Source organism: Streptomyces sp. NPDC018031 (genome assembly GCF_044327625.1).
Classification (GTDB): Bacteria; Actinomycetota; Actinomycetes; order Streptomycetales; family Streptomycetaceae; genus Streptomyces.
In genome coordinates, this window is sequence record NZ_JBIRFT010000001.1 from 765,594 (window position 1) to 822,715 (window position 57,122).

Consider the following 57,122-nt stretch of genomic DNA (forward strand, 5'->3'; position numbering starts at 1 on the left):
CCCCGCGGCCACTCCTGACCCGGTCGGTACGGCCACTGATAACCACCTCCGATCAACATCCCCAAGTCTAGCTATTTCACTGATCAATGCCTTCTGTGGCAGGGTTGGCGACGTCCAACCCACAGGAAAGCCCCTCACAAGGGGGCAATTCCACCCTGCGATTTGCTAGGAGAGCGCGTGCTCACTGTCGGTGACCACTTCCCCGAGTACGACCTGACCGCCTGTGTCGACCTGGACGCGGAGAAGGCGTTCGAGCAGATCAACCACAAGTCCTACGAGGGCAAGTGGCGTGTGGTCTTCTTCTGGCCGAAGGACTTCACCTTCGTCTGCCCCACCGAGATCGCCGCGTTCGGCAAGCTGAACGACGAGTTCGCCGACCGCGACGCCCAGATCCTCGGTGTCTCCGGCGACTCCGAATTCGTCCACCACGCCTGGCGCAAGGACCACGCGGACCTGCGTGACCTGCCCTTCCCGATGCTGGCCGACTCCAAGCACGAGCTGATGCAGGCGTGCGGCGTCCAGGGCGAGGACGGCTTCGCCCAGCGCGCGGTCTTCGTCGTCGACCCGAACAACGAGATCCAGTTCACCATGGTGACCGCCGGTTCCGTGGGCCGTAACCCCAAGGAGGTCCTGCGGGTCCTCGACGCCCTGCAGACCGACGAGCTGTGCCCCTGCAACTGGAGCAAGGGCGAGGACACCCTCGACCCGGTCGCGCTCCTGGCCGGTGAGTGACCATGGCACTCGATGAGCTGAAGTCCGCCATACCGGACTACGCCAAGGACCTGAAGCTGAACCTCGGTTCGGTGATCGGCAACTCCGGGCTTCCGCAGCAGCAGCTGTGGGGCACGGTGCTGGCCTGCGCCATCGCCACCCGCTCGGCGCGGGTGCTGCGCGAGCTGGAGCCGGAGGCCAAGGCCAACCTCAAGCCGGAGGCGTACACCGCGGCCAAGTCGGCCGCCGCCATCATGGCGATGAACAACGTCTACTACCGGACCCGGCACCTGCTGTCGGACCCGGAGTACAACAACCTGCGCGCGGGCCTGCGGATGAACGTCATCGGCAACCCGGGCGTGGAGAAGGTCGACTTCGAGCTCTGGTCGCTGGCGGTCTCCGCGATCAACGGCTGCGGCATGTGCCTGGACTCGCACGAGCAGGTGCTGCGCAAGGCCGGTGTGGACCGCGAGACGATCCAGGAGGCGTTCAAGATCGCCTCGGTGCTGCAGGCGGTCGGCGCCACGCTGGACGCCGAGGCCGTGCTGGCCGAGTAGGCCGCCGGGACGCGGAACGCGTCCCGGGCCCACGACGAGAAGGGGAGTCCCGCCCGACGGCGGGACTCCCCTGACGCGTTTCCGGACCGGCTCAGCTCCGCGGCTGCTCCGGGTCCGCCTCGCCGCCGGACTCCGGCTCGCCGCCGGCCGCCGCGGACCCCGGCGCCGGGACCGGCGCCACCTCGATCGCGGTCGCCCCGTGCGGTCCCGCCGCCGCGCGCATCGCGGCCTCGCTGGTGTAGGCCCGCAGGTAGCCGACGACCGTGTTGGTGACGGCCACCAGCGGCACCGCGACCACCGCGCCGCCGATGCCGCCGATCAGCGAACCGGCCGCGACCGACAGGACCACCGCGAGCGGGTGGACGCGGACCGCGCGGCCCAGGATGAAGGGCTGCAGGATGTGGCCCTCGATCTGCTGCACGGCGAGCACCACGATGAGCACCATGGCCGCGGTGAAGGCGTCCACCGTCACCAGCGCCACCACGACCGCCAGCGCCCCCGAGATCACCGCGCCGACCAGCGGGATGAAGGCGAAGAGGAAGATGAACACGGCGAGCGGCACGGCCATCGGCACGTCGAGGAAGTAGATGCCGACCCCGATGAAGATCGCGTCGATCAGCGCCACTATCACCGTGCCCCGCACATAGGCGGTGAGCGTCTGCCAGGCGCGCGGCCCGGCGCCCGCGACGCCCTCCCGGGCGGGGGCCGGGACCAGCTTCAGCGCCCAGGCCCAGATCTTCGGGCCGTCGTAGAGCAGGAACAGCGTGCTGAACATCGCCAGCAGGATGCCGGTCATCACCTCGACGATGACGGTGACACCCTCCAGGCCCGCGGTGGTGATCTCCTCGGTGTTGTCCCCGACCGCCTGGCGCAGGTTCTTGGCGATGTCGTTGATCTGGTCCTCGGTGACGTGGAAGGGGCCCTTGGTCAGCCAGTCCCGGAAGTCGTCGATGGCGCGCTGGACCTCCGCGGAGACGTCGTCCACGTTCTCCATGACCTGCCAGACCACGAACCAGCAGACCAGCCCCATCACGACGAAGCCGGAGATGAAGACGATGGCGGTCGCCAGGCCGCGCGGCACGCCGCGGCGGCGGAGCCGGCCGACGGTGGGCTCCAGCAGGGCGGTGATCAGCAGCGACACCGTGAAGGACAGCACGACCAGCTGCACGGAGCTGATCACCCGCATCAGCACCCAGACCGTGCCGGCCAGCACCAGCAGCCGCCAGCCGACCTCCGCCGCGACCCGCACCCCGTACGGCACGGCGGCGACCGGGTCGGCCGGGGCCGCGGTGGCGGGGGCGGTCTCCAACCGGGCCGCCGGGGCCTCCGCCGGGGGCGCCGCGACCGCAGCCCGCGCGGGTTCGGCCGCCGGGTCCGGTGCCGCCCCGGCAGCGGGCGCGGCGGCCGCGGTCTCCGCGGTGCCCCCGGCGCGGGTCCGGCCGCGCTCCGGCCTGCGGGACGCGGCCGGCTCACCCTCTCCGGTGTCGAACGCGTCCCGTTTGGCGTCGAGCCGCACGGACAACCGCGTCAGCCCCGCCCCCAACCTGCCCACCAGGCGTGGCAGTCTGGACATCTCTCGGTACCCCCATTCCCCCGTCGTTCCCGGGAAGACGTTACCGGAGGACGCACGAAGCCCCCGGCCATACGGTCGGGGGCTTCGGAAGACTCGATCACCGGCGCCGGCGCGGGCCGGCGTCCGATCGGCCTAGTACCAGTGGTTCTGCTGCCAGAACGACCAGGCGCCGCACGGGCTGCCGTACCGGCCGTCCATGTAGCTCAGGCCCCACTTGATCTGGGTGGCCGGGTTGGTCCGCCAGTCGGCGCCGGCGGACGACATCTTGGTACCGGGCAGTGCCTGCACCAGACCGTACGCCCCCGAGGACGGGTTGGTGGCACGGTAGTTCCAGGTGCTCTCGTGGTTCACGATGTTGCTGAAGCACTGGAACTGGTCGGCGGGGACCATCTGCCGGGCCATGGCCTGGACCTCGGCGACGGTGTAGGAGGCCTGCGGCGCGAAGCTGTCGGCGTCACGGGCGGCGGAGCGGCTGGCGGCCTGCTCCTGCTCCTTGGCCTCGCGCTCCTTGGCCTTGCGCTCGGCCTCCGCCTTGTCGGCGGCGGCCTTCTTGGCCTTGGCATCCTTCGCGGCCTGCTTGCGGGCGGACTCCTCCGCGGCCTTCTTCGCCTCCGCGTCCGCGGCGGTGGACTGGATGTCCGCCTGCTGCGTCAGGGAAACGGTCTGCGCCTGGGCCTGCTGCCCAGCCGGGATCTCCGCGAGGAGTGTCGCGTCAGCGGCAGCGGCCGTGGTCTCGACGGGCTCGGGCGACTTCTTGTCATCGCCCGCGGCGACACCCACGACGGCGCCGACTGTGGTGACCGCGGTGGCGGATGCCACTGCGAATCCCCGGACCGAAATCCGGCTCACACGGTTTCCTTCCAGCGTCGCCCGCAACGGTGACCTCGCGGACGCAATCGTGCCCCTGGCGCTGGCCTCCATGGTCCGGACCCCTGATGGTGCGTCGGGGGCCGACTGGTCACGGGAGGCACGGACCCGGTGGGCCCTCCATGAGCAGGAGGTCCGCATGGTGCTCGGGCGGCATACGGCGAACTCTGTTTAGTTCTGGTGTTGCTGGGGTTCCACATCCCTGGGGATACGGAAGTGCCGTATGCGGGGCCTGACAGGACCCACACACTGCCGGATCTCGATGCCCCGAGGCAATTCTCCGTTGCGTGGTAAAGCTCACACCTCGTTTACTCCAGCGGTTTCTCGGAAAAGTCAGCGCGCCAAGACGCCGCGCGGATAAGCTCCTTGGCTCTTCCGCGCGGCGTCGCGTCAAATCGTCCGAACACTCGCAAGCATTCGAACCGCCTGCAATTCGGTCAGATGTGTGCTTCCTCCAGCATTTCGGTCACCAGTGCGGCGATCGGGGAGCGCTCGGACCGGGTGAGGGTGACGTGCGCGAACAGCGGATGACCCTTCAGCTTCTCCACCACCGCCACCACGCCGTCGTACCGGCCGACCCGGAGGTTGTCGCGCTGCGCCACGTCATGGGTGAGTACGACCCGGGAATTGGCCCCGATCCGGGACAGAACGGTCAGCAGCACGTTCCGTTCCAGCGACTGCGCCTCATCGACGATGACGAACGCGTCGTGCAGCGAACGGCCCCGGATGTGGGTCAGCGGCAGCACCTCCAGCATGCCGCGTCCCACGACCTCCTCGATCACGTCCGCGGTGGTCACCGCGGAGAGGGTGTCGAAGACGGCCTGCGCCCAGGGGCTCATCTTCTCGGCCTCGGTGCCCGGCAGATAGCCCAGTTCCTGCCCGCCCACCGCGTACAGCGGCCGGAAGATCATCACCTTCCGGTGCTGCCGGCGCTCCAGCACGGCCTCCAGCCCGGCGCACAGCGCCAGCGCCGACTTGCCCGTACCGGCCCGGCCGCCCATGGAGACGATGCCCACGTCCGGGTCGAGGAGCAGGTCCAGCGCGATGCGCTGCTCGGCGCTGCGGCCGTGGATGCCGAACGCCTCCCGGTCGCCGCGCACCAGCCGGACCTGGCCGTCCGGCGTGACCCGGCCCAGGGCCTTGCCCCGCTCGGACTGGAGCACCAGCCCGGTGTGCACCGGCAGGCCGGCCGCCTCCGCGATGTAGGCGGTCTCCGTCGCGAAGAGGTCGTCGACCTGCTCGGCGCCGACGGAGAGTTCGGTCATCCCGGTCCAGCCGGAGTCGGTGATGGCCAGCTCCGCGCGGTACTCCTCGGCGAGCAGCCCCACCGACGACGCCTTGATCCGCAGCGGCAGGTCCTTGGAGACGACCGTGACGTCGTACCCCTCGGCCTGCAGGTTCCTGGCCACCGCCAGAATCCGCGAGTCGTTGTCGCCCGGCCGGCCGCCGTGGTTGAGGAAGGCCGCGGGCAGCACACCCGGGTCGGAGTGGTTGAGCTCGACACGCAGGGTGCCGCCCAGGTCGCCGATCGGGATGGGTGCGTCGAGACGGCCGTAGCGGATCCGGTACTCGTCCAGCAGGCGCAGCGCCTGCCGGGCGAAGTAGCCCAGCTCCGGGTGGTGCCTCTTGGCCTCCAACTCCGTGACCACCACGACCGGCAGCACGACTTCGTGCTCGTCGAAGCGGGCCATGGCGTTCGGGTCGGCCAGCAGGACGCTGGTGTCGAGAACATAGGTGCGCCGGTCGTGCTGGCGGCGCTTTGTGCTGGTCACCACGGTTGGACGAACCCCCTCGGGAGAGGTCGGGTGCGACTGCGTCGCGGGAGCGGGGTGTCCCCACCGCAAGCGGGGGACGGACCGGGCCTGGCCCCTGGCAGGGCCGAGCGCACCGGCCCTCCGCGCCTGCGCACGATCCGCACATCGTCCGTGAGCAAAGGGCCTCCCGGGCGGACGGCCCCATGCCGCCCGCTGGTGCCGGACGCCCGTGGGCGGGCGTCGACTTGTAGGGATATTCCCCTGGAGCCGCATACACATGCCTTGGCATATGCAACACGTGGGTGAACATTCACGTTTCCAGCGGCGCGCGGCAGCGGCCCCGCCGGCAGCCGAACACGGCTCCGTTCAGGCTCGATTCATCCCGGAGTCACCGGGTCCGGTGCGGGAGCGGGCCCGGGCCCGGGCGGGAGCGGCGGGTGCCGGGAGCCAACCGCGGGGCCCGGGCGGTGCCGGCGGGCGCCGGCCGGCGTGGGCACCGGCGGGTGCCGCGGAACACCCCGGGAGGGAGGGAGGGAGGGAGGAGAAAGAGAGGTGGCGCGGCGCCGGACGGTCCCGGGCGCGCCCCGGCGGTTCAGCCGCCGGGGCGCCGGTTCGGCTGCCGTACCGGCGGGTCAGCCGCCGTACCGCTGGGGGTCAGCTGCCGTACCGGCGGTGCCGGGCCGCGTAGTCGCGCAGCGCCCGCAGGAAGTCCACCTTGCGGAAGGCGGGCCAGAAGACCTCGCAGAAGTAGTACTCGGAGTGCGCGCTCTGCCAGAGCATGAACCCGGACAGGCGCTGCTCGCCGCTGGTGCGGATGACCAGGTCGGGGTCGGGCTGGCCGCGGGTGTAGAGGTGCTCGGAGATCATGTCGATGTCGACGGTCTCCGCCAGCTCCTCCAGCGGGGTGCCCTTGCCCGCGTGGTCCAGCATCAGCGACCGGACCGCGTCCGCGATCTCCTGCCGGCCTCCGTAGCCGACCGCCACGTTGACCAGTATCCCGTCGATGTGGTCGGTGGCCTGCTCGGCCTCCTTGAGCACAGTCTGGGTGTGCGCGGGCAGCAGGTCCATGGTGCCCACGTGATGCACCCGCCAGCGGCCGTCGGCGGCCAGGTCACGGACCGCGCCCTCGATGATGCCGAGCAGCGGGACGAGTTCCTCGTCGGGCCGGTCGAGGTTGTCGGTGGACAGCAGCCACAGCGTGACCACCTCGACGTCGGTCTCGGTGCACCAGCCCAGCAGCTCCTGGATCTTGCTGGCACCGGCCTTGTGGCCCTGCTCGGGACTGCCGCCGGAGGCACGCGCCCAGCGCCGGTTGCCGTCCAGGATGACGCCGATGTGCTTGGGCACCTGGGCGTGGTCGAGGCGGCCTTCCACCCGGCGTGCGTAGAGCCCGTACACCAGGTCGCGCAACTTCACGTTCCAGCCCCTCCATGCCTTGCTGTGGCAGTCCGCCTCAAGGGCGACACCCTACTGCGGGGGTGGGCGGAGTGGCGAACCCACGATGCCAGGGCGTTGTAGCGTCCAGTGAGGACAGCCACTCGAACAGGATTCCGCCGTGAACGACACCACATCCCCCTACCGGGCCGCCGCCACCCGCTACGACTCCATGGAGTACCGCCGCAGCGGGCGCAGCGGCCTGAAGCTGCCCGCCGTCTCGCTCGGCCTGTGGCACAACTTCGGCGACGACCGGACCCTGAGCTCGCAGCGCGCCATCCTGCGCCGCGCCTTCGACCTGGGCGTGACGCACTTCGACCTGGCGAACAACTACGGCCCGCCGCCCGGCTCCGCCGAACGGAACTTCGGCACGATCTTCGCCCAGGACTTCCGTCCGTACCGGGACGAACTGATCCTCTCGACCAAGGCCGGCTACCTGATGCATCCCGGCCCGTACGGCGAGTGGGGCTCGCGGAAGTACCTGCTCTCCTCCCTCGACGCCTCGCTGCGGCGGATGGGCGTCGACTACGTGGACATCTTCTACTCCCACCGGTTCGACGCCTCCACCCCGCTGGAGGAGACCATGGGCGCGCTGGCGTCCGCGGTCCAGCAGGGCAAGGCGCTGTACGTGGGCGTCTCCTCCTACAAGGCGAGCCAGACCCGGGAGGCGGCCCGGCTGCTGCGGGAGATGGGTGTGCCCGCGCTGATCCACCAGCCCTCCTACTCCATGATCAACCGCTGGATCGAGGAGGACGGGCTGCTGGACACCCTCGGGGCGCAGGGCATGGGGTGCATCTCCTTCGCTCCGCTGGCCCAGGGGCTGCTCACCGACAAGTACCTGGACGGCGTCCCGGCCGGGTCGCGTGCCGCGCAGGGCAAGTCGCTGGACCCGGGGCTGCTGACCGAGGAGACGGTGCGGCGGCTGCGCGGGCTGAACGAGATCGCCCGGCGCCGCGGCCAGTCGCTCGCCCAGCTGGCCCTCACCTGGGTGCTGCGGGACGAGCGGATGACCTCGGCGCTGATCGGCGCGTCGAGCGTGGCGCAGCTGGAGGCGAACGTGGCGGCGGTCGGCGCCGCGCCGCTGACCGAGGAGGAGCTGGCCGAGATCGACACACTGGCCCGGACCACCGAGGGCGTGAACATCTGGGCGGCCCGCAGCTGACCGGCCCGCCGCTGCCCCTTTCCGGCGCCGGCCGGTGGGCGGGCGCGCCCGCCCGGGCCGGGGCGGGAAAGGAAGCGGGCCGGTCCGTGGGGGGGATACGGACCGGCCCGAGGGGGGGCTTCCACCATAACCCTTCGTGAGGGGTGATGGGTGCAGCGACGTGCCGGGCGCGCCGCGGACCGGTTCGTCAGGAGGCGCCCAGGGCGCCCAGCACCAGTCCGGCGCCCGCTCCGAGGATCATGAAGGGCCCGAAGGCCAGCCCGGTCTTGCGCCCCGCCCGCCGGGTGATCAGCAGGCATACCCCGTAGACCGCGCCGAGCAGCAGACCTGCGAAAGCGCCCAGGAAGAGCACGTCCCAGCCGTACCACCCCAGGGCGATACCGAGCGTCGGCGCCAGCTTGACGTCGCCGAAGCCCATGCCGTTGGGGCTGATCACGAAGAGCAGCAGATACGCCCCGCCGAGCACCACGCCGCCGAGCAGCGCCCGGGACCAGGAGCCCGCGCTGTGCGGCAGCAGGGCCGCTACTCCCAGTAGCCCCGCCGCCCCGCCGGCCATCGGCAGGGTCAGCACGTCCGGCAGCCGGTTCACCGCCCGGTCCACCCCGGCCAGCAGCAGGCCCAGCGGCACCAGCAGCAGCCACACCGCCAGCTCGGGCCGGTAGCCGACGGCCGCCGCCAGGCCGCCGCACACCACGGCGACCCCGGCCGCGACCGGCGCCGGGCGCACCGTGAAACGGCGCTGCCCCTCCGGGCAGGCGGGACAGCGGGCCGTGCCGAGCCAGCCGTGCGCCGGACCGGTCAGCGGGTGCCCCTGCGGGCAGTCGGACCGCCACGGCTCGTCCGGCGCGACCGACAGCCGGTACAGGGGGCGGGGTACCAGGAGGCCGGCGACGGCTCCGTACACGGCGGCGGCGACGATCAGCACGAGATGCACGGGCCGAGCCTACGGAAACGCCGGGCGGTGGAACACTCGCGGTGGTCCCCGCGACGGCGCGGTGGACCGGGACGGCACGGTGGCGGTGCCGGGGAACGGCCGGCCGGGCGCACGCCCGGGGGGTGACCGAGCAAGCAGGGGGTCGACGGCATGGCTGACCATCCGGTGGACGGCAGGGCACTGCTCCGGGTGCCGGGGGCGGGGCCCGGGGGCGGCATCGCGCCGGGGGCGCGGTCCGGGGGCGGCATCGCGCCGGACGCCGGGGCCGGGCCGGCCGCGACGGCCGCGCCCGCGGACGCGGCCGGTGCCGGGGGCCCGTCCGGCACCGGGGCCGGGGGCCCGTCCGGCGCGGCGGCTCCGCCGGGGGCGGCGGAGGCGGCCGGGGACGGCGCGGGTGTACTCGTGCCGCTGGAGATCGCCGCTTCCTACCGCGCCCGCACCCGGGGGCTGCTGGGCCGGGACCGGCTCGACGGCGCGCTGCTGCTCACCCCCGCCGGCGGCGTCCACACCTTCCGGATGCGCTTCCCCATCGACGTCGCCTACCTCGACCGCGACCTGGCCGTGCTGGCGGTGCGGACCATGCGCCCCGGCCGGCTCGGGCTGCCGAGGCTCCGCTGCCGCCATGTGCTGGAGGCGGAGGCGGGGGCGATGGAGCGCTGGGGGGTGCGCCCGGGGGTACGTCTGCTCATCCGGTACGCCCCCGGGGCCGGAGACGGGGCCGGCGCAGCCCCGGGGACCGGCCGGGGTACCGGCGGGATCACGGCCGGTGGCCCGGGCGGCTGACCGGGCCGGCGCGCGACCGGCCCGGGTGAGGCGCGCGCCCCGGCGCGCAGGCGTCCCCCGCGGGCCGGCTCAGCCGCCCCGCGCGAAACCGACCTCCACCCGCCGGTTCTTCTTCCGCCCCTCCTCGGTGGAGTTGTCCGCGATCGGGTACTGCTCGCCGTAGCCGCGGATCTCGTACTCGACGCCGGCGCCGAGGTGTTCGGCGAGCGCCCGCTGCACGGCGTCGGCGCGCTGCTTGGAGAGCCTGTCACCGTGGGCGGAGGAGCCCAGGCTGTCGGTGAAGCCGAAGACCCGGACGGTGGTGGCGCCCTGGCGCTCGATCTCGGCGGCGATGGTCCGGATCCGGGCGCCGGCCTCCCGCCCCAGCCGCGCGCTGTTCTTGCCGAAGAGCACCTCGGCCTGGAGGGCGAACTTCACCTTCTCGTTGGTGTCCTCCCGGCGCTCCTCCCCGTCGTCGGTCTCCACCACGGACTTGATGTCCAGCACCCGGCCGGTGGCCAGCCGCGCACCGTCGGCGAGCCGGAGGTCCGGGTCGTCGGGGTCGATCTCCACCGGGGGCGTGGTGTCCGCCGGGGCGCCGGGGCCGTTGTCGGCGCGGGCGAGGCCGGCGGGGCAGACCAGGAGCACGGCGGCGGCCACGGCCGCCGGCAGCACCGCGCGGCGGACCGTCCGGCGGGTGCCGGGGCGAACGGGAGGCGTCGTCATGGTGGGCTCACCCGGAGATCTCGATGCCGATGGGCGGCAGGGTGGGGAGTTGGAAGTCGACCTTGGTGACGTCGTCCGGCGGCGCCGGGAACTGGGCGAAGACCGGCCGGCTCTCCCCCACCTTGATGCCGACCAGCCCGGTGGTGCACAGGCACTCCCCGTCGGTGTCCCGGAGGATCAGGTAGCGCTTGCGGCCGGCCTGGTCGATGAGCGAGGCGCCGGAGAGGGAGGACTGCGAGTGCAGTTCGGTCTCCTTGGAGCGCCAGGTGAAGGCGTTGAACGACTTGCTGCCGTTGTTGGTCACGGTGCCCTGGACCGTGACGAATCCCCCGTCGTCCCGGACCGCCGAGTGGAGGGTCACCACCACACCGTCGGGGCCCTTCGCCTCTCCGATGACCTCGGTGGGCCGCGCGGCCGGCTTGTCGTCCGGCTCCTTCCCGGTGGCTTGCCCGGCGCTCCGGGAGGGGCCGGCGGGCTTCTCCTCCCCACCGCCGTCCCCGCCGCCGCACCCGGCCGACGCGAGTGCGCAGACCGCCGCGAACACCGCAGCGAGCGCACGTCTCCGGCGCTTCGTCGTACGCCGCAACCTCATCTGTGGCAAGTCCTTTGCTCATCGCTCGTGCGTCACTCGGCGAGGCGCACGGAGAACAGTTCTTTCGCTTCGGGGAAGAGTTCGGGGTGTGCCGGGTCGATGGTCAGCGACCGCCCGTCGCAGTCCAGCCCGAGTGACGGCACCGGGTCCCTGTCGTCGGGGTCCTTGGGATCCTTCGGGTCCTTCGGGTCCTTGGGGTCCTTGGGGTCCTGGGGATCCTTCGGGTCCTTGGGGTCCTTGGGGTCCCCGGAGCCCTGGGGATCCTTCGGGTCCGCGTCCGCCGGACCGCCGGGCCGGCCGGCCCGGGAGGGGGTGGGGCCGGGGAGCGGGAGCGGGGTCGCCGGATCGGCCTCGCAGCGGGGCTCGACCACCGCCTTCGCGGTCGCCACCGCGTGTTTGCCCTCGGTGCCCGGGATGACCGAGGTGCCGACCGTGTCCCGGGTCCGGACGGTCACCGTGAAGGAGGTGGGCAGATAGCCCGGGCGGCAGCCGGCGGCGGTGAGGTCGGCGTCGTTCCTCGCGGCGAACGACGCCGCGTCCCGGCATGCGGAGCCGGCTTCCACGCCGCGTCCGAGGATCAGGTCCTCCCAGCCGCCACCCTGCTGGACCGTCCGCAGCAGGGCGGTGCGCAGCTGGTCCCGGTGGCTCTGCGCGGCGGCGAGGGCCGCGGCGTCGGCGGCGGTCTGCCCCTCGTTGCGAGTGGCTCCGGCCTGTCCGACGGCGAAGTAGGCGAGGGCGAGGAAGAGCAGCCCGGCCACGGCGGTGATGTAGACGGGGAACGCCTGGCCGGCATCGCCCCGGTGGCGTGCGGAGTGCGCAACGGCCCGCGGCACGCGGCTCGGTGCGGTCTTCGGCGCGGCCCTGCGCGGGGCCTGCCGCGCGGTTCCCGGTTCGTCGAGCGGTGCGGGCATCCGACCGGTCAGCCGTCCGGTCAGCCGGTGATCTTGGCGATCTCGTCGGAGATGGCCCCCGCGATCATGCTGCCGAAGTCCGTGGTCATCAGCACCAGGGCGATGGCGACCACCACGGCGATGATGCCGAGGTACTCGATCGACGTCTGCCCCCGGTCGCCCCCCACGTCGTTCCGCACAACGCGCTTTCCCATCGTGTTCCCCTCCATGGGCTGCCGTCCCCTGCTGGTCCGGCGATCCAACCCCCGTGATGCCGCTTGCGACACAAGAAAAGTACGCCGAGACACCGGCCTCGGAACAGGGCATCCGAGGCGATTGATTTCCCGGGCGGAGGTGTTCGAACCCCGGGCGCGCCGGGGTGGCGCCGCGGTGCATCCGTCTCACCTCCTCCCGTGCCGCCGCCGGATGGGCGCGCCCCCGGGTCCGGGCGCGTCCGCCGTCACGCTCGTGCGTGTGCGGCGGCCCCGTACCGGGCGGTGGCCCGGGCCGTGGCCGCGCCCCGACTCTCCCATAACGCATTGCAGAAGCGAAGGTTTTGGGCTGAACGGCAATCGATTCGAGACCGCACTCCGTGGGCGGCGGTCCGGGCCCCGGAGGCGGCGGGCCGGGCGCGGCCCGACCCTGCGTCAGTCCTCCGTGAGTGAGCCGAAGTCGGTGCCGGATCCGATGAAGAAACCGGCGACGAGCAAGATCATCGTGCCGGGGACCATGAAGGTGGTGATCACCATGGTCGCCTTCGGGACCGCCCGGGCGGCCCGCCGCCGGGCGTTCTGGGCATCGGTACGGCGCATGTCGTTCGCGATGGCGATCAGCGTGTCGACGATCGGGGCACCGAGGTCCTCGCCCTGCTGGAGGGCGGTGACGAACTGGGCCACCTGCTCGGAGTCATTGCGCCGGCGCAGTTCCTCGAAGGCCTGGCGGCGGCTGACGCCCATGTCCATCTGCCGGAGCGTGATGCGCAGTTCGTCGGCCCAGGGGCCCTCGTACTTCTCCGACACCCGGTCCAGCGCCTGCCGGAACCCCAGCCCGGCGCTGACCACGACCGCCAGCACGTCCAGGAAGTCGGGCAGGGTCCGCTCGATCGCGTCCTTCCGTTCCCGCACCGCGGCCCAGATGCCGACCTCGATCCAGAACAGCCCGAAGACCACGAGCAGCAGGGCCAGCAGCAGCTGCCCCTTGGCCAGCATCACCAACGCGCCGCCGAACCCCAGGAAGCCGTAGACCGCGCGCCGGGCGGCGTACCGGTCCACGGTGAGGCCCCCGGGATTGCCGGCCAGGTCGATCCGGCGGCGCACCCGGGCGACCCGCTTGCCGCCCATCAGCCGCAGCACCAGCGGGGCCCAGCGCATCCCGAGCCGGTCCAGCGCGGAACCGACGGCCGTCGTGCGGGTGGCGCCCACCTCCAGCGCCACGGCCAGGTCGGGCGGGAGTTTCGCTTCGCTGCGGCAGAGCGCGATGCCGTAGGCGATACCGGCCACGGACAGTCCCATGGCCAGGGCCAGCAGCAGACCCGGTCCGGTCATCCCTCGTCGGCCCTCCTCACACGTCGATCTTCGACATACGGCGGATGAGGAAGAAGCCCAGCCCGTACAGGCCGAAGGCGACGACCACCGCGGCCTGGCCCCAGAAGTCGGAGGTCATCCGCTCGACCGACCCGGCGGCGATCCTGTCGACCAGCAGCAGGGTACCCACGCCCATCAGCGGCACCACATAGGCGGTGATCGTGACCTGCGACAGCTGGGTGCGGATCTCCCGGCGGGTCTCCTTCCGCTCCTCCAGGGTCTGGGTCAGGTTGCGCAGCGAGGTGACCACGGTGCCGCCCGCCCGGTTGGACAGCACCAGGGTGGTGACCAGGACGACCAGCTCCCGGGAGGGCAGCCGCTCGGCCAGCTCGCCGAGGGCGTCGTCGATGGAGTGGCCCACGGCCAGCCGGGCGGCCACCTTGGCGAGCTCCTCGCCCGCCGGGGCCTCCATCTCGTCGGCGGCCATGCCGAGCGCGGTGCGCAGCGCCAGCCCGGCCTGGGTGGCGTTGGCCAGGATGCGGGACAGCTCGGGCAGCTGGTTGATGAACTTCTCGATGCGCTTCCGCCGCTGCCAGTCGAGGTACCCGAACGCCGCCCAGACGGCGACCAGTGCGGCGATCGGCCCGAAGAAGGCGGCGAGCGCGGCGGCGGCCACCACCCACAGGCCGATCGCCACCCCGGCGGTGCAGGCGACGAACTCGCCCGGGGTGAGGTCCAGTCCGGTGGACGCCAGGCGGCGCTCCAGCCGGCGGCCCGCCTCGGTGGCGCGCAGGCGCCGGTCCAGCGCGGCGAACCGGCGCGGGCGGCCGACCGGGGGTGGCGGACCGTCGTCGGCGAGGCGGTCGACGAGCGCCTGCCGCTGGGCCCGGCCGGACAGGTAGCTGTGCACCCCGGCCACCGCGAGCCCGCCGCCCAGCACGGTACCGCCCAGGGTGAGCAGACCGAGGTCAGCCATGGTGGCCCCCGGCCCGGTCGGGGCCCTGGCCGGGGTGCCGGCCACCGGCCTGGGGGCCGCTTCCGGTTCCGCGGACGGTGAGCTGGGCGGGGGACGCGGCGACCCCGAAGGCGGGCGGCACCGGCTCGTTGGCCAGCCGGAGCCGTTCGGCGGCGCGCCCGGGGAGCGGGAAGTGCCCGAAGTGGCCGTGTACGACCCGGTCGGCGCCCATCGGCCGGGCGTCGAAGCGGCAGACGGTGGTGATCCGGTACTCCTCGTGGCCGTGGCTGTCGAGCAGCGCGATCTCGCTCACCCGGCGGGAGCCGTCGGCGTGCCGGGCGAGTTGGACGATGCAGTCGACGGCGCTGTTGATCTGGTCGCGCAGCGCCTCGTAGGGGATGGCGACCTCGGACATGGACGCCAGGGTCTGCAACCGCATCAGGGCGTCCTCGGCGCTGTTGGCGTGCACGGTGGCCAGCGACCCGTCGTGGCCGGTGGACATGGCCTGGAGCATGTCCAGGGTCTCGCCGCCGCGCACCTCGCCGACGATGATCCGGTCGGGGCGCATCCGCAGTGAGTTGCGGACCAGGTCGCGGATGGTGATCCGGCCCTTGCCCTCGACGTTGGGCGGCCGGGACTCCAGCCGGACGACGTGGGACTGCTGGAGCTGGAGTTCGGCGGCGTCCTCGACCGTGATGATCCGCTCGCCATCCGGGATGAGTCCGGAGAGCGCGTTGAGCAGGGTGGTCTTGCCCGAACCGGTGGGCCCGGACACCACCACGTTGAACTTCGCCCGCACCAGGGCGGCGAGCAGCAGCAGCATCGGCTCGTCCAGCGTCCCCATGCCGATCAGTTCGCGCAGCGTGTAGACGCGGGGGAACCGGCGGATGGTGAGGGTGGCGCCGGTGAGGGCGAGCGGCGGGATGATGACGTTGACCCGCTCGCCGCTGGGCAGCCGCGCGTCGACCATCGGGTTGGACTCGTCCACCCGCCGGTTGACGGTGGAGACGATGCGTTCGATGGTCTGCATCAGCTGCTCCTCGGAGGCGAAGCGCACCGGGACCAGCTCCACCCGGCCCGCCCGCTCCACGAAGATCTGGTCCGGTCCGTTGACCATGATCTCGGTGATGGAGGCGTCCTCCAGCAGCGGTTCCAGGACGCCCAGGCCGAGCGCCTCGTCGACGACCCGGCGGATCAGCCGGTCGCGTTCGGCGGTGGAGAGCACCGGCCCCTCGCGGCTGATGATGTGGCCGAGTACGCGTTCCAGGCGGGACCGCCGTTCGGCGGCGGCCAGCGAGGACATCTCGGCGAGGTCGATCTCCTCCAGCAGCTTGGTGCGGTAGACCGCGACCAGGTGGCCGTCCTGCCCGTGCTGGTCGGCGGTGGTGTCGGGGGCGGCGAGGCGGGCGCGCAGGCTCATCGGCGGCCTCCCGGTCCCGCGGCCGGGTCCGGGCCGGGGGCACCGGCCGGGGCCGCCGCCGGGTCCGGGGCCGGCAGCGGCTCCACCGGAGTGTCCTCGGTGTGCGGCATGGTGGCGGTGCGCTCGGCCGAGCCGAAGCTGACCCCCGGGATCACCGAGGGGATCTCGATGCGGGCGGTGGCCCGGGCCTCGCCGCCGCTGTCGCTCACGGAGATCGAGGTCCCGTCGGCGAGCCAGCTGCTGACCGCCGCCCGCCCGGCCGCCGCCGGCCCCGCCTCGGGGTCGTCGAGGGACGCGGTCCGGGCGGCCGCCCGGGCGGCCGTACCGGCCTGTTGTGCGGTGTAGGCGCCGATCCCGAGCTGGATCGCGCCGAGCGCCACGGCCAGCAGGATCGGCAGGAAGCCGAGGAACTCGATCGACGCCATGCCGCGGTCGCGGTGCGGTCCGGCGGCGGCGCGGGCCGGCCCGCGCCGGGCGGCATCGCGCCCGGCGGATCCTTGCCGGACGGCATCGCGCCGGGCGGACCCGCGCCGGACGGACTCCTGCGGGATGGACCCGCGCCGAGGGGACCCCGGTCTGACGGTCCCTTGCGGGACGTCCCCGGGCCGGACGGTCCGCTGCGGGGCGGACCCTCGCCGGACGGGCCCTTGCCGAACGGGCTCGGGCCGAACGGGCCCGGGCCGGACGGGCTCTTGCCGGACGGGCCCGCGCCCAGCCGGCCGGTGTGCCACGGTGACCGGCAGCCCCGGTGTCCGGGGCCGGGCGGGCCCCCGGTCACCGCCCGGGGAGGACTCGCCCGGGAGGCCGGGGGCCGCGGGGGTGTGCGTCGCCATCGATCACGTCTCCTTCGCCGCGCCCGCGGTACCGGTCACCGTCCAGGGGAAGTCGACCGCCCCCGGGAAGACCGCCGGCACCTTCACCCGGACCGTGGCCTTCCACAGCCCGCCCTGCTCCCGGCAGTCGGTGTCGGCGTGCTCCCGCCAGGCGCTCGGCAGGTCCTCCCGGGCGGCTTCCCGGCAGGCCGCCGCGCCTCCGCCGGTCGCCGCGGCGGCCCGGGCACCCTGGTCCGCGGCGTTCCCGGCCAGCGAGTAGGTGTAGCCGATCAGCACGCACTGCCAGAGCACGACGAGGACGGCGAGGATCAGCGGCAGGACCCCGAGGAACTCCACGGTCACCTGGCCCCGGTCCCCGCGCTTGCGGCCGAACCGGCTGGTCGGCACCTGGGTGAGGGCCTCCGGGCCGGTGCCGCCGCCGTCGGTGCCGGGAGCGGTCCCCGGGCCGGGGCCGAGGGCTCCGGGGGCGGCCGGTCCGCCGTCCTCCGGTCCGGCGGTGATGGCCCGGCGGCGGCGCAGCCCCGGCAGCGTACGGTCGGCGGTCCCGGCGGGGCCGCGGCGGTGGGCCGTCCGGCCGGCCGGGGCGGCGGGTGCGACCAGGCCCAGTTCCCCGGCGAGGCTCCACAGCGCGCCGCGCACCGCGGACTTGGGGTCGAGCTCGTGCATCCGGCCGGAGTCGACGGCGGGCTGGAGCTCCTTGTACCCGGCGGGGACGCAGGTCCGGGTGGTGCGGGTACCGGTGGCCCGCTCGACCAGCTGCGGCTGGATCTCGGCCGCCCGGGTGTGCCGGTTGACCAGGGTGCGGGTCTCCTCGGCCTTGCGGATCTGCAACCGGTCCCACAGCCGCACCATGCGCTTGGCGGCCCGGACCGCGACCACGTCCGGGGTGGTGACCAGCAGCGCGGTGTCGGCGGCCTCGATGACGGCGGCACCGGCCGAGGTGATGTGGCTGCCGCAGTCGACGACCACGACGTCGTAGCGGCCCCGCAGCGCGGTGAGGATGTGCCGGGCTGCGGTGTCGGTGACCTCCTCGCCGCGTTCCCCGTCGGCCGGGGCGAGCAGCAGGCCGAGGCCGGTGCGGTGGCTGAACACCGCCTCCCGCAGCACCCGGGGGGTGATGTCGTTGATCTGGGCCAGGTCGGCGATGGAGCGGCGGAACTGCACGTCGAGGTAGGAGGCGACGTCGCCGGACTGCAGGTCCAGGTCGACCAGGGCGACGGCGCGCCCGGCGGCCTGCGCGGCGAGTGCCAGCTGCACGGCGGTGACGGTGGTGCCGACGCCGCCCTTGGCGCCGGTGACCGCGACCAGGGTGCCGCCGGGCCCGGCCGGGCCGACGTCGCCGCCGCCGAGGTGGCGGCGCACCCCGGCCGCCCACTGGGCGGCGGACCGGACCCGGGCGGCGAGTTCGTCGTAGGCGAGCGGCAGCGCGGCCAGGCCGCGGGCCCCGGAGTCCATCGCCGCGGAGTACAGGGCCGGCCCGGCGTCGGCGGTCATCAGCACCACGCCGACCGCGGGGAACCGCAGGGCGATCTCGCGGATGACCTCGAGCGCGGGCGCGGGGCCGATCCGCTCGTGGACCAGGACGACCTCCGGCAGGTCCTCCAGGGACCCGGCGGCGAGTTCGGCGAGGGTGTCCAGCAGCCGGGTGGAGTCGCCCACCCAGGGCAGCGGTTCGACGTCCGGGAGCTGGCCGAGCAGCCCGTTGACCGCGCGGGCGGCCTCCGGGTCGCCGACGGCCGGGAGGGTCCTGATCGTCACCTGTCCGCCTCCTGCGTGTCGCCGTCGAGGGTGTACGTACGGTCGTCCGGGTCGACGGTGGTGTCACCGCCGGGGGCGACCAGGGCCAGTCGCACGTGTGCGGCGAAGGACTCGGCGTAGGCGACGCGCTGGGCGTCCCGGGTGGTCAGGGCGAAGGTGATCGGGACCGCCTCGCCGACCCGCCGGTCGTCGTCGGCGTCCGGTTCCAGGGCGGTGAGCTTGCCGACGTCGATGACCCGGGCGCCCGCCACGATGAGCTGGGACACCGACTTCTCGCCCTCGTGCTTCCCCTCGAAGGTGGCGTAGATGTTGACGGCGGCACCTGGGGTGATCTTGCCGGCCACCCCGGTGGCGGCGTCGATCATGATGGCGATCTCCTGCTCGCCGGGCTTGAGGGCCGGGCGGTCCACGACCATGTCGGACTGGAGCAGGGACCCCTTGCGGAGCGGGGTGACGGCTATCTTGCCGCGGACCCCGGCGAGGTCGGTGACCGCGGTCTCGGGCAGCCACCGCTCGGGCATGGAGACCTGCTCGAACTCCTCCTCGCTCAGCGTCCGGTACGCCGGCACGTCCGTCTTCAGCCGGTAGGCGGTGGTCTCCGGCCCGACCTTGGACTGCACGTCGTCGATGACGGCGAGGACTCCGGCGAACGCGCCGACGGCGCACAGGACCGACAGGAGCAGCAGGATGACTCCGCGGCGCTGGCGAACATTCATGGGACGGGCAACCTCGTTCGAAGGACGGACTCAGGGCCGGCTGGTCAGGGCGGGGCGTGCGGTGGCGGAACGCCGGGGCCCGTCGGCCCGCGGCATCGGGGCGGAGCAGAACGCGCACCAGTCGCCGATGAGTTCCCGCCCGCACCAGTGGCACTCCGTCCGGCGGACCGAGGCGACCAGCTGGTACAGCACGGACAGGTCGGCGATGGCGGCGGTGAACTCGGTGAGTCTGCCGGTGCCCCACCAGCGTGCCGACTCGGCGGGCAGCGGCACCTGGTGGACGTCGTCGATCCGCCACCGGGTGGCGAGGGTGCCGGTGACCCAGTCGGCGCCGGTCCGGCCGGGGTGGCCGGGGTGGCTGTGCGCGACGGTGAGTTCGGTGGCGTACCCGGGGGCGGGCAGGGTGTCGTCCCCCGCTCCGACCCGGACCAGCCGGGGCGTGGGGTGGGCGAGCACCCCGAACTGGGCTCCCGGCAGCCAGGACGCGACGTGCGAGGCGAGGCCGACCGGTACGTGCTCGAGCCGGGCGACGCTGTTCAGCTGGGCTCCGGCGTGCAGATAGTGCGTCAGCAGGCGGGCGGCGCAGGCCAGTACCCCGGGACTCAGGTCGGAGACCGACAGCCGGCGCAGCTGGCGGGCGAGCACGGCGACGGCGAGGGGCGGCAGGTCGAGCGGGAGGAGGGCGATCCGGTCGCTCTCCAGCAGCGCGCGAACGGTGTGCAGGCGCTGGGCGGTGGCCGCCGCGTCCGCGGCGGGGTAGAGCACCACCAGGAAGCCCTCGCGGTCCAGCAGGGCCGCGGTCTCGGCCAGCGCGGTCTCCAGCGGCTGTTCGTGCGGCGGCGGGAGCACGACGGCCGCCGGGGTCTGCCCGTCGGTCGGCGGAAGGACCAGCTCACGGCTGGTGACTGCTATCGCGGTGGGCACTCGGCTACCCCGTTCACTTCGGCGCCGGGTAGCTCGGCGGCCGCAGGTCGTTTCTGCCCTGACCCCCGGCTGCCTCCCCCGGCTCGTCGCCCCGGATCTCGTCCGCCGGTCACTCCCCCAGGATGGGGCCCCGGGGTGTTCCCCAGTGCCTCAGCACTTTATCCACGAATGCCGCGTGAGAGAACACTTCCTCTGCGTAACGGGTGACGGTTCCGTTCGAACTCTTGACAACGGCATTGGTCTGGACCATTTTGTACGCCCGGGCGGTGCACATCGGCATCCGGCACCCCCCGCAGCACCCCTCCCCCTCCACCTCCCGCGTTCCCACTCCCCAACTCCACTCCCCCACGGAGGCAGTCGTGGACCGTGCACCCCGCGCCAGAGGCGCCGGACCCAACCAGTACCGCCGCCGCTTCCGCGGCCGCGCCGCGGCCTCCGGGCTGGCGGCGACGCTCGCGACGGCGGGCCTCGTCTCGCTCGGCGGCCCGGCCGCCGCGGCGGACCCCAACCTCGCCCGCAATCCCGGATTCGAGACCGGCCTCAGCGGCTGGACCTGTTCCGGCGGCAGCGGCACCACCGTCGGCAGCCCGGTGCACAGCGGCTCGGCCGCGCTCAAGGCCACCCCGGCCGGCAGCGACCACGCCATGTGCTCGCAGACCGTCAGCGTCAAGCCGAACTCCGCCTACACCCTGAGCGGCTGGGTCCAGGGCTCCTACATCTACCTCGGCGCCAAGGGCACCGGCACCACGGACGTCTCCACCTGGACCTCGTCCGCGAACGACTGGCGGCAGCTCAGCACCGGATTCAGCACCGGCCCCAACACCACGTCGGTGACCATCTACACGCACGGCTGGTACGGCCAGCCGGCCTACCACGCCGACGACATCACCCTGACCGGCCCGGGCGGCGGCCAGCCCGGCGAGGAGATCCCGGGCGCCCCCTCCGGCCTGCGCACCGGGGCCACCTCCGCCACCAGCGTCGACCTGTCCTGGAGCCCGGTCAGCGGCGCGACCGGCTACCAGGTCTACCGGGACGGCACCAAGGTGCAGTCGGTCGGCGGCACCTCGGCCACGGTCACCGGGCTCTCCCCGGCCACCTCCTACCAGTTCCAGGTCACCGCGGTGAACTCCGCCGGGGAGTCCCCCAAGTCCGCCCCGGTCACCGGAACCACCACCCCCGATTCCGGCGGCCCCGGCAACACCGTCCCCAAGCACGCGGTCACCGGCTACTGGCAGAACTTCAACAACGGCGCCGCCGTGCAGAAGCTCAGCGACGTCCCGTCGAACTACGACATCATCGCGGTCGCCTTCGCCGACGCCACCGGCACTCCCGGCGCGGTCACCTTCAACCTCGACTCCGCCGGGCTCGGCGGCTACACCACCGAGCAGTTCAAGGCGGACATCAAGGCCAAGCAGGCGGCCGGCAAGTCGGTCATCATCTCGGTCGGCGGCGAGAAGGGCACCGTCTCGGTGAACAGCGCGGCCTCCGCCGCCGCCTTCGCCGACAGCGTCCACACGCTGATCCGCGAGTACGGCTTCGACGGGGTCGACATCGACCTGGAGAACGGGCTGAACTCCACCTACATGACGCAGGCGCTGCGCTCGCTGTCGCAGAAGGCCGGCCCCGGGCTGGTCATCACCATGGCGCCGCAGACCATCGACATGCAGTCCACCTCGAACGAGTACTTCAAGACGGCGCTCAACATCAAGGACATCCTCACCGTCGTCAACATGCAGTACTACAACAGCGGCTCGATGCTCGGCTGCGACGGCAAGGTGTACTCGCAGGGCTCGGTGGACTTCCTCACCGCGCTCGCCTGCATCCAGCTCGAAGGCGGACTCGACCCGTCCCAGGTGGGCCTCGGCCTGCCCGCCTCCACCCGCGGCGCGGGCAGCGGCTACGTCTCCCCCACCGTGGTGAACAACGCCCTGGACTGCCTGGCCCGGGGCACCAACTGCGGCTCCTTCAAGCCGGCCCGGACCTACCCGGCGCTGCGCGGCGCGATGACCTGGTCGACCAACTGGGACGCGACGAGCGGCAACGCCTGGTCCAACGCGGTCGGCCCGCACGTCCACGGGCTGCCGTAGCCGGTCCGGCCATCCCGAACCGCCGAGGGTGGTGCCGTCGAGGGGGCGGCACCACCCGCCGGCCGTCGGTACGTGACGAGGACCCCGTTGCTCCTCAGCTGACGGACACGGTGACCGGCGGCCCGGACCGGCGGCCGGATCACCGCGGGGCCGGTCGCCGGAGCAGGTCACCGGGGGCCGGTCACCAGGGAAGGTCCCGTACCTGCTGCACGCACAGCACCAGGAACAGCAGCCCGGCCGAGGTCAGCATGACGTTGCTGAGCGGGCCGTTGCGCCACTCGGCGGGGGTGCGGTCGGTGTTGAGCAGCCACAGCAGGGTCAGGGCGAGGAACGGCATGAAGAAGGCGCCGAGTACGCCGTACCCGATGACCAGCGCGAACGGCTCGTCGAGGAAGAGCAGGGAGATCGGCGGGAAGGTCAGCCACAGCAGGTAGAGGCGGAACGGCAGCGACCGTTCGCGGTCCGGGACGCCACGCGCCCCGTTCGCCGCTTCGGCTTCAGGCGCACCGCCCGCCCCGTCCACCGCCCCGGCGTCGGGCACACCGCCCGCCCCACGCGCCCCGTCCAACGCCCCGGCGTCCGGCGCACCGCCCGCCCCGTCCGCCGCCTCGGCGCCAGGCGCACCGCCCGCCGGGCCTCCGGCCGGTGTCCCGGCTCCGTTCCCGACGGCGGCCTGGCCGGCGTTCCGGTAGGTGGCCACGAAGTCGGCCACCAGCAGGCTCACCCCGTGCCAGACACCGATCAGTGAGGTGAAGGAGGTGGCGAAGAAGCCCACCAGGAAGAGCTTGGCGGTGGTCTCCCCGTAGCGGGCGGCGAGGACGTCGCTGAGGTCGAGCAGTCCCTTGTCGCCCTTGGTGAGCGCGATGTCGGTGGAGTGCAGCAGTTCCGCGCCGACGACGAGCATGGCCACCACGAAGACGCCGGTGGTCAGGTAGGCGACCCGGTTGTCCAGGCGCATCACCTTCATCCAGCCGCTGTCGGTCCAGCCCTTGGCGTTCACCCAGTACCCGTAGGCGGCCAGGGTGATGGTGCCGCCCACTCCGCCGATCAGCCCCAGGGTGTACAGCAGGGAGCCGTCCGGCAGTGCCGGGCCGAGTCCGGCGAGGGCGTCGCCCAGGTGCGGTCCGACCCGGACCGCCAGGTAGACGGTGACCACGAACATCACCCCGACCAGTACGGTCATCACCTTCTCGAAGACCGCGTACCGGTTGAACCAGACGAACACCAGCCCCACCAGTCCGGTGAGCACCGCCCACGCCTTCAGGTCCATGGTGCCGGGGAAGAGCGCGTCCAGCGGCAGCGCGCTGGAGACCATCGCGGCGGCCCCGTACACGAACCCCCACACCACCACGTAGACCGCGAAGTAGCCGGTGGTCCATCCGCCGAGGGTGCGCCAGCCCTCGAAGAGGGTGCGCCCGGTGGCCAGGTGCCAGCGGCCCGCCGCCTCGGCGAGGGAGATCTTCACCAGGCAGCCCAGCACCGCGGCCCACATCAGGGTGTACCCGAACTTGCTGCCCGCGATCAGCGTCGCCACCAGGTCGCCGGCCCCCACTCCGGTGGCGGCCACCACGATTCCCGGTCCGATGTACCGCCAGCGGGAGGTCCGCGGGCCGCCTTCCGGGCCGGCCGGTGTCCGTCCCGGTCCGCCGTCCATTGCCTCGTGCGCACCGTTCTCACCGGTCCGCGTCATGTGCCGCCTCCAATGGGGAGAAGTGATTGCCGCGCTCGGTCACGCATGTACCGGAAAAGGCCGCCGCGCGCACCGGTTCGGACGACATCCGCCGTGTCGCCGTGGCGTTCACGGCACTCGGGGGACATGCCCGGGCCGTACCGTCGCCATAGCGCGACGGCTGTCCCGGGCCGGTAACGGAATCGCCGCGGGACCGTACGGACCGCGGGGCCCCGGCTTGACGGGGCGAAGGGGCTGCGCAGATGGTTGACTCTGCCCTTCATAACGCCGGAGATTTCAGAGAGCTGCGCCCCGTGAAGAAATTGCTCCCCCTCGCCGTGGCAGTGACCGGCGCGGTGTTCGTCCTCGCCGCCTGCGGCAGCGACGGCGGCTCCGATGACCCAGACGACATCAAGGGTGCCGATTCCCCGACGTCCTCGCCCAGCTCGTCCGGCCCGTCCGGCACCGGCCGGCCCGACGCCGACCGGCCGGGGCATCCGAAGGTCCTGCTGCCCAGCGGGCTTTCGGTGACCTTCGAGGGCTTCGTCACCGGTGACAAGGCGCGGGACGCGGTGCTGGCGGACAGCGCCGCGCGGGTCCGCGCCATGACCGCCGCGAAGGCGGAGGGCACGGCGGAGTCCGACGCGGTGACGTTCTACACCCACCCGATGGCGGAGGCCGGGGCCCGGAAGGCGCTGAAGTACTACGCCGACAAGGGGTACTCACTCACCGGGGAGTTCCGCTATTTCGCCCCGCAGGTCACCCTCAGCGGCGAAAGCGCGGAATTGACCTACTGCGGTGACGAGAGCAAGGGATTCGGGAAGGTACGGAAGAGCGGGAAGATCCTGAAGACCCCGGTGAGCGACGATTCCTATGTCGGCTACACCGCCCGGTTGCGGAAGAACGCGGACGGCGTGTGGCAGACCGCAGACATCAGCACGGACAGGGGGGCAGCACAGTGCCGGCCATGAATTCCACCGTGAAGCGGGCAGCGGGCGTCATAACGGCCGCGCTGCTGTTCGCGGCCGCGCCCGGCGTGTCGGTGGCGGACGCGCCGGGCGAGGGTGGCGACGAGCAGTCGCGCCCGAAGCCGGGCAACGCCCACGGTGGCAGTGACACCGACGACCAGACGATCAACGTGACGGTCCACGGGATCGTCTACGACCGTTCCAAGAACGGCCGGGGCACCTCCACCGGCGCGGTCACCCCGGAGGTGAACACCGCGCCGCCGCCCAAGTGCTGGTTCGTGCCCAGCATGACCCCGGAGGAGTTCAAGAAGCTCTGGGAGCCCCGGCTGGAGCTGGTCAAGGACACGCCCTGGGGCAAGCAGAAGATCGACGAGTGGGTCAACGGCAAGCCGATCAAGGACTTCAACACCGAGAACGCCGGCAAGGGCAACTGGTGGGTGCCGGAGATCAACGACGACCCCAAGGCGCAGGGCGACATCGACAAGTGCTTCGACGACTCCAGCTTCTGGGCCGACAAGGGCGAGAAGCCGAAGGTCGAGGAGGCGATCGACGCCGAGAAGCTGTCCCGGCTGGCCTACGCCGAGCTGCGGGTGCCGGACACCGACATCACGCTCAACCCGTCCTCCGACGGCAGGCAGACGGTGAACCTGCCCACCTGGGCCTGGCTGGACAAGTCCACCTTCAAGGAGGTGTCGGTCACCGCGAGCGTCCCGGAGATCGGGCTGTCGGCGACCACCACGGCCAAGCCGGTGGCGCTGCGGATCGAGCCGGGCACCTCGGAGGCCGAGCTGCACCCGGCGTCCGGTGAGTGCGCCATCGGCGAGGACGGCAGCATCGGCACCCCGTACGCCAAGGGCCGGTCGAAGGAGACCCCGCCGTGCGGGGTGACCTATCTGCGGGCGAACACCGGGTCCGGACCCTACGCGTTCAAGGCGACCATCACCTGGGAGGTCAGCTGGACCGCCACGGACGGTTCCGGCGGGGACCTGCCGGACGGCACCTTCGGCACCACCACCGAGGTCACCGTCCAGGAGGCCCAGGCGGTCAACCGCTGAGGCACCCCGGTCACCGGCCGGTAGGGGGCCGGGTCCGCGCCGCGCACGGCGGCGGGGCCCGGCCCTCTCCGGTCAGGGCTTGGGCAGGGTGCAGCCCGGCAGGTTGAGGTCTATTCGGTTGCCGGCCGCCACGCACTTGGTGATGTGGTACGTCTGCTGGGCGTAGTTGATGCCCTGGCGGACGGTGACCGTGCCGTTCGCGTCCACCTCGCACGGGTTGTTGACGGTGCAGCGCGCGCCGTCCTCGTTACCGGTGTTGTTCACCGCGACGACCTTGCCGGTGGCGGCGTCCACCACGGGCGATCCCGAGGTGCCGCCGATGGTGTTGCACGACGAGGTGTAGCGCAGGGAGTCCTTCCAGACCCAGTCGCCCTCGTGCAGCTCGTGCACGAAGCCGTCGACGTTGCACGAGTAGATCTTCTTCCAGTAGCCCGAGACCACCTTGATGGCGGTGCCCGCGACCGGGTGTTCGGCGGCCAGCGGCAGCGCGTCGATGGAGTAGCGCTGCTTGATCTGCGCGTAGGTGGAGCTCGTCTGGTACAGCGCCACGTCGGTGTCCGTCATGGTCGCGTACGAGATCTTGGTGGCCCGGATGGTGCCGAGGTTGCCGGCCGAGGAGCTGAGCACGGTGAAGCTGCGGGTGGAGGGCCGGTTGACGATGACCTGGCCGGCGGACGGCATGCCGCCCTCCAGGCAGTGGCCGTTCGTCATCACCAGGGCGTAGTCGCTGTCCTTGGAGTTGGGCATCCGCACCACCGAGCCGGAGCAGTTGCTCAGTGCCACGGTCCCGGCGAAGCTGACGGCCTGCGGCCGCACCGTCGGCTCGGCCGACCGGGTGGCGGTCTGGGTGGTGGACTGGGTGGAGGCCGACGCCGGAACGGCGCCCGCGAGGGTGGCTCCTGCCAGCAGCAGGGCGGACGCGGACGCGCCGACGAGAGGTCTGAACATGGGGGGTCCTCTCCCGTGAGCGGGATGTCGTCTGTTTGACGTGTGCATTGTTGGGCCTGGGGTGGGTGGGGGCAATCCCCCGGACCCGCCGGACATGGACACCCGGTGGTCGGCGACGCACGGAAGCCGGACGGAAGTTGGCGCATTCCGACCACTCGGGCACCCTTGACCGTGTCATGGTCATGGCCGAACACTGGCGCAGTCGCTACGCACTTGACACCCCCCAGGAGCACTTCACCCCCCTCAGGAGAACCCATGCGTCTTCGCATACGCGGCAGACGGGCCACCGCGCTGGCCGCGCTCCTCTCACTCGCCCTGGCCGCGCCGATCGCCGCCCAGGCCGACGACTCCGGCTCCCCCGACCGCACCGCCCCGGCCCCCGCGGCGGCCGAGGAGATCCCGCGCCAGTACGAGGTGACCGGCCGGACCACGGTGGCCCAGCGCACCGCCATCGCCGCCACCGGCGTCTCCGTCGACGAGGTGCACGGCCGCTCGCTGGTCGTCACCGCCGACCGCCGGCAGGCCCGGAGCCTGCGCGCGCTGGGCTACGACCTGACCGCGCTGGCCGCCCCGCCGGACCGCAGCGACGGCAGGAGCATCGGGCCGTACGACTTCCCCTCGGCCGACTCCCGGTACCACAACTACGCCGAGATGAACGCCGAGATCGACGCGGCGATCACCAAGTACCCGAACATCATCAGCAAGCGGGTCATCGGCAAGTCCTACCAGGGCCGCGACATCGTCGCGATCAAGATCAGCGACAACGTCGCCACCGACGAGGCCGAACCCGAGGTGCTGTTCACCCACCACCAGCACGCGCGGGAACACCTCACCGTGGAGATGGCCCTCTACCTGGTCCGCGAGTTCACCCAGGACTACGGGTCCGACTCCCGGATCACAGGCGCCGTCAACGGGCGCGAGATCTGGATCGTGCCGGACGTCAACCCGGACGGCGGCGAATACGACATCGCCACCGGCTCCTACCGCAGCTGGCGGAAGAACCGGCAGCCCAACTCCGGCTCCTCCGCCGTGGGCACCGACCTGAACCGCAACTGGAACTACAAGTGGGGCTGCTGCGGCGGCTCCTCCGGCAGCCCGGGATCGGACACCTACCGCGGGACCGCGGCCGAGTCCGCGCCCGAGGTGAAGGTCGTCGCCAACTTCGTCCGCAGCCGGGTCGTCGGCGGCAAGCAGCAGATCAAGACCGCCATCGACTTCCACACCTACTCGGAACTGGTGCTCTGGCCCTACGGCTACACCACCGCCGACACCGCGCCGGGCCTGACGCAGGACGACCACAACGTGTTCGCCACCGTCGGCCGGCAGATGGCCGCCACCAACGACTACACCCCCGAGCAGGCCAGCGACCTGTACGTCACCGACGGGTCGATCGACGACTGGCTGTGGGGCAACCAGAAGATCTTCGCCTACACCTTCGAGATGTACCCGGGCTCCTTCGGCGGCGGCGGCTTCTACCCGCCCGACGAGGTCATCGAGCGGGAGACCGACCGCAACCGCGCGGCGGTGCTGCACCTGCTGGAGAACAGCGACTGCATGTACCGGTCCATCGGCAAGGAGGCCCAGTACTGCTCCGGCGGCTGACCGGCTGCCGCACCTGACCGGTGGTGCCCCCGGGGCCGGATGTCACGGCCCCGGGGGCTCCGGCGTCTCAACGGACGCGGAACTCCCCGCCCTTGACCGCGGCGACGAACGCGGACCACGCGGCGTCATCGAACACCAGGGCCGGGCCGCCGGGGTCCTTGCTGTCCCGGACCGGGACGAGGCCGGGGAGGCCGTCGGCGACCTCGACGCACTCGCCTCCGGCGGTGTTGCTGTAGCTGGACTTGCGCCACGTCACGATGCTCAGGTCGGGGGTTGCTCGCATGGCTTGCAGTCCTCCATGGCTGATCGGATGAGCGCCGCAGATTCCCTGGGCGAAAGGGCGTACGCCCGTAGCGCATCGTAGTCCGCCTGGCGCCTCTCAACCTCTGCCGCGTCCTCGTAGAGGCAACTTGCCTCAATGCCTTCTTCGTAGGCCACGCTCATGGATCCCTGTAGTCGCAGCAAGGTGAGCGACCCACCCAGCAAGGAATGGCCCCCGTGCCGAAAAGGGAGGACCTGAACCTTGGTACGAGGCGTGTCGACCAGCGCCAGCAGGGCTGACAGTTGCTCCCGCATGACTTCCGAGCCACCCACCAGTCGCCGAATGACCCCCTCGTCGAGAACGGCCCAAACTCGCGGTGGCGCGTCGCCCCTGAGTCGCTCTTGCCTGCCGAGCCGAGCAGCGACACGCTGCTCCACTTCTTCCTCCGTCACCTCGGCATGGCAGCGCAGCAGCTCTCGGGCGTATGCCTCGGTCTGCAACAACCCCGGCACCACGTGCGCTGCCCAGTGCTCTACGACCCTGGCTACGGCTTCGAAATCCATGTATCGGCGATACCGGCGCGGGTGCGCTTCGCGCCGCGCCAGCGGATACAGCCGCGCGAAATGCCCATCCGTCCCGAACGCCGCGTCCAGCGCTTCCGAGAGGCCGGGCGGGGGCACGGATTCCGCCGCCTCGATCCGCGCCAGCTGGCTCTTGCTGTACTTCAGCACCTCGCCGAGCCGCACCAGCGACATCTCCGCCTTCTCACGGAGGCGTCGCACCTCCGCCCCGTACAGATGGCGCGCCGAACGGTCCGGGGTCAGTTCCTTGGACTGAAATGCCATGTCCTTCACTCCTCGCGAGCGATCGAGCGAACCTCTTGGGTGCTCAACCGCCGCGGTGGGGCGAGGGACACGGCACACACGGCCCGCTCCGCGCCATGGGACGGGCTCAGGCGGTGGGCACGGGCTCCGCCGACGCGGCCACCAGCGCGGCCAGTTCGTCCAGGACCGCGGTGACCGGGCCGGCCAGGTCCTCCGGGGGCAGGAAACCGCCGTCCGCGGTGATCAGGGAGTCGACGCGCGGCAGCGCGATGGTCGCCTCGGTGACGCGCATGCCGAGCCGGGTCAGCACCGGCTTGAGCATCGCCGCCGCCGGGGCGCCGCCGGTCGGCCCGCCGCTGTAGCTGAACAGGGCGACCGGCTTGTCACGCCACTCGGCGTACAGGTAGTCGATGGCGTTCTTCAGCACGGCGTTGAAGCCGCCGTTGTACATGGGCATCACCCAGACCAGCGCGTCGGCCGCGGTGATGGTCGCGCTCCAGTCCTTGGTGTGCTGGTGGACGTAGCGGCCGGTGGAGGGGTGCTCGGGCTCGTCCAGGAACGGCAGCGCGACCTCGGCGAGGTCGACCACGCCGGCCTCGAAGGAGCCGTGCGCGATGGCCTGCCGGGTGAACCAGTCACCGAGGGGGCGGCCGTTGGAGCCGGGGCGGTTGCTGGCGACGACGGTGTGGAGCCGGGGCATGGCGGGGTCCTCCGTGGATCTGGGACGGGGACGCCGGACCGGGTGACCAGCCCCCCTTGCTTGACACGTCATGGAAGCTACGGGTCATTGCATGACGTGTCAAGCAATCGTTAGGCTGCCGCCATGAGCGATGACGACGCGGGACGCTGGCTGAACGACCGGGAGCAGCGCGCCTGGCGCGGCTACCGGCGGATGCACCTGCTGCTCGACGCCCGGATCGCACAGGACCTCGCCGCCGACAGCGGGCTGTCGGACGCCGACTACGACGTGCTCACCCGGCTGTCTGAGGAGGACGGCAACCGCATCCGGGTCACCGACCTCGCGGCCCGGATGCTCTGGTCGCAGAGCCGCCTCTCGCACCACCTGGCCCGGATGCGGCAGCGCGGCCTGGTGACCCGCGAAGGCGACGCCGCCGACGGCCGGGTCGCCATGATCGCGCTCACCGACGAGGGGCGGCGGGTGATCGAGGCGGCGGCCCCGGACCATGTGGCGTCGGTCCGCCGCCACCTCTTCGACGCCCTCTCGCCCGAGCAGGTCGACGCGCTCGCCGCGATCGCCGACGCGGTCGTCGGCCGGCTCCGGGACTCCCGCTGAGGCGGGGCGCCCCGGAGCCGGGCGGCGGGTTCAGATCACCAGGCTCAGCAGCCCCGCCACCACGAAGCCCGCGACCGACAGCACCGTCTCCAGCACCGTCCACGACTTGAGGGTGTCCCGCTCGGAGATCCCGAAGTACTTGGCGACCATCCAGAAACCGCCGTCGTTGACGTGCGAGGCGAAGATCGACCCCGCCGATATCGCCATGATGACCAGCGCCAGGTGCGCCTGGGAGTAGTCGCCGGAGGACAGCAGCGGGGAGACGATGCCCGCGGTGGTGACGATCGCCACCGTCGCCGAACCCTGCGCGACCCGCAGCACCACCGAGATCAGCCAGGCGAGCACGATGACCGGCAGACCGGCGTCGCCGAAGGCGTCGGCGAGCGCCTGGGCCACCCCGCTGCCCTTGAGGACCGCGCCGAAGACCCCTCCCGCGCCGACCACCAGCAGAATGTTGCCGACCGGCTTGAGGGACGCGGTGGAGACCGCCTCCAGGGACGCGCGCGACCAGCCGCGGCGGATGCCGAGCAGGTAGTAGGCGAGCAGCAGGGCGAGGGTGAGCGCCACGAAGGGATGACCGAAGAACTCCACCACGGACCGGCCGGTGCTGGGGTCCAGCGCGATGGAGGAGAAGGTCGCACACAGGATGAGGAACAGCGGGGTGCCGATGATCAGCAGCACGGTGCCCACCGGAACCGGCCGCTCGGCCGGGTCGGCACCGGACGCCCGCTGCTCGGCCTCGATGGCCGCCCGGGACTCCGCCGCGGCCTCCACCATGTCCTGCGGCACGGGGACGAAGAGCCGCTTGCCGATCCAGGCCGCGTACGCCCAGCCGGCCAGCACCGACGGGACGCCGACGAGCACGCCCATGAGGATGACCCAGCCGAGGTCGACGTCGAGCAGTCCGGCCGCCGCGACCGGGCCGGGGTGCGGCGGCAGGAAGGCGTGGGTCATGGACAGCCCGGCGAGCAGCGGCATCGCGTAGAGCAGGATCGACTTGCCGCTCCGCTTGGCGGCGGCGTACACGATCGGCGCGAGGACGAAGATGCCCACGTCGAAGAAGACCGGGATGCCGAAGATCAGACCGGTCAGGCCCATGGCGAGCGGCGCCCGCCGTTCGCCGAAAAGACCGAGCAGCCGGCTGCTCAGCGCCTCCGCACCGCCCGACACCTCCAGGATCGCGCCGAGCATGGTGCCCAGGCCGATGATGATCGCGACATGGCCGAGGATGCCGCCCATCCCGGACTCGATGAGCGACACCGCCTCGGACCGCTGCACCGTGCCGAAGAGTTCGGTGACCGAGAGCCCGGCGGCCAGCCCGACGGCGATGGAGACGCCGAGCAGTGCCACGAAGGGCTGGAGGCGCACCCTGATGATGAGGAACAGCAGCAGCGCGATGCCGAGGGCGGCGACGAGCAGCAGTCCCGCGGTGCCGTCGACGACGGCGAGCAGGCCACCGGTGTGCGGTGGCGTCGTGGGGGCGGATGCGGACGGGGTCGCGAGGAGCATGCGGGACTCCGGGGGCTGAGTGGGGATCGGGCACGGTGGGCTTTCCGGGCGGCGGGGTGTCCGCCGGGCCGCGCCGTGGCGGGGCCGGGCGGGAGCGCCGGGGCAGGAGGGAGCGCGGCACGGCGCGGTACGGGGCGGCGTGCCGTGGCGTGGTGCGACGGCGGGGTACGGAGGCGGGCGCGGGACCGGGCGGGGCGCGGGGTCCGGGCCGGCGGGGTCGGCGGTGGCGGGACGGGCTCACCGGGAGCGGGGGTCGCGTCCGGTGGGGCGGGCGGCGGGGGGCCGCGGCAGGCGGTGCGGGGCGGTCGACGGCCCGTCACCAGGGGCGGCCGCGGGGCCCGGTGGTCCGGTGCCGCCGGGGCCCGGGCACCGGGGGCCGAACGCCCGGTCCGGCTCCCGGCGGGCCCGGCCCGGCACCGGGTTGCGGCCTGGCCGCGCCGCCAGGCCGGGCGGCGGGCCGGCCGGGCAGGTTCTCAGCCGAGGACGGCGAGGGCGTCGATCTCGATCAGCAGACCGGCCGGCAGCCCGACGTAGACCGTGGTCCGGGCGGCCGGGACCTCGGTCAGGTCGGCGAAGTACTCGTCGTAGATCTCGTTGAACTCGGCGAAGTGCGCGGTGTCGGTGAGGTAGACGCGGATCATCACCACGTCCTCCCAGCGGGCGCCGCCCTCGGTGAGGACCGCCTTGACGTTGGCGAGCGTCTGCAGGGTCTGCTCCCGCAGCCCGGGGCCGACCGGGGCGGGGGCCCGGCCCTCGGCGGCCGGGCCGAAGCCGACCTGGCCGGCGACCTGGAGGATGGCGCCCTTGCGGACCCCGTGGGAGAACCTGGCGGGCGGTGCGGTGTGGGTTGCGGGGGTGAGCGCCGTCTTGGCGGTCTTCTCGGTCATCGAAGGGCTTCCTTCTGTGGGGTCCGGCCGGAGTATTCGGCGCTGATCGCCTCGGCCGTGCGGCGCACCAGCGGGAGCAGGGACAGGAGTTCCTCGGCGGTGACCACGACGTTGGGCGCGGACACCGACAGCGCGGCGACGGCACGCCCGTCCACGCCCCGGACGGGGGCCGCGACGCAGTTGATCGACTCCTCGTGGCCGCCGAGGTCGGTGGCCCAGCCCTGCTCGCGCACCTGCGCCAGCTCCTTGAGGTAGGCGGCGGCGCCGGGGGTCGAACGGGGCGTGTACGCGGGGTAGTCCAGCCGCTCGGCGACCTGCCGCCGCTCGACCTCGGGCAGGTCGGCCAGCAGCAGTTTGGCGACCGCGGCGACCGTGATCGCCACCGGTTTGCCGATCCGCGAGTACATCCGGACCGGGTAGCGGCTGTCGACCTTGTCGATGTAGAGCACCTCGTCCTCCTCGTGGACGGCGAGGTGCACGGTGTGCCCGCACCGCTCGTTCAGCTCCACCAGGTGGGGGTGGGCGATCTCGCGGACGTCGATCCCCTCCATGGCCCGCTGGGCGAGGGCGAAGAGCCGGGTGCCCAGCCGGTAGCGCTGGTCCTCCTGCCGGTACACCATGCCGTGTTCGTGCAGGGTGCGCAGCAGCCTGGAGGCGGTGGACTTGTGCACGCCGAGGCGGGTGGCGACCTGCTCCAGGTTGGCGGGCCCCTCCGCGAGCAGCGGCAGGATGGTCAGCGCCCGGTCCACGGTCTGGCTCATCGCGTCGGTTCCTCCGTCCGTACGGTGCCGGCCTCCGGGCCGGGGCGGGTCCAGCCGGGGCCGAGTCGCAGTCTTCCCCACTCGGCCGCGTCCGACGCGGCCAGCCGGTCCGCGTGCTCGCGCGCGGGCGGGGCGGCGAGGTCGCCGGGGACGGTGAGGGCGGCGGCGGCCGTGAGATGGCCGTGCCGCAGCCGTCCGGGTACCGGCAGGCCGCGCAGCGTGGCGGAGAGGAACCCGGCGGCGAAGGCGTCGCCCGCGCCGACGTGGTCGACGACGTCCACGGCCGGGGCGGGTTCGGTGTGCACGGTGTCGGCGCCGGCTCCGGCGTGCGGGGCGGGTCCGGCTCCGTTGCGGGCGTAGGCGACGGCTCCGGCGGCGCCCCGTTTGACGACCAGGACGGCGGGCTCGGGCAGCGCGGCCCGGACGGCGTCCGCCCCGTGCAGCCCCCAGGCGGCCGACGCCTCGTCCTCTCCGACGAAGACGAGGTCGCAGCCGCGGGCCAGGTCGAGCAGGATCCGGCGGTCGGTGGGTCCCGGCCCGCGCCACAGGCCGGCCCGGTAGTTGACGTCGAAGGACACCGTGGGGCGGCCCGGCCGGCGGGTGGTCAGGTCGCGGACCAGGGCGAGGCAGCCCGCGGAGAGGGCCGGGGTGATGCCGCTGAGGTGCAGGATCCGCCCGCTGAAGGCGGCGGCGCGGCTGACGGTGGCCGGGGACATCGCGGAGGCGGCCGATCCGGCGCGGTAGTAGGCGGCCTCTCCCGGGGGCCCGGCGGCCGAGGTCCGGGGGGCGTCCGGGGTCCGGGGGGCGTCCGGGTCCGCCGCAGGCGGGGTACCCGGCGGGTGGGCGGCCCGCTCCCCCGCGGTGCGGAAGTAGACGCCGGTGGGCCGCTCGGGGTCGCGCCGCACCTGGCCGACGTCCACTCCGGTGGCGGCGATCGCGGCCAGCAGGTGGTCTCCGAAGCCGTCGGTGCCCAGCCTGCTGATCCACCGGGCGCGGTGGCCCAGCCGCGCCAGCGTGCAGGCCACGTTGGACTCGGCGCCGCCGACGCCCCGGGTGAAGGCGGGCACCTCGGCGAGCGGGCCGGGCCGGGTGGGCGCGAAGGCGGCCATCGACTCGCCGAGGCATACGACGTCGGTGCTCGGGGCTTCGGGCACGCTGGGGGTTCCCTCCTTCGGGACGCCGCCGCGGGGGCGGGGTGGGCGGGAGACGCAGGGCGGGTTGGGCGGGGAAGACAGCGCGGGTTGGGCGGGGGAAGACAGCGCGGGTTGGGCGGGGGAAGACAGGGCGGGTTGGGCGGGGGAAGACAGCGCGGGTTGGGCGGGGAAGACAGCGCGGGTTGGGCGGGAGACACAGTGCGGGACGGGCGGGGGAAGACAGTGCGGGACGGGCGGGGACGGGTGGGCGCACCGTTGACCCGGTGCTTGCCGGGATGTTAGACAGCCCTTGCACACCCCGCAATGACTGTTGCACACACCGCAACTATGCAGGTCAGAGGACAGATCATCACTTTGGGAGCCGCCATGGTCGCCGATCGCCGCACCACCGAATCCACCGATCGCCGCGCCGCCGGGGAAACCGGCCGGACCGCGGCCGATCCGCGGGCGCGGACGGCCGGGACCGTGCTGGACCACCGTTTCAAGGGACTGCCGCCGGACGCCGACGGCCTGACCGTGGGTGAGCTGGCCGCGCAGCGCCGCGATCTGTTCACCGGCGGGTTCATCACGCCGGTGCTGACCCTCTCCGCGGAGTCGCTGGACCACAACGTCGGCCTGATGGAGGCGTACGCGGAGGCCCACGGTCTGGCCTTCGCCCCGCACGGCAAGACCTCCATGGCCCCGCAGCTGTTCGCCCGGCAGATCGAGCGGGGGGCGTGGGGCATCACGGTGGCCGTGCCCCACCAGGCCCGGGTCTGCCGCGCGTTCGGGGTCCAGCGGATCTTCCTGGCCAACGAGGTGGTGGACGCGGCGGCGCTGCGCTGGCTGGCCGCCGAACTCGATGCCGACCCCGGGTTCCGGTGCGTCCTGTACGTCGACTCGGTGCGCGGGGTGGAGCTGATGGACGCCGCGCTGCGGGACGCCGGAGCCCGCCGGGCGGTCGACGTGGTGGTCGAACTGGGCGCGGGCGAAGGGGCGCGCACCGGCGCGCGTACCGAGGCCGACTGCGCGGCGGTGGCGGACGCGGTGGCCGCGACCGGCACCCTGCGGCTGGTCGGGGTGGCCGGGTACGAGGCGGAGGTGCCGCAGGCCGACGGCGAGCGGGTCCGGGCCTGGTTGCGCCGGCTGACCGCGCTGGCCGTGGAGTTCGACGCGGCGGGCCGGTTCGCGGCGCTCGCGGACTCGGACGAGATCGTGGTCAGCGCGGGCGGCAGTTCCTGGTTCGACGCCGTGGCCGAGGTGTTCGGCGAGCTGCCCGCGCTGTCCCGGCCTGCGCTGAAGCTGCTCCGCTCCGGCGCGTACGTCACCCACGACGACGGGCACTACCTGCGGCTGACGCCGTTCAACCGGCTGCCGGAGGAGGGCGCGCTGCAACCGGCGTTCACGCTGTGGACGCAGGTCGTCTCGCGCCCCTCGGCGGACCAGGCGTTCGTCAACGCGGGCAAGCGCGACGCGGCCTACGACCTGGAGCTGCCGCATCCTCGTCTGGTGCGGGACGCCCGGGACGGCTCGGTCCGCGACGCGGCGGGCATCACCGTCACCGCGCTGTCGGACCAGCACGCCTGGCTGCGGACCGGGCCGGAGGTGCGCCTGGAGGTCGGCGACTGGGTGGGGCTGGGCCTGTCCCACCCGTGCACGTCGTTCGACAAGTGGCAGCTGATCCCGGTGGTCGGGGCCGACGGCACGGTCTCCGACTACGTCCGCACGTACTTCTGAACCGGCTGGACCGACCCCGCCCACCGCACCGCCGCCACCGCGCGACCGACGAGAGGCAGAAGCCCGGATGGACACCGTGCTGCGCGACGTCACCGTCGTGGACGGAACAGGAAGCCCCGCCTACCGCGCCGATGTGGCGCTGGCCGGCGGCCGGATCGCCGCCATCGCCCGGGAGGGCGAGCCGCGCCCGTCGGCCCGGGAGGTGGTGGCCGGGGACGGGCTGGTGCTCTGCCCCGGTTTCATCGACATGCACGCGCACAGCGATCTGGCGCTGCTGCGCGACCCGGACCACTCGGCCAAGGCGGCGCAGGGCGTCACCCTGGAGGTGATCGGCCAGGACGGGCTGTCCTACGCGCCGGTGGACGACCGGACCCTGGCCGAGCTCCGCACCGCGATCAGCGGCTGGAACGGGGACGGCACCGGCGGCGCGGACGGCCCGGCCCTGGACTTCGACTGGCGGGACGTGGGCGGCTACCTCGACCGGCTGGACCACGGCTTCGACGGCCGGGGCATCGCGGTCAACGCCGCCTACCTGGTCCCGCAGGGCACCGTGCGGATGCTCGCGGTGGGCTGGGCGGACCGCCCGGCCACCGCCGCCGAGCTGGACGAGATGCGCCGGCTGGTGGCGGAGGGGCTGGAGCAGGGCGCGGTGGGGCTCTCCTCCGGGCTGACCTACACCCCCGGGATGTACGCCTCCGACGCGGAACTCACCGAGCTGTGCCGGGTGGTCGCCCGGTACGGCGGCTACTACTGCCCGCACCACCGGTCCTACGGCGCGGGCGCCCTGGACGCGTACCGGGAGATGGTGGCGGTCGCCCGGGAGGCGGGCTGCGCCCTGCATCTGGCCCACGCGACCATGAACTTCGGGGTGAACCGGGGCCGCGCCCCGGAACTGCTCGCGCTGCTGGACCGGGCGCTGGCCGAGGGCGCCGACATCACCCTGGACAGCTATCCGTACCTGCCGGGCTGCACCACGCTCGCCGCGCTGCTGCCGAGCTGGGCCACCGAGGGCGGCCCGGACGCCACACTGGCGCGGCTGCGGGACGACGACTGCGCGGAGCGGATCCGGCGGGCCATGGAGGAGGAGGGGTCGGACGGCTGCCACGGGGTGCCGGTCGACTGGGACACCATCGAGATCTCCGGGACCGGCGGGTCCGCCCACGCCGGCCACATCGGCCGGACGGTCGCGGAGATCGCCCGGGACCGGGGCGAGGCGCCGTTCGCCACCGCCCGGCGGCTGCTGGTGGCGGACCGGCTGGGGCCGACCATCCTGCAGCACGTCGGCCACGAGGAGAACGTGCGGGCGATCATGCGGCATCCGGCGCACACCGGCGGCAGCGACGGCATCCTGCACGGGCTCAAGCCCCATCCGCGCGCCTACGGTACGTTCCCGCACTATCTCGGACGGTATGTGCGCGAGCTCGGCGTACTCGGGCTGGAGGAGTGCGTGGCGCACCTCACATCCCGGCCGGCGGCCCGGTTGCGGCTGCCGGACCGGGGTCTGGTGCGCGAGGGCTACCGCGCCGATCTGGTGCTCTTCGATCCGGAAACGGTAGGAGCCGGTTCCACTTTCGAAGCCCCGCGGACCCTCCCGACCGGTATTCCGCATGTGTTCATCGACGGCCGCTTTGTGATGAAAGACGGGCGCCGGACGGACGTCCTGGCGGGGCGCTCGGTGCGGCGCGCCGGCAGCCGCGGCGCGGGCCGCCGCTGACCCCCGCCGGGCGGGCGTGACGTGGGCCAAAACACCGCGCGGCCGGTCGGCGGCCTGGTTAGGGTGACCGGCATGCAGGTGATCCAGTCCACGAAGCTCGCCAATGTCTGCTACGAGATCCGGGGTCCGGTGCTTGAGGAGGCGATGCGGCTGGAGGCGGCAGGACACCGCATCCTCAAGCTCAACACGGGCAACCCGGCGCCGTTCGGGTTCGACTGCCCGCCGGAGATCCTGGAGGACATGCTCCGGTCCCTCGGCGACGCCCACGGCTACGGCGACGCCAAGGGGCTGCTGTCCGCCCGGCGCGCGGTGATGCAGCACTACCAGACCAAGGGCATCGAGCTGGACGTCGAGGACATCTACCTCGGCAACGGCGTCTCGGAGCTCATCCAGATGGCGATGCAGGCGCTGCTGGACGACGGTGACGAGGTGCTGGTCCCGGCGCCCGACTACCCGCTGTGGACCGCCGCCGTCTCCCTCGCCGGCGGCACCGCGGTGCACTACCGCTGCGACGAGCAGGCGGACTGGCTGCCGGACCTCGCCGACATCGAGCGGAAGGTGACCGACCGCACCAAGGCGATCGTCGTCATCAACCCGAACAACCCGACCGGCGCGGTCTACGACGACGAGCTGCTGCGCGGCATCACCGAGATCGCCCGCCGGCACAACCTGATCGTCTGCTCCGACGAGATCTACGACAAGATCCTCTACGACGGCGTCACCCACACCCCGACCGCCGCCATCGCCCCGGACCTGCTGACCCTCACCTTCAACGGGCTGTCCAAGGCGTACCGGGTGGCCGGCTACCGCAGCGGCTGGCTGGCGGTCTGCGGCCCCAAGGCGCACGCCGCCAGCTACCTGGAGGGCCTGACGATCCTGGCCAACATGCGGCTGTGCGCCAACATGCCGGCGCAGCACGCGGTGGCCACGGCGCTCGGCGGCCGGCAGTCGATCAACGATCTGGTGCTGCCCGGCGGGCGGCTGCTGGAGCAGCGGGACACCGCCCACGAGCTGCTGACCCGGATCCCGGGCGTGACGTGTGTGAAGCCCAAGGGCGCGCTGTACGCGTTCCCGCGTCTCGACCCGGCGGTCTACAAGATCAAGGACGACCGGCAGATGGTGCTGGACCTGCTGCGCGCCGAGAAGATCATGATCGTTCACGGGACGGGCTTCAACTGGCCGGAGCCGGACCACTTCCGCATCGTCACGCTGCCGGCCAAGGAGGACCTGGCGGACGCGATCACCCGGATCGGATCCTTCCTGGACGGTTACAGCCAGCCGTGAACCGGTGACACTTCTGTAAGTCGGACAACTTTAGACAGCGTCTAAGTTAGGATGGTCTCCTGAGCTTGTCAGGAGGCCATCGACATGTACGAACCGATCCGCAGCAAGTCGGTCCACAGCATGGCCGTGCGTGAGGACGACTTCCCGCACCGCTCCCGCCGGGAGGAGCTGGAGATCCGGCTCGCCGGACATCTGACCGCACTGCTGACCGTGACCGACGAGCTACGCGCCCTCTCCCCCGACGCCGCCCTCGACGACGCGGCCCAGCACCTCAGCGACCAGATCACCCGGCTCCGGTCGGGCAACCGCCCGCTGCGCGCCGCGCCGACGTCCACCGGCGACCACGTCGCCTCCCGGATCGCCCAGCTGCACCAGCGGGCCCACACCGTCGCCGGGAACGCCATGGTGGTCGCCACCTCCTGCGGCGACACCGCGGGCGCCGCACTGGCCGCGGAACGGATGGCCGCGCACGCCGGGGCGCTGGGCATCGGGGCGGCCTGACGCGCCGCCGGAAACACCGCGCGGCCGCCCCGGGGAAACCGTCCGGGAGCGGGCCGCCGTCCCCCCTCCCCGCCGCCCCGGCCGCCATTCGGATACCGGGGCCGAGCGGAATGGTGACGACCGCGTTTCCGGCGGTACTCTGCCGCGCATGATCAGCGAACAGGTATTACGTGACCTGCTGACCCCTGACAATTCTCCCGTCGGAATGCCGGACGCCGGATTGCTGCGCGACTATCTAGCTGCCGGAATGCCGCACGGCGAGCCGATATGTATGAGCTTCGGCGAGACCTGGGACCGTATACCCCCGGGTCTCGCCGAGTGTCTTGGGCAGGTTCCCAGAGCCGCCCACGGATATCAGCTCTCACTCCACGGACTGCCCCGGCTGCGCACCGCCTTCGCCGGACACCTGCGCGCCGCGCACCGGCTGCCCGGAACCGCCGAGCGGGGCCGCGACTGGGAGGTCGCGGCCACCTGGACCGGCACCCGGACCGCGATGTTCGACTTCGGCCGGCTGGTGCTGGACCGACGCGCGCCGTCCGGCCGCCGACCGGTCGTCCTGGTCGCCGGACCCGCCTGGGACTACGCCGGCGTCTTCACCCCGCTCGGCTACGACCTGCACTATCTCCCCCTCCACCAGGACCGCGGATTCGCCCCGGACCCGGCGGACGCGGACCGGGCGGCCCAGCGGATCGCCGCCGACCCGACCGCCGAACTGGCGCTGGTGGTGGTCAACGCGCAGCACAACCCCACCGCCGTCAACTGGGGCCCGGACTTCGTCCGGACACTGCTGGGCACCGCCGAAGCGGCCGGTGCCGCCGTCCTCATCGACGACGCCTACCTCAATGTGCACGACGTTCCGGTGACCCCCACATCGGCCCTGCGACTGCTTCTGGAACGGCGTGGCCCGGCCTCTGGAAATTCCACCGGAGCGCCCTGGCTGGTGGTGCAGTCCATGGGTAAGCAATTCGGCTGCAACGGCTGGGGAATCGGCACCCTCACGGCCTCCCCGGAAATACTCGACACACTGGTGAACGAATATCGACTGCACCACTCCCTGATGTCGTCGGGAATGCTCCAGCACGCGATGGCGGACTGGCTGGAATCCGTGGAGAGCGCACGTTTCCTGGCCGAGCAGCGGGTCCGGCTGACCGAGACCCGGGCCGCCGCGGAGGAGCAGTTCGTCAAGCGGCTGGGCTACCCGGCCTCGGCGGTGCACACCGGTGAGTGCACCCCGTACGTGGTGGTGCGGGTGCCCCCCGGCCACGCCCGGGACGAGGAGAGCGCACGGGAGTTCCGGAAGCTGTGCTTCGAGCGGACCGGGGTGCTGACCGCGCCGGTCTGGCCGTGGCCCACCCCCGCGCCGGCCGGGGCGGACCACAGCCCGCAGCTGCGCCTCTACCTGGGGTCCGGGACCGAGGGCCTGACCGAGGCGGTGCGCCGGATGGCGGCCGCGGATCTCGGCTACACCGCCTGCCCCTGAGGCCGGCAGGGCCGCCGTCCGGCACCGGGGCGCGCGACCCCGGCGCCGGGCGGCGCCCACCGCACCGGCCGCCGCGCCCCCGCCCGTCACACCGGCCGGCGCGCCCTGCCGTCACACCGGCCGGCGGGCTCCGCCCGTGGCGCCGGTCGACCCGCACCACCCACCGGCCCTCGCCCGCGGCCCCCGCCCGCGGCCGTCCGCCGCCGCGCCCGGCGGCCCGTCGGACGGGACGGCCGCACCCGCCGCCGGGCACACAACTCCCTTACAGACACGACGCGTTCCGGTTCCGTACTGGGATCGGCTGGTCACCGTCCATTCACCCCGGGACAGCCGGGATGTTGGCTTCCGCCGGGGATCCTGCGCCTGTGAAACGCATCATGGGCATCGTCCTGGCGGTGCTGCTCATCGGCGGCGTGGTGGTCGCCGTGGTGGCAGGCCGCGACCAGGACACGGGCACGGCAACGACGACCGTGCGAGGAGTCATCGGGTCGGAGAAGGGCGACTTCTTCAAGGACCCGGACGTGGTCGAGGCCCTCGGGGACAACGGGGTGGAGGTCACCTACGAGACCTCCGGCTCCTGGGCGATGGAGGACCGCGACCTCAAGGGGTACGACTTCGCCTTCCCCGGCAGCGGCGCCCCGGCGGCCGCGCTGAAGGAGAAGCTGAAGATCAGCGGAGAGCTGCCCCGGCCCTTCTACTCACCGCTGGTGGTGGTCGCCCGCCGCCCGGCCGCCCAGGTACTGGAGGGCAACGGGCTGGTACGGCTGAACGGCGAGCACACCGGCACGCTGCGGATGGCCGCCTACCTCGACGCGGTCGGGAAGGGCCGCAGCTGGCAGCAGCTCGACGGCGCCGACCGGTACCCGGAGCTGACCGGGACGCTCTGCGTGATCAGCACCGACCCGCTCGCCTCCAACTCCGGAGCCCTCTACCTGGCCACCGCCTCCTACGTGGCGGCCGGCGGCAAGGTCGCGGCCGGCTCCGCGGACGTCTCCGCCACCGCACCGCTGATGCGGAAGCTGATCGAGGTCCAGGGCGCGCAGAAGACCAGCACCGACGGGCCGTTCCGCGACTTCGTCAGCGGTGTCGGCGACGCGCTGGTGCTGGTGTACGAGTCCCAGGTGGCGGCGCTGCTGGCACAGAAGCAGCCGGTGGACGACCTGGTGGTGCTCTACCCGGACACCAACGTCTACAGCGACCACACCCTGGTGCCGCTCACCGAGGGCGGCAGGAAACTCGCCGACCTGCTGGGCAGCGACCCGGAACTGCGCAAGCTGGCGGTGCGCCACGGGTTCCGGCCGCAGGGGGACCCGGCCGAGTTCATCCAGGCCACCAACCCGTACAAGGACTATCTGAACCAGCGGCTGACCGGTGTCAGCCAGGCGCGCGTGCCCACCTCGGCCGTGCTGCACGAGATGGCCCGCCGCGCCAAGGGGCAAGGAGCCTGAGTTGAAGCCTGACCTGACCACCGAACCACAACCGCCGGGCGGTACGGCGGACCGGCCGCTGGTGCTGACCCCGCCGGAGCCGGTCGCCCCGGTCGCCCCGGAACAGGCCGCCGGCCTGGTGCCGGTCGAGGAGGCGGTCCGGGCCGAGCTGCGGCAGCGGGCCGCCGACTACGTCGGCCGGCTGGCCGGACTCGACGCGCGCTCGCCCGAGTTCACCACCCATCTGACCGAGATCACCCAGCTGGGCGCCCCGGAGATCCGGGGCGCCGCCCAGCAGTCCAACCGGATGCTGGACCGGACCGTGCGCTCGCTGTCGGACGGCAAGGGCGGCCCCGGCGGCCAGGGCGGCGACGCGCAGAGCCGGGTCGCCGGGTCGCTGGTGCAGCTGCGGCGCACCGTGGAGGACCTGGACCCCGCCGAGGCGCCCGGCCGCGGCGCGCGCCGGCTGCTGGCGAAGCTGCCGGGCGGCCGGAAGTTCCGCGACCACGTCGCCAAGTACGCCTCCGCCCAGAGCACCCTCAACAAGATCGTCGCGGCGCTCCGCAGCGGCCAGGACGAACTGCGCCGGGACAACGCCGCGCTGCACACCGAGCGGACCCGGCTGTGGGAGACCATGGGCAAGCTCCAGGAGTACGCGGTGCTCACCGAGGCGCTGGACGGCGCGGTCGGGCAGCGGATCGCGGCGGTGGAGGCCACCGACCCGCAGGCGGCGGACGCCCTCCGCGCCGACGTGCTCTTCCCGGTCCGGCAGAAGCACCAGGACCTGCTGACCCAGCTGGCGGTGTGCGCCCAGGGCTACCTGGCGATGGACGTGGTCCGGCGGAACAACGACGAACTGGTCAAGGGCGTGGAGCGGGCGGCGACCACCACCGTGTCGGCGCTGCGGATCGCGGTGATGCTCTCCGCCGCGCTGGAGAACCAGCGGAAGGTGACCGAGCAGGTGGACGCGTTGCGCTCGACCACCGAGGACCTGATCCGCGGCAACTCCGCCATGCTGGCCACCCAGAGCGGCGAGATCCAGCGGATCGCGGCCGACCCGGCGGTGGGCGCGGAGACGCTGCGCGGCGCCTTCCAGGAGATCTTCCGCACGCTGGACGCGATCGACACCTACAAGGTGCAGGCCACCGAGGCGATGGCGGCGACCGTGGCGTCGCTGTCCGGCGAGCTGGCCACCGCGAGCGGCTACCTGGAGCGCACCCGCACCGCGGGCGAGCCGGAAGGGAGCGCCGGATGAGGGGCCGCCGGCTGGTGGCGGCGCTGACCGCCGGGCTGATGGGCTGCCTGCTCGCCGCCTGCGGCGGGGGCTCCGACGACTCCGACGAGCCGGACGGCGGGCGGCACACCAAGGCCGCGCCGGGCACCCTCCGGGTACTGGCGAGCAGCGAGCTGTCCGACATGAAGCCGGTACTGGACGCGGCGCGCAAGGCCACCGGGGTCCGGGTGGAGGCCACCTGGACCGGCACGCTGGACGCCACCGAACTGGTCACCTCCGGCCGGGCGGACGGCGCCTACGACGCCATCTGGCTGTCCTCCAACGACTACCTGCGGCTGAGCCCGGAAGCCGGCCGGAAGATCACCTCGGAGACCCCGGTGATGACCTCCCCGGTGGCGCTCGGCGTCCGCGAGGAGACGCTGGACCGGCTGGGCTGGTCCCCGGAACGGGTGACCTGGTCGCAGATCCACCGGGCCGCGGCCGACGGGAAGCTCCACTTCGGCATGACCGACCCGGTCCGCTCCAACTCCGGCTTCTCCGCGCTGATCGCGCTGGCCGCCGGGCTGTCCGGGGCCCAGGGCGCGCTGAGTGACGAGGACGTGTCGTCGGCGTCGGGCAAGCTCCGCGAGTTCTTCGGCGGGCAGCGGCTGACCTCCGGTTCCTCCGGCTGGCTGGCGTCGGCGTACACCCGGCGCGGCGACCTGGACGGGCTGATCAACTACGAGTCGGTGCTGCTGTCGATGAACCGCGACTCCGGCACCGACCTGACGGTGATCCGGCCCGCCGACGGGGTGCTCACCGCCGACTACCCGCTGACCCTGCTCACCTCGGCCCCCGGCCACGCCAAGGACTCGTTCGCCGCGCTGACCGGGTATCTGCGCGGGACCGACGCCCAGCGCGCGATCACCGACGGGACGTTCCGCCGCCCGGTGATCGGATCGGTGAAGCCGGCCGCCGGACTGGACGCCGCGAAACGCCGGGAGCTGCCGTTCCCGGCCAGCCGGTCGGTCGCGGACGGGCTGCTGGCCGGCTACGAGAACACGCTGCGCCGGCCGTCCCGCACGGTGTACGTGCTGGACACCTCGGGCTCGATGGAGGGCGAGCGGCTGAAGCAGCTGAAGCACTCGCTGGGGCAGCTCACCGGCACCGGCACGTCGGCGCCGGGGCAGCGCTTCCGGGACCGCGAGGAGGTGACGCTGATGCCGTTCGGCGGCGAGGTGAAGCAGACCCTCACCCACACCGTGCCCAAGTCCGGGCAGGACGCGGCGCTGGAACGGATCCGCTCCGACACCGAGGGGCTGACCGCATCCGGCGACACCGCGATCTACAGCAGCCTGCGGGCCGCCTACGAGCATCTGCGCAAGCGCTCCGGCGGCGGGTCGGGGGACGACCGGTTCACCTCGATCGTGCTGATGACGGACGGCCAGAACACCACCGGCGCGGACGCGGAGGAGTTCCGGTCCTTCCACGGCGGGCTCCCGGCCGCGCTGCGCGCCGTCCCGGTGTTCCCCATCGTCTTCGGCGATTCCGACCGGCAGGAGCTGGACGGCATCGCGGAGCTGACCGGCGGCCGGCTGTTCGACGCGGTGCGCGGCGGTTCGCTCGCCTCGGCCTTCGAGGAGATCCGTGGCTACCAGTAGGAGCGGCCGGTCCGCCGGCGCGGGCGGCCGGGTGCTGGGCTATCTGGAGTCCCGGAAGAACCTGGCGGGCTGCGCCGCCGGACTGGCCGGGCTGGGTCTGACCTTCGCCGGGGTGGCCGGGGCGTACTGGCCGGTGGTGATCGGCGGGTTGTACGGGGCGGCTGCCCTGGTCGTGCCGCCGGAGCGTCCCGAGTCGCCGGAGTTCCCGGACCCGGCCGAGCAGCTGGAGGCGGTCCGGACGGACTTCGCCACGCTCCGCGAGTACCTGGGCGAGGTGTCGCTGCCCCCGGCGGCCGGCGGCCGGCTCACCGAACTCACCGACCTGCTGGAGGCGCTGCTGGAGCCGGGCTGGGTGGGTGACGCCCTCGCCCGGGACCAGGACGCGGTGCACTCCCTGTCCCGGTCCATCCGGCAGGACATCCCGGAGGCGGTGGACACCTATGCCCGCACCCGCTGGTGGACCCGGCTGAACCCGGGCACCGAGCCGCCGGAGCGGCATCTGGAGCGCCAGCTGGGGCTGCTGTACGACGAGGCCGACGCGCTGGCGTCGGCGCTGCGGGACACCGAGTCCCGCCGCCAGGAGACCCACACCCGCTATCTGGAGGACCGCCGCCGGGGCGGCTGACCGGCCCAGGGCGGTACGGCCCGGGCCCGGTCGGCCGGGCGCCGGCCGGGCCGGGGTGCGACCGCCGGGCCGGACGCCGCGCACCGCGGCGTCCGGCAGCTGCCGCGGGGGACCCGGTGCCGCCCGGGTCCCGGCCGCGGCGCGGGGTCAGCCCAGGCGCTCCACCAGCGCGCGGTACTCGTCCCACAGCTCCTTCGGCGTGTGGTCGCCGAAGGTGTCGAGGTGATCGGGCACCAGGGCGGCCTCCTCGCGCCACACCTCCTTGTCGACGGTGAGCAGGAAGTCGAGGTCCGCCTCGGGCAGCGCCAGGCCGTCGGTGTCCAGGGCCTCCCTGGTCGGCAGGATGCCGATCGGCGACTCGACGCCCTCGGCCTTGCCGTCCAGCCGCTCGACGATCCACTTCAGCACCCGGCTGTTCTCGCCGAAGCCGGGCCACACGAAGCGGCCGTCGTCGTCCTTGCGGAACCAGTTGACGTAGTAGATCTTCGGCAGCTTGGACTCGTCGCCGCGGGCCGCGGCGTCCTGACCGACCTTGATCCAGTGCCCCATGTAGTCGCCCATGTTGTAGCCGCAGAACGGCAGCATGGCGAACGGGTCGCGGCGCAGCTCACCGACCTTGCCCTCGGCGGCGGCGGTCTTCTCGGAGGCGACGTTCGCGCCGAGGAAGACCCCGTGCTGCCAGGTGAAGGACTCGGTGACCAGCGGCACCGCGCTGGCCCGGCGGCCGCCGAAGAGAATGGCCGAGATCGGCACGCCCCGGGGGTCCTCCCACTCCGGCGCGATGATCGGGCACTGGCCGGCCGGGACGGTGAAGCGGGCGTTGGGGTGGGCGGCCGGGGTCCCGGACTCCGGGGTCCAGTCGTTGCCCTTCCAGTCGGTGAGGTGGGCGGGCTGCTCCTCGGTCATGCCCTCCCACCACACGTCGCCGTCGTCGGTGAGCGCGACGTTGGTGAAGACGGAGTTGCCCCACAGGGTCTTCATGGCGTTGGCGTTGGTGTGCTCGCCGGTGCCGGGCGCGACGCCGAAGAAGCCGGCCTCCGGGTTGATCGCGTACAGCCGCCCGTCCTCGCCGAAGCGCATCCAGGCGATGTCGTCGCCGATGGTCTCCACGGTCCAGCCGGAGATCGTGGGCTCCAGCATCGCGAGGTTGGTCTTGCCGCAGGCGGAGGGGAAGGCGGCGGCGACGTACTTGGCCTCGCCCTGCGGCGGGGTGAGCTTGAGGATGAGCATGTGCTCGGCGAGCCAGCCCTCGTCACGGGCCATCACCGAGGCGATGCGCAGGGCGTAGCACTTCTTGCCCAGCAGCGCGTTGCCGCCGTAGCCGGAGCCGTAGGACCAGATCTCGCGGCTCTCCGGGAAGTGCGAGATGTACTTGGTGGAGTTGCACGGCCAGGGAACGTCGGCCTCGCCCTCGGCCAGCGGCGCACCGAGGGTGTGCACCGCCTTGACGAAGAAGCCCTGCTCGCCGAGTTCGTCGAGGACCGGCTGTCCCATACGGGTCATGGTGCGCATGGAGACCGCGACGTAGGCCGAGTCGGTGATCTCGACGCCGATGGCGGACAGCGGCGAGCCCAGCGGTCCCATGCAGAACGGGACGACGTACATGGTCCGACCACGCATCGAGCCACGGAAGATGCCCTGCTCGCCCGCGAACATCTCGCGCATCTCGGCGGGGGCCTTCCAGTGGTTCGTGGGGCCCGCGTCCTCCTCCTTCTCGGAGCAGATGAAGGTGCGGTCCTCCACGCGCGCCACGTCGGTGGGGTCGGAGGCGGCGTAGTACGAGTTGGGGCGCTTGATCGGGTCGAGCCGCCGGAAGGTGCCCTTGGCCACCAGCTCCTCGGCCAGACGCTCGTACTCGGCTTCCGAGCCGTCGCACCACACGACCTGGTCGGGCTCGGTGAGAGCGGCGATCTCGTCGACCCACGAGATCAGTTCCTGGTGGCGGGTGGGCGGGGTGCTGGGGGTCGTGCGGGGAGCCGCATTACTGCGCGCCACGATCGCTCCGTTCCGCCGGGGCCTTCCCGGGCCCGGCGTTGTTGTGTGAGGGTTTCGGCGGATATGTGCACATATATCCGCTTATGGAGACAGCTACCCCTTGGGGGCTGCGACCCGGATGCTCAGCTCATCCGGTGCCGACCGCGCTCATTTGATCCTCCGACCAGTTTGCCCGGATGTCCAGAGGGCGCCTCCGTGACCATCACCACTCGCCACCCGGGCGTTACCTACGGTCGCGTAGGTAGCATGACCGCCATGACCGCCGCCGCACCCGACGCCGTCTCCGATGTCCCACCCGGTCCGTCCGCCGCTCCGCCGTTCCCGTTGAAGCCCCGGCTGCGAGGCTGGCTGCATGCCGGGATGTTCCCCACCGCGCTGGTCGCGGGGGTGGTGCTCACCGCACTGGCCGACAGTTCACGCGGGCGCATAGCCTGCGGCATCTTCACCCTCACGGCGTGCGCGCTGTTCGGCGTCAGCGCGCTCTACCACCGGGGGAACTGGGGTCCGCGCGCCACCGCCGTACTCCGCAGGCTGGACCATGCGAACATCTTTCTGATCATCGCCGGGACCTACACCCCGTTCACCCTGCTGCTGCTCCCGGACGGCAAGCAGCAGCTGCTGCTGTGGCTGGTGTGGGCGGGAGCCCTCGCCGGCATCGCCTTCCGGGTCTTCTGGGTCGGCGCGCCCCGCTGGCTGTACACGCCGTGCTACATCGCGCTGGGCTGGGCGGCGATCTTCTTCCTGCCGGACTTCATGCGGGCCGGCGGTGTCGCCGTACTGACGCTGATCATCGTCGGCGGACTGCTCTACAGCGTGGGCGCGGTCATCTACGGCACCAAGCGGCCCAACCCGTCGCCCCGCTGGTTCGGCTTCCACGAGGTCTTCCACACGTTCACCCTCGCCGCGTTCGTCGTGCACTACGTCGGCATCTCGCTCGTCGCCTACCAGCACGCGTAGCGCCGGGCGCGCTCGGGCGCTACCACCCGGGCCGTGAGCGGCCCGGGACCAGAGGGCCGCGACCGGTCACCGGTCGCGGCCCTCGCGCGTCGCGGTGGACGGCCCGCGGCCGGACCACGCGGCGCCGGCGCAGCCCGCGGGGCCGGCCGGGCCACGCGGCGTCAGCCGGGCCGCGCGGCATCACCCGGGCCGCGCGGCGTCAGCCCGGCCACCCGGCATCGGCCCGGCCCACGCAACCCGGCCACCCGGCCACCCGGCATCGGCCCGGCCCACGCGGCGTCAGGCGGGCCCCGGTCCGCCCGCCGCGGGCAGGTCCTCACCCGCGCCGCGCACCGCCGCCGCCAGCACCTTCGGATCGGCGGTCGGCGCGTCGCAGGTGAAGTTGCGGCACACGTACGCGGCGGGACGGCCCTGGAACAGCGGCCGGTCCACCAGCAGCGGCAGCTCCGCGGAGCCCGGCTCACCGACCGCGACCACCGCGCCCGGCGCGGTGCCCAGCAGCGCCGTGCGGTGCAGCGCGCGGGTCGCCGGATCGCCCTCGGGGCCGACCACCGCGACCTCCCGCGGGCCGTCGAGCACCGCCTCGGCGGCCGCCAGCCCCCAGCCGATGAACCGCGGTGCCCGCGACCCCAGCGCCTTCACCACGCCCAGCGCCTGCTCCCCCGCCTCCCGGTGGCGGCCGCTGCCGGTCAGCGCCGCGTAGCTGACCAGCGCCTGGGCGGCGGCCGTCCAACCGGAGGGGGCGGCGTTGTCGGTCGGGTCCTGCGGGCGGCGGATCAGGGTCTCCGCGTCGTCCGCGGTGTCGTAGAGGGTGCCGTCGGGCGCGGTGAAGTGCCGCAGCACGGTGTCCAGCAGCAGCCCGGAGAACTCCACCCACACCCCCTCACCGGTCACCGAAGCCAGGGTCAGGAACCCCTCGGCGACGTCGGCGTAGTCCTCCAGCACCCCCGCGTGGCCGCCCGCGGTGCCGTCCAGCGAGGTGCGGGCCAGCCGGCCGTGGTAGTCCATGTGCACCCGGACCAGCAGGTCCGCCGCGGCGGTGGCGGCCTCGACCAGGTCCGGGCGGTCGAAGTAGGCGCCGGTCTCGGCCAGCGCCGCGATCGCCAGCCCGTTCCAGGCGGCGACGATCTTGTCGTCCCGGCCGGGGCGCGGCCGCCGCTCCCGGGCGGCGAACAGCCGCTCGACGACCGAGGCGAGCCGCTCCGGGTCGGCGTCGCCGGCCCCGGACGGCAGCCGCAGCACCGACGCGCCCTCCTCGAACGTCCCCTCCTCGGTGACCCCGAAGTGGCGGGCGGCGAACTCCGCGTCCTCCTCCCCGAGCACCTCGGCCAGCTGCCCCGGCGTCCACACGTAGAACGCGCCCTCGGCGTGCCGGCCGTCCCCGGTCTCGCTGTCGGCGTCCAGCGCGGACGCGAAGCCGCCCTGCGTGGTGCGGAGTTCCCGGACCAGGAAGTCCGCCGTGCCCAGCGCGATCCGGCGGGCCAGGTCCGAGCCGGTGGCCCGCCACAGGTGCGCGTAGACCCGGCACAGCAGGGCGTTGTCGTAGAGCATCTTCTCGAAGTGCGGCACCACCCACGCGGCGTCCACCGAGTAGCGGGCGAAGCCGCCGCCGAGCTGGTCGTAGATGCCGCCGCGGGCCATCGCCTCGCAGGTCGCCCGCGCCATCTGCAGGGCCGCCTGGGAGCCGGTACGGGCGTGGTGGCGCAGCAGGAACTCCAGCACCATGGACGGCGGGAACTTCGGCGCCCCGCCGAACCCGCCGCGCGCCGCGTCGAACTCCCGGGTCAGTGCCAGCAGCCCGCCGTGCAGGTCGTCCGCCTCCGGCGGGCGGGGCATGCCGTAGGGCAGGGAGCGCTCGGCCAGGTCGCGCACGATCCGCCCGGCGACCTCGGTGACCTCCCCGCGCCGGTCGGCCCAGGCCGCCCGCACCCCCTCCAGCACCTGGCGGAAGGACGGCATCCCGTGCCGGGGGTCGGGCGGGAAGTAGGTGCCGAAGTAGAAGGGTTCGGCGTCGGGGGTGAGGAACACCGTCATCGGCCAGCCGCCCTGCCCGGTGGCCGCCTGCACCGCCTCCATGTACACGGCGTCGATGTCCGGGCGCTCCTCCCGGTCCACCTTGACCGACACGAAGTGCTCGTTGAGCTTGTCGGCGGTCTCCTGGTCCTCGAAGCTCTCGTGAGCCATCACATGGCACCAGTGGCACGAGGAGTACCCGACGCTCAGCAGCACCGGGACGTCCCGGCGCCGCGCCTCGGCGAACGCCTCGGGGACCCACGGCCACCAGTCGACCGGGTTGTCGGCGTGCTGGAGGAGGTACGGGGACGTCTCGTGCGCCAGACGGTTCGGCATGCGCCTATCCTCCCCCACCGGCCGCCCTGCGCCGGGAGGCAGCCCCCGCGCCGCGGCGGATGTCGCGCCCCGGGATACGGGCCCGGCGCGCGCCGTGCCGGGCCGGTACCGGCCGGACACACCACGGACGACCGGGTCCCGGCCGCCGTGCCCGGGACCGGGCCGCCGCCCGCCAACCCCCCGGGTTCCCGGCAGACCTGACGGAAACACAGGTGCCCTGACTGAAAATCGACGGACGCGGAAGACTCTGGGGAAGGGGGCTCCACCGCGCGCCGCGCGGTGGAGCCGGTCCGAGCACGGAGCAGGAGGGGGACCGGATGCCGGACGCACGGATCGTTGTACAGGACAGCCATCGGGCCGAGGTGGAACGGCTGCTGGCGGGCGCGGTCGAGGAGGAGGTGCGCCGGTCCGCCGGCCGGACGGACGGCGCGGTGCTCCTGGGCCGGGCCCGCGCCTCCCTGGACGACATCGCCCAGGCCGCCGCCGAGGAGTACACCGCCTACCTGGCGGCGCTGGAGGAGGCGGACGCCGGGGTGCTGCCGCTGTCGGAGCGGCTGTCCCGGCGGCGGCTGGCCACCCCGGCGCTGGTCACCGCCGTCACCTCGGTGGCGGCGTTCGGCGCCGACCTGGGCCTGGGCACCTCGGCCGGTACCGCGCTGGGGGCGGGGGCGGCCGTCGCGGTGGCCGGGTCCGCGGCCACCGTCGCCAGACTCGCCGGCGGCCACTGGCCGGCCGCGCACCGCCGGGCCGCGCTGCGCGGCCGGCCCGGCGGCCCGGAACAGCTGCGGTTGCAGTGGCTCACCGCGGTCGAGGTGCGGGGCATCCGCCCGTTCCTGGACCGGCACCGGATGACCGCCGCGGCGGCCCGCCGCCCCACCCGCAGCCGCTCCGCGGCCACCGACCGGCCCGCCGCGGCCGGTTCCGGCACCCCGCGGCTGCGCGGCGCGGACCGCAGCGCCGCCGCCCGGCGGCGCACCGTACTGGAACGCTCCTTCCGGCACCTGCCCGAGGCGGACGGCCCGTTCGCCGGGCGGCACGCGCAGCTCAGCCGGATCGCGCAGTGGGTGCAGCAGGCGCGGGCCAGCACCGAGACCCGGCCCACCGTGGTGGTGCTGCACGGCCCGGCCGGGGCCGGCCGCACCATGCTCGCGGTACGGGCCGCGCACCACCTGCGCGACCAGTTCCGCGGCGCGTGCCTGGTCGACCTGCGCGGCGACACGCCCGGCCAGCCCCCGCTGCCCACCCGGGACGCGCTGCTGCACCTGCTCAACCGCCTCGGCGCCCCCCGCGACCAGTTGCTCTTCCGCGAACGCACCACTCCCGAGCAGCACGTCAGGCGGCTCACCGAGCTGTACCACCAGCACCTGACCGATCTGCCGGTGACGGTGGTGCTGGACGACGCGTCGGACGCCGAGCAGATCCGCACCCTCATCCCGGAGCGCTCCGACAGCCTGGTCCTGGTCACCGCCCGCCGCCCGCTGGCGCTGCCGCCCGGCACCGGCGCCTGGGTGCACGAACTGCCGGTCGGCCCGCTGGACGGACCGGGAGCGGAGGAGCTGCTGCGGGAGTCCGCGGACGACCCCGCCGCGATGGGGCCGTACGACGCCCAGGCGTTCACCAGGATCGGCGAGCTGTGCGGCCGGCTGCCGATGGCCCTGCGGATCGCCGGGTCCTCGCTCGGCGCCCGCACCCCCGCCGCGCTCGCCGCCGACCTGGCCGCCGTCTCCGGCGCCGGCCCCGCGGCGGAGCCGGCGGCCGGCGCTACCGGCGCTACCGGCGCTACCGGCGCTGCCGCCGGCGGCGAGCGGCCCGGCGGGGCTCCGGCGGACCCGGTGCAGCGGACCCTGTGGCTGCGCTACGCGGACCAGACCGAGGAGGCCCGGCGGCTGCTGCGCCGGCTGGCGCTGGTCGGCCGGGCCAGCCTGGGCACCGCCGCGGCCGCCGCCCTGCTGGGCCCGGCCGTCGCCGGGCCGGCCCCCGCCGGGACGGCCGCGCCGGCCGGGGAGGCCGCACAGCGGGAGGCCGGCCGGCAGCTGGCCGCACTGGCCCGCGCCGGGCTCCTCCAGCATGTGCGCGGCAACCGCTACCGGCTGCACGACCTGGTCCGCGGCTTCGCGCAGGCCCGGCTGCTGGCCGAGGAGGAGCCCGGCGAGCGGGTGGCCGCGCAAGAGCGGCTGATCCGCAGCTACGCGGAGCTGGCCGACTCGGTGATCCGGCTGGTGGACGGCAAGACCTCCACCCGCGCCGACCGCTTCGACGGGCACGGCTTCACCTCGCTGGACGCGGCGCTGCGGTGGCTGGACGACGAGTCGAGTTTCATCACCGCCGCCCTGCGGCACACCGAGGGCGTCGACCAGTCGGCGGTGCTGCACCTGCTGGGGGCGCTGTGCGACTACTGCCTGCTCCGCGGCGACCTGTACCGGCTGGGGGAGCTGAGCGAGCTGACCCAGGCCGCGGACCACGGGCTGCTGACCCGCTCGGTGCAGTGGCGCACCGGCGTCGCCGCCCGCCAGCTCGGTGAGCTGGACCAGGCCCGTACCACCCTGTCCTCGGTGGTCAGCCTGTACTTCGAGGCGCACCACCAGGCGGGCGCCGCACGGGCCCTGCGCGACCTGGGCATCACCCTGCACCACCAGGGTCAGCTGGCGGAGGCGGCGGCCAGGCTCCGGGAGGCGCTGGAGGTGCAGCGGAGCGAGGAACTGCGCGCGGACCGGGCCTGGACCCTGCACGCCCTGGGCGCCGTCGAACGCGACCGGGCCCGGCTCGGCGAGGCGCTGGAGCTGCTCCGGGAAGCGCTGGAGCTGCACCGGGAGAGCGAGAGCGTGCACGGCCAGGCGTGGGCGCACTTCCAGCTGGGGCAGGCCCTGCTGCGGATGGGCGACGTGCCCGCCGCCGAGGCGGAGCTGCGGGAGGCGCTGGAGGCGTACGGCCGGACCCGCGACCCGCGCGGCGAGGCGTGGGCGCTGACCCAGCTGGCCCGCGCCCGGCTGGTGGACCAGGACCCGACGGCGGCCGTGGACCAGCTGCGCCAGGCGCTCACCCGGCACCGGGAGAACGAGGACGCCCGGGGCGAGGCGTGGACCCTGTACTACCTCGGCCAGGCGCTGGAGGAGCGCGGCGACCACGACTCGGCGGTGCGCGACCTGGAGCGGGCCCGCACCCTGTTCAGCCGGATGCGGGACGTGTACGGGCTGGCCTGCGCCCGGCACCACTCGGCCCGGGTCACCCGCGACCTGCGGGCGGCGCAGACCGGGTCGCTGCGCAACAGCGGCTTCGCCCGCCAGCTGCTCCAGGACGCCCGCCAGGACTTCCGCCGGGCGGGGGTGGCGCACGGCGAGGCGTGGTCGTGTGTGGAGCTGGCGGTGATCGACGCCGGCAACGGGCGGGCCGCGCAGGCGCTGGAGCTGGCGGACGAGGCGGCGGCCCTGTTCACCGGGTACGGCGACCGGCGCGGCGGGACCTGGGCGCGTTTCCTGCGCTGCACCCTGCTGCCGTTCGCCTCCGCCGGCGGGTCGGTGATCGGCGGAGCGGTCGCCCAGGAGGAGCTGGCCGAGCTCGGCCGCGACCTGCGCGAGAACCGGGAGACCGGCTGGGCGCAGGACCCGTCGCTGGAGAGCCTCGTGACGGCGTTCGCCCTGGTCCTGGAGCGCGGTGTGGAACCGGAGACCGGCTGGCAGGCGTGGCAGCTGGGGATGGTGCCCGGCCGCCGCGCCCGCGAGGTGATGGCCGTCCTGCCGGGCCGCCCGGCGGGCTGACCCGCCGCGGCCGCACGGCCGCGGTACGGCGCGTCCCGGGCGCCACGGCCCCGGGACGCGCCGTACCGGCGTCAGCTCTCGGCGGTGGAGGGCTTCGCCGGGGAGCCCGCCGTGGCGGACTTGGCCGCCCCGGGGGCCCGGCCCGGCCCGGACTCCGGCTCGACCTCGAAGTCGACCTTCTTCATGTGCTTGTTCATGGACTTCATCAGCAGCCACACGGCGGCGCCGATCACCGCGAACACGAGGAAGCCGAGCACACCCGGCGTCACCTTGTTCTTGTCCAGGTCCTTGGCGAGCTGGAGAACCGGGGCCGCGTGGGTCAGGGCGAGGGAGCTGGTCGCGCTCATCATGAGGTCAATTGTTGCGGATGCCCGCGAAGAGGTCGTCCTCGGGGAGGGAGGTCTCCACCAAAGACCTGGCCAGCTCGTACTCCTCGGTCGGCCAGACCTCCTTCTGGATCTCCATCGGGACCCGGAACCAGCCGCCGTCGGGGTCGATCTGCGTGCGGTGCGCGATCAGCGCCTTGTCGCGGATCTCGAAGAAGTCCGCGCACGGCACGAAGGTGGTCAGGGTGCGCTCGCGCTTCTGGAAGTCCTTCCAGCGCTCCAGCCACTCCCCGTAGGGGGACTCCATGCCGCGCTCCAGCAGCGCCTCGTGCAGCGCCGTGGTGCGCTGCCGGTTGAAGCCCTGGTTGTAGTAGAGCTTCTGCGGCTGCCAGGGCTCACCGGTGCCCGGGTACTTCTCCGGGTCCCCGGCGGCCTCGAAGGCCACCATGGTGATCTTGTGGGTCATGATGTGGTCGGGGTGCGGGTACCCGCCGTTCTCGTCGTACGTGGTGATCACGTGCGGCCGGAACTCGCGGATCAGCTTCACCAGCCGGCCCGCGGCCTCGTCCACGTCCTCCAGCGCGAAGCAGCCCTCCGGCAGCGGCGGCAGCGGGTCCCCCTCGGGCAGCCCGGAGTCCACGAAGCCCAGCCACTCCTGCTTGACGCCGAGGATCTCGCGCGCCTCGTCCATCTCCTTGGCGCGGACCTCGTGGATGTTCTTCTCGATGTACTCGTCGCCCTGGAGCTTGGGGTTGAGGATGGAGCCGCGCTCCCCGCCGGTGCAGGTGGCGACCAGTACATCCACCCCCTCGGACACGTACTTCGCCATGGTGGCCGCGCCCTTGCTCGACTCGTCGTCGGGGTGGGCGTGCACGGCCATCAGTCGCAGCTGCTCAGTCAAGGCTCGATCCTCAATTGATTGGTCGCATTCAACGGGTGCCGTCCGCAGCGGACGGCGGGGTGGAGCGGAAGGCGGACGTGGGGCGGCGGGACATCGTCCGTCCCCGG

50 protein-coding genes (1 of these 50 only partly in view) are annotated in these 57,122 nt (G+C 73.1%); 20 read left to right on the forward strand and 30 right to left on the reverse strand.

Going from position 1 to position 57,122, the window contains the following annotated elements; genetic code table 11:
• Window positions 1-36, reverse strand: partial view of a LysR substrate-binding domain-containing protein gene (locus ACH4B3_RS03255; RefSeq protein ID WP_398460994.1) — the beginning only. Its footprint begins 930 nt before the window's first position; only the first 36 of its 966 coding nucleotides appear in the window; its start codon is at window positions 34-36; its stop codon lies off the left edge, out of view.
• A gap of 141 nt (window positions 37-177) precedes the next feature.
• Between ACH4B3_RS03255 and ACH4B3_RS03260 the strand changes: the two genes are divergently transcribed.
• Entirely contained in the window at window positions 178-732 is a 555-nt protein-coding gene (locus ACH4B3_RS03260; protein ID WP_398460995.1) for a peroxiredoxin, read from the forward strand.
• A gap of 2 nt (window positions 733-734) precedes the next feature.
• A complete protein-coding gene (locus ACH4B3_RS03265; RefSeq protein WP_398460996.1) occupies window positions 735-1,268 on the forward strand; it encodes an alkyl hydroperoxide reductase in 534 nt (177 codons plus the stop codon).
• Between the two features lie 91 nt (window positions 1,269-1,359).
• Here ACH4B3_RS03265 and ACH4B3_RS03270 read toward each other — a convergent pair whose 3' ends face one another.
• From ACH4B3_RS03270 to ACH4B3_RS03285, 4 genes are all read right to left on the reverse strand, one after another.
• Window positions 1,360-2,841, reverse strand: coding sequence for an AI-2E family transporter (locus ACH4B3_RS03270; RefSeq protein WP_398460997.1), 1,482 nt, complete (start codon window positions 2,839-2,841; stop codon window positions 1,360-1,362).
• Between the two features lie 132 nt (window positions 2,842-2,973).
• On the reverse strand, window positions 2,974-3,690 hold the full coding sequence (locus tag ACH4B3_RS03275) for a transglycosylase SLT domain-containing protein (RefSeq protein ID WP_398460998.1): 717 nt from the start codon (window positions 3,688-3,690) through the stop codon (window positions 2,974-2,976).
• 455 nt (window positions 3,691-4,145) lie between these two features.
• Window positions 4,146-5,483, reverse strand: coding sequence for a PhoH family protein (locus ACH4B3_RS03280; protein ID WP_398460999.1), 1,338 nt, complete (start codon window positions 5,481-5,483; stop codon window positions 4,146-4,148).
• A 633-nt stretch (window positions 5,484-6,116) separates the two neighbouring features.
• Window positions 6,117-6,878 (reverse strand): isoprenyl transferase, encoded by a 762-nt coding sequence (locus ACH4B3_RS03285; RefSeq protein ID WP_398461000.1) that lies wholly within the window; start codon window positions 6,876-6,878, stop codon window positions 6,117-6,119.
• Window positions 6,879-7,017: 139 nt separating this feature from the next.
• On the opposite strand from ACH4B3_RS03285, the gene mgrA reads away from it, so the two are divergent.
• Entirely contained in the window at window positions 7,018-8,058 is a 1,041-nt protein-coding gene (mgrA, locus tag ACH4B3_RS03290; RefSeq protein ID WP_398461001.1) for an L-glyceraldehyde 3-phosphate reductase, read from the forward strand.
• Window positions 8,059-8,245: 187 nt separating this feature from the next.
• On the opposite strand, the gene ACH4B3_RS03295 is transcribed toward mgrA, so the two are convergent.
• Entirely contained in the window at window positions 8,246-8,992 is a 747-nt protein-coding gene (locus ACH4B3_RS03295) for a prepilin peptidase (protein ID WP_398461002.1), read from the reverse strand.
• A gap of 246 nt (window positions 8,993-9,238) precedes the next feature.
• Between ACH4B3_RS03295 and ACH4B3_RS03300 the strand changes: the two genes are divergently transcribed.
• The gene (locus ACH4B3_RS03300; RefSeq protein ID WP_398461565.1) at window positions 9,239-9,775 is read left to right on the forward strand and encodes a DUF192 domain-containing protein; all 537 of its coding nucleotides are present in this window, start codon (window positions 9,239-9,241) and stop codon (window positions 9,773-9,775) included.
• 69 nt (window positions 9,776-9,844) lie between these two features.
• On the opposite strand, the gene ACH4B3_RS03305 is transcribed toward ACH4B3_RS03300, so the two are convergent.
• From ACH4B3_RS03305 to ACH4B3_RS03355, 11 genes are all read right to left on the reverse strand, one after another.
• A complete protein-coding gene (locus ACH4B3_RS03305) occupies window positions 9,845-10,480 on the reverse strand; it encodes an OmpA family protein (RefSeq protein ID WP_398461003.1) in 636 nt (211 codons plus the stop codon).
• A 7-nt stretch (window positions 10,481-10,487) separates the two neighbouring features.
• Window positions 10,488-11,072: a hypothetical protein gene (locus ACH4B3_RS03310; protein ID WP_398461004.1), complete on the reverse strand. Its 585-nt coding sequence runs from the start codon at window positions 11,070-11,072 to the stop codon at window positions 10,488-10,490.
• Between the two features lie 32 nt (window positions 11,073-11,104).
• The gene (locus tag ACH4B3_RS03315) at window positions 11,105-11,905 is read right to left on the reverse strand and encodes a pilus assembly protein TadG-related protein (protein WP_398461005.1); all 801 of its coding nucleotides are present in this window, start codon (window positions 11,903-11,905) and stop codon (window positions 11,105-11,107) included.
• A gap of 98 nt (window positions 11,906-12,003) precedes the next feature.
• Entirely contained in the window at window positions 12,004-12,177 is a 174-nt protein-coding gene (locus tag ACH4B3_RS03320) for a hypothetical protein (RefSeq protein WP_398461006.1), read from the reverse strand.
• A 432-nt stretch (window positions 12,178-12,609) separates the two neighbouring features.
• On the reverse strand, window positions 12,610-13,506 hold the full coding sequence (locus tag ACH4B3_RS03325; protein ID WP_398461007.1) for a DUF5936 domain-containing protein: 897 nt from the start codon (window positions 13,504-13,506) through the stop codon (window positions 12,610-12,612).
• Between the two features lie 16 nt (window positions 13,507-13,522).
• Complete coding sequence (locus tag ACH4B3_RS03330) at window positions 13,523-14,461, reverse strand: type II secretion system F family protein (protein ID WP_398461008.1); 939 nt, start codon at window positions 14,459-14,461, stop codon at window positions 13,523-13,525.
• Entirely contained in the window at window positions 14,454-15,860 is a 1,407-nt protein-coding gene (locus ACH4B3_RS03335) for a CpaF family protein (protein WP_398461009.1), read from the reverse strand. The genes ACH4B3_RS03330 and ACH4B3_RS03335 overlap by 8 nt, the downstream gene beginning before the upstream one ends.
• Window positions 15,857-16,285, reverse strand: a complete 429-nt coding sequence (locus ACH4B3_RS03340; RefSeq protein ID WP_398461010.1) for a TadE/TadG family type IV pilus assembly protein — start codon at window positions 16,283-16,285, stop codon at window positions 15,857-15,859. The genes ACH4B3_RS03335 and ACH4B3_RS03340 overlap by 4 nt, the downstream gene beginning before the upstream one ends.
• Before the next feature lie 411 nt (window positions 16,286-16,696).
• Entirely contained in the window at window positions 16,697-18,451 is a 1,755-nt protein-coding gene (locus tag ACH4B3_RS03345) for a CpaE family protein (protein WP_398461011.1), read from the reverse strand.
• Window positions 18,448-19,167, reverse strand: coding sequence for a Flp pilus assembly protein CpaB (gene cpaB / locus ACH4B3_RS03350; protein WP_398461012.1), 720 nt, complete (start codon window positions 19,165-19,167; stop codon window positions 18,448-18,450). Before cpaB ends, ACH4B3_RS03345 begins: the two co-directional genes overlap by 4 nt.
• Before the next feature lie 30 nt (window positions 19,168-19,197).
• Window positions 19,198-20,091, reverse strand: coding sequence for a hypothetical protein (locus ACH4B3_RS03355; RefSeq protein WP_398461013.1), 894 nt, complete (start codon window positions 20,089-20,091; stop codon window positions 19,198-19,200).
• 359 nt (window positions 20,092-20,450) lie between these two features.
• On the opposite strand from ACH4B3_RS03355, the gene ACH4B3_RS03360 reads away from it, so the two are divergent.
• Complete coding sequence (locus tag ACH4B3_RS03360; RefSeq protein WP_398461014.1) at window positions 20,451-22,178, forward strand: chitinase; 1,728 nt, start codon at window positions 20,451-20,453, stop codon at window positions 22,176-22,178.
• A 181-nt stretch (window positions 22,179-22,359) separates the two neighbouring features.
• Here ACH4B3_RS03360 and ACH4B3_RS03365 read toward each other — a convergent pair whose 3' ends face one another.
• Window positions 22,360-23,832, reverse strand: a complete 1,473-nt coding sequence (locus ACH4B3_RS03365; RefSeq protein ID WP_398461566.1) for an Nramp family divalent metal transporter — start codon at window positions 23,830-23,832, stop codon at window positions 22,360-22,362.
• A 329-nt stretch (window positions 23,833-24,161) separates the two neighbouring features.
• Between ACH4B3_RS03365 and ACH4B3_RS03370 the strand changes: the two genes are divergently transcribed.
• Window positions 24,162-24,818: a hypothetical protein gene (locus tag ACH4B3_RS03370; RefSeq protein ID WP_398461015.1), complete on the forward strand. Its 657-nt coding sequence runs from the start codon at window positions 24,162-24,164 to the stop codon at window positions 24,816-24,818.
• Window positions 24,815-25,870 (forward strand): hypothetical protein, encoded by a 1,056-nt coding sequence (locus ACH4B3_RS03375; protein WP_398461016.1) that lies wholly within the window; start codon window positions 24,815-24,817, stop codon window positions 25,868-25,870. The genes ACH4B3_RS03370 and ACH4B3_RS03375 overlap by 4 nt, the downstream gene beginning before the upstream one ends.
• A 72-nt stretch (window positions 25,871-25,942) precedes the next feature.
• Here the strand turns inward: ACH4B3_RS03375 and ACH4B3_RS03380 are convergent, their stop codons facing one another.
• On the reverse strand, window positions 25,943-26,818 hold the full coding sequence (locus ACH4B3_RS03380; RefSeq protein ID WP_398461017.1) for a serine protease: 876 nt from the start codon (window positions 26,816-26,818) through the stop codon (window positions 25,943-25,945).
• Between the two features lie 255 nt (window positions 26,819-27,073).
• Between ACH4B3_RS03380 and ACH4B3_RS03385 the strand changes: the two genes are divergently transcribed.
• Window positions 27,074-28,420 (forward strand): M14 family metallopeptidase, encoded by a 1,347-nt coding sequence (locus ACH4B3_RS03385; protein ID WP_398461018.1) that lies wholly within the window; start codon window positions 27,074-27,076, stop codon window positions 28,418-28,420.
• 67 nt (window positions 28,421-28,487) lie between these two features.
• On the opposite strand, the gene ACH4B3_RS03390 is transcribed toward ACH4B3_RS03385, so the two are convergent.
• The 3 genes from ACH4B3_RS03390 to ACH4B3_RS03400 form a co-directional block, all read right to left on the reverse strand.
• Window positions 28,488-28,703, reverse strand: coding sequence for a DUF397 domain-containing protein (locus ACH4B3_RS03390; protein WP_398461019.1), 216 nt, complete (start codon window positions 28,701-28,703; stop codon window positions 28,488-28,490).
• Window positions 28,682-29,527: a Scr1 family TA system antitoxin-like transcriptional regulator gene (locus tag ACH4B3_RS03395; protein WP_398461020.1), complete on the reverse strand. Its 846-nt coding sequence runs from the start codon at window positions 29,525-29,527 to the stop codon at window positions 28,682-28,684. The genes ACH4B3_RS03390 and ACH4B3_RS03395 overlap by 22 nt, the downstream gene beginning before the upstream one ends.
• Before the next feature lie 106 nt (window positions 29,528-29,633).
• Window positions 29,634-30,206 carry an NADPH-dependent FMN reductase gene (locus ACH4B3_RS03400; RefSeq protein ID WP_398461021.1) on the reverse strand — a complete coding sequence of 191 codons (573 nt, stop codon included), beginning with the start codon at window positions 30,204-30,206 and terminating at the stop codon, window positions 29,634-29,636.
• Between the two features lie 123 nt (window positions 30,207-30,329).
• On the opposite strand from ACH4B3_RS03400, the gene ACH4B3_RS03405 reads away from it, so the two are divergent.
• Window positions 30,330-30,800, forward strand: a complete 471-nt coding sequence (locus ACH4B3_RS03405) for a MarR family winged helix-turn-helix transcriptional regulator (protein ID WP_398461022.1) — start codon at window positions 30,330-30,332, stop codon at window positions 30,798-30,800.
• Between the two features lie 30 nt (window positions 30,801-30,830).
• Here the strand turns inward: ACH4B3_RS03405 and ACH4B3_RS03410 are convergent, their stop codons facing one another.
• The 4 genes from ACH4B3_RS03410 to ACH4B3_RS03425 form a co-directional block, all read right to left on the reverse strand.
• Complete coding sequence (locus ACH4B3_RS03410) at window positions 30,831-32,309, reverse strand: GntP family permease (RefSeq protein WP_398461023.1); 1,479 nt, start codon at window positions 32,307-32,309, stop codon at window positions 30,831-30,833.
• Window positions 32,310-32,782: 473 nt separating this feature from the next.
• Entirely contained in the window at window positions 32,783-33,196 is a 414-nt protein-coding gene (locus ACH4B3_RS03415) for a RidA family protein (protein WP_398461024.1), read from the reverse strand.
• Window positions 33,193-33,957, reverse strand: coding sequence for an IclR family transcriptional regulator (locus tag ACH4B3_RS03420; RefSeq protein ID WP_398461025.1), 765 nt, complete (start codon window positions 33,955-33,957; stop codon window positions 33,193-33,195). The genes ACH4B3_RS03415 and ACH4B3_RS03420 overlap by 4 nt, the downstream gene beginning before the upstream one ends.
• The gene (locus ACH4B3_RS03425) at window positions 33,954-35,066 is read right to left on the reverse strand and encodes a sugar kinase (RefSeq protein WP_398461567.1); all 1,113 of its coding nucleotides are present in this window, start codon (window positions 35,064-35,066) and stop codon (window positions 33,954-33,956) included. The genes ACH4B3_RS03420 and ACH4B3_RS03425 overlap by 4 nt, the downstream gene beginning before the upstream one ends.
• Window positions 35,067-35,579: 513 nt before the next feature.
• On the opposite strand from ACH4B3_RS03425, the gene ACH4B3_RS03430 reads away from it, so the two are divergent.
• From ACH4B3_RS03430 to ACH4B3_RS03470, 9 genes are all read left to right on the forward strand, one after another.
• Window positions 35,580-36,827, forward strand: a complete 1,248-nt coding sequence (locus ACH4B3_RS03430; RefSeq protein ID WP_398461568.1) for an alanine racemase — start codon at window positions 35,580-35,582, stop codon at window positions 36,825-36,827.
• Between the two features lie 67 nt (window positions 36,828-36,894).
• Window positions 36,895-38,541: an amidohydrolase family protein gene (locus ACH4B3_RS03435; protein ID WP_398461026.1), complete on the forward strand. Its 1,647-nt coding sequence runs from the start codon at window positions 36,895-36,897 to the stop codon at window positions 38,539-38,541.
• A gap of 72 nt (window positions 38,542-38,613) precedes the next feature.
• Window positions 38,614-39,825 (forward strand): pyridoxal phosphate-dependent aminotransferase, encoded by a 1,212-nt coding sequence (locus tag ACH4B3_RS03440; protein ID WP_398461027.1) that lies wholly within the window; start codon window positions 38,614-38,616, stop codon window positions 39,823-39,825.
• An 84-nt stretch (window positions 39,826-39,909) separates the two neighbouring features.
• Window positions 39,910-40,326: a hypothetical protein gene (locus tag ACH4B3_RS03445; RefSeq protein WP_398461028.1), complete on the forward strand. Its 417-nt coding sequence runs from the start codon at window positions 39,910-39,912 to the stop codon at window positions 40,324-40,326.
• 148 nt (window positions 40,327-40,474) lie between these two features.
• Window positions 40,475-41,806, forward strand: coding sequence for a pyridoxal phosphate-dependent aminotransferase (locus ACH4B3_RS03450; protein ID WP_398461029.1), 1,332 nt, complete (start codon window positions 40,475-40,477; stop codon window positions 41,804-41,806).
• Window positions 41,807-42,171: 365 nt separating this feature from the next.
• The gene (locus ACH4B3_RS03455) at window positions 42,172-43,254 is read left to right on the forward strand and encodes a hypothetical protein (RefSeq protein ID WP_398461030.1); all 1,083 of its coding nucleotides are present in this window, start codon (window positions 42,172-42,174) and stop codon (window positions 43,252-43,254) included.
• A 1-nt stretch (window position 43,255) separates the two neighbouring features.
• The gene (locus tag ACH4B3_RS03460; RefSeq protein ID WP_398461031.1) at window positions 43,256-44,488 is read left to right on the forward strand and encodes a toxic anion resistance protein; all 1,233 of its coding nucleotides are present in this window, start codon (window positions 43,256-43,258) and stop codon (window positions 44,486-44,488) included.
• Window positions 44,485-46,107, forward strand: coding sequence for a substrate-binding domain-containing protein (locus ACH4B3_RS03465; RefSeq protein ID WP_398461032.1), 1,623 nt, complete (start codon window positions 44,485-44,487; stop codon window positions 46,105-46,107). The genes ACH4B3_RS03460 and ACH4B3_RS03465 overlap by 4 nt, the downstream gene beginning before the upstream one ends.
• Window positions 46,094-46,732, forward strand: coding sequence for a hypothetical protein (locus ACH4B3_RS03470; protein WP_398461033.1), 639 nt, complete (start codon window positions 46,094-46,096; stop codon window positions 46,730-46,732). Before ACH4B3_RS03465 ends, ACH4B3_RS03470 begins: the two co-directional genes overlap by 14 nt.
• Window positions 46,733-46,879: 147 nt before the next feature.
• Here ACH4B3_RS03470 and ACH4B3_RS03475 read toward each other — a convergent pair whose 3' ends face one another.
• A complete protein-coding gene (locus ACH4B3_RS03475; RefSeq protein WP_398461034.1) occupies window positions 46,880-48,727 on the reverse strand; it encodes a phosphoenolpyruvate carboxykinase (GTP) in 1,848 nt (615 codons plus the stop codon).
• Between the two features lie 246 nt (window positions 48,728-48,973).
• Between ACH4B3_RS03475 and ACH4B3_RS03480 the strand changes: the two genes are divergently transcribed.
• Window positions 48,974-49,684 carry a hemolysin III family protein gene (locus ACH4B3_RS03480; protein WP_398461035.1) on the forward strand — a complete coding sequence of 237 codons (711 nt, stop codon included), beginning with the start codon at window positions 48,974-48,976 and terminating at the stop codon, window positions 49,682-49,684.
• Window positions 49,685-49,963: 279 nt separating this feature from the next.
• Here ACH4B3_RS03480 and ACH4B3_RS03485 read toward each other — a convergent pair whose 3' ends face one another.
• A complete protein-coding gene (locus ACH4B3_RS03485) occupies window positions 49,964-52,033 on the reverse strand; it encodes a thioredoxin domain-containing protein (RefSeq protein ID WP_398461036.1) in 2,070 nt (689 codons plus the stop codon).
• A 317-nt stretch (window positions 52,034-52,350) separates the two neighbouring features.
• Here ACH4B3_RS03485 and ACH4B3_RS03490 point away from each other — a divergent pair, with 317 nt between their 5' ends.
• Window positions 52,351-55,788, forward strand: coding sequence for a tetratricopeptide repeat protein (locus ACH4B3_RS03490; protein ID WP_398461037.1), 3,438 nt, complete (start codon window positions 52,351-52,353; stop codon window positions 55,786-55,788).
• Window positions 55,789-55,859: 71 nt separating this feature from the next.
• Here the strand turns inward: ACH4B3_RS03490 and ACH4B3_RS03495 are convergent, their stop codons facing one another.
• A complete protein-coding gene (locus ACH4B3_RS03495) occupies window positions 55,860-56,138 on the reverse strand; it encodes a hypothetical protein (protein WP_398461038.1) in 279 nt (92 codons plus the stop codon).
• Between the two features lie 4 nt (window positions 56,139-56,142).
• Window positions 56,143-57,015, reverse strand: a complete 873-nt coding sequence (gene mca, locus ACH4B3_RS03500) for a mycothiol conjugate amidase Mca (protein WP_398461039.1) — start codon at window positions 57,013-57,015, stop codon at window positions 56,143-56,145.
• Window positions 57,016-57,122 lie beyond the last annotated feature (107 nt).

Bases quoted from the DNA above. Each gene is read 5' to 3' on its own strand.
- ACH4B3_RS03265 (WP_398460996.1), top strand. From the start codon at position 735: ATGGCACTCGATGAGCTGAAGTCCGCCATACCGGACTACGCCAAGGAC.
- ACH4B3_RS03270 (WP_398460997.1), bottom strand. From the start codon at position 2,841: ATGTCCAGACTGCCACGCCTGGTGGGCAGGTTGGGGGCGGGGCTGACG.
- ACH4B3_RS03305 (WP_398461003.1), bottom strand. From the start codon at position 10,480: ATGACGACGCCTCCCGTTCGCCCCGGCACCCGCCGGACGGTCCGCCGC.
- ACH4B3_RS03310 (WP_398461004.1), bottom strand. From the start codon at position 11,072: ATGAGGTTGCGGCGTACGACGAAGCGCCGGAGACGTGCGCTCGCTGCG.
- ACH4B3_RS03320 (WP_398461006.1), bottom strand. From the start codon at position 12,177: ATGGGAAAGCGCGTTGTGCGGAACGACGTGGGGGGCGACCGGGGGCAG.
- ACH4B3_RS03325 (WP_398461007.1), bottom strand. From the start codon at position 13,506: ATGACCGGACCGGGTCTGCTGCTGGCCCTGGCCATGGGACTGTCCGTG.
- ACH4B3_RS03330 (WP_398461008.1), bottom strand. From the start codon at position 14,461: ATGGCTGACCTCGGTCTGCTCACCCTGGGCGGTACCGTGCTGGGCGGC.
- ACH4B3_RS03335 (WP_398461009.1), bottom strand. From the start codon at position 15,860: ATGAGCCTGCGCGCCCGCCTCGCCGCCCCCGACACCACCGCCGACCAG.
- ACH4B3_RS03340 (WP_398461010.1), bottom strand. From the start codon at position 16,285: ATGGCGTCGATCGAGTTCCTCGGCTTCCTGCCGATCCTGCTGGCCGTG.
- cpaB (WP_398461012.1), bottom strand. From the start codon at position 19,167: ATGAATGTTCGCCAGCGCCGCGGAGTCATCCTGCTGCTCCTGTCGGTC.
- ACH4B3_RS03365 (WP_398461566.1), bottom strand. From the start codon at position 23,832: ATGGACGGCGGACCGGGACGGACACCGGCCGGCCCGGAAGGCGGCCCG.
- ACH4B3_RS03375 (WP_398461016.1), top strand. From the start codon at position 24,815: ATGAATTCCACCGTGAAGCGGGCAGCGGGCGTCATAACGGCCGCGCTG.
- ACH4B3_RS03380 (WP_398461017.1), bottom strand. From the start codon at position 26,818: ATGTTCAGACCTCTCGTCGGCGCGTCCGCGTCCGCCCTGCTGCTGGCA.
- ACH4B3_RS03385 (WP_398461018.1), top strand. From the start codon at position 27,074: ATGCGTCTTCGCATACGCGGCAGACGGGCCACCGCGCTGGCCGCGCTC.
- ACH4B3_RS03390 (WP_398461019.1), bottom strand. From the start codon at position 28,703: ATGCGAGCAACCCCCGACCTGAGCATCGTGACGTGGCGCAAGTCCAGC.
- ACH4B3_RS03395 (WP_398461020.1), bottom strand. From the start codon at position 29,527: ATGGCATTTCAGTCCAAGGAACTGACCCCGGACCGTTCGGCGCGCCAT.
- ACH4B3_RS03400 (WP_398461021.1), bottom strand. From the start codon at position 30,206: ATGCCCCGGCTCCACACCGTCGTCGCCAGCAACCGCCCCGGCTCCAAC.
- ACH4B3_RS03405 (WP_398461022.1), top strand. From the start codon at position 30,330: ATGAGCGATGACGACGCGGGACGCTGGCTGAACGACCGGGAGCAGCGC.
- ACH4B3_RS03410 (WP_398461023.1), bottom strand. From the start codon at position 32,309: ATGCTCCTCGCGACCCCGTCCGCATCCGCCCCCACGACGCCACCGCAC.
- ACH4B3_RS03415 (WP_398461024.1), bottom strand. From the start codon at position 33,196: ATGACCGAGAAGACCGCCAAGACGGCGCTCACCCCCGCAACCCACACC.
- ACH4B3_RS03420 (WP_398461025.1), bottom strand. From the start codon at position 33,957: ATGAGCCAGACCGTGGACCGGGCGCTGACCATCCTGCCGCTGCTCGCG.
- ACH4B3_RS03425 (WP_398461567.1), bottom strand. From the start codon at position 35,066: ATGGCCGCCTTCGCGCCCACCCGGCCCGGCCCGCTCGCCGAGGTGCCC.
- ACH4B3_RS03435 (WP_398461026.1), top strand. From the start codon at position 36,895: ATGGACACCGTGCTGCGCGACGTCACCGTCGTGGACGGAACAGGAAGC.
- ACH4B3_RS03440 (WP_398461027.1), top strand. From the start codon at position 38,614: ATGCAGGTGATCCAGTCCACGAAGCTCGCCAATGTCTGCTACGAGATC.
- ACH4B3_RS03445 (WP_398461028.1), top strand. From the start codon at position 39,910: ATGTACGAACCGATCCGCAGCAAGTCGGTCCACAGCATGGCCGTGCGT.
- ACH4B3_RS03450 (WP_398461029.1), top strand. From the start codon at position 40,475: ATGATCAGCGAACAGGTATTACGTGACCTGCTGACCCCTGACAATTCT.
- ACH4B3_RS03465 (WP_398461032.1), top strand. From the start codon at position 44,485: ATGAGGGGCCGCCGGCTGGTGGCGGCGCTGACCGCCGGGCTGATGGGC.
- ACH4B3_RS03480 (WP_398461035.1), top strand. From the start codon at position 48,974: ATGACCGCCATGACCGCCGCCGCACCCGACGCCGTCTCCGATGTCCCA.
- ACH4B3_RS03485 (WP_398461036.1), bottom strand. From the start codon at position 52,033: ATGCCGAACCGTCTGGCGCACGAGACGTCCCCGTACCTCCTCCAGCAC.
- ACH4B3_RS03490 (WP_398461037.1), top strand. From the start codon at position 52,351: ATGCCGGACGCACGGATCGTTGTACAGGACAGCCATCGGGCCGAGGTG.
- ACH4B3_RS03495 (WP_398461038.1), bottom strand. From the start codon at position 56,138: ATGATGAGCGCGACCAGCTCCCTCGCCCTGACCCACGCGGCCCCGGTT.